The sequence below is a fragment of the Fretibacterium fastidiosum genome (genome assembly GCF_964642095.1).
GTDB classification, from domain to species: Bacteria; Synergistota; Synergistia; order Synergistales; family Aminobacteriaceae; genus Fretibacterium; species Fretibacterium fastidiosum.
Window position 1 is genome coordinate 1,088,503 of sequence record NZ_OZ209244.1, and the last position, 57,671, is coordinate 1,146,173.

The following is a 57,671-nucleotide window of genomic DNA, read 5'->3' on the forward strand; positions in this document are numbered from 1 at the left end:
CTGACGCTCAAACCCACGGTCGGAGCGGTCGATAAGGACCTCAAGGTCGCCGGCGTCACGTTCGACTTCGACCCCACAAAACTGGATGCGGGCAAGCTCTCCCTCACCTGGGACGGCGCCGCCAACAATATCCAGGCCAAGGCGCTCGACGCGGCCTACAGCGTCAAGGACGTTCCGGTGAAGGCCAAGGTGGACGTGACGTTTACCGGCGTGGACGGCCAGAACTGGACCCTTTCCGAGGCCGTCAACTTCACGATCACGTCCGGAAAAACCTCTGGTGGTGGTGGCGGCGGTGGCGGCGGATGCAACGCAGGCTACGCCTTCCTGCCCCTGCTGGGGCTCCTTCCGCTGGCCTTGAGGATGAAAAAACGATAATCGATAGCGGATCGAACGTAGCTTGAGAAAGGGGGCCGATATCGGCCCCCTTATGATATCAAGTCCGTTCCCGTGATGAACGCCCTGTTTCAGGACCTGACGGGCCGGGCCGCCGAGTGCTGTGGGGACTGACGGCCCGTGAGCGTCAGCGAACGGCAGCCGGAAGGCTCCCCGAAGGGGAGGGGTGTAGGGGCGGCGAGTGTTTTTCATAAGACGCGCCTGTCTAACATCTCCCGCCAACGCCGAAAGACGACAATAAATTGTCCTCTTTCGGCACAGCCGACCGACACGACGCCGCAATCCTCCCGAAAGATCGGCTTGCGTGAGGCCGGTCGTCTGGCCGAGCTGCGGAAGTCCCCCGGACTTCCTTCGCCCTCAGCCGACCGACACGACGCCGACCGCCTGTCGGCGTCCGTAAGTCGTGTCGTCTGGCCGAACCCCTCCGGTTCGCTGACGCAAACCGCCTCCCCTTTCATAAGTGAGACAGCAAATCTTTGATTTGCGTCGTCGAACTTAGGGGCTTCATCAGGGGAGGCAATCCATATAAAACGCGATTTGGTATAATAGCGCTTCCTTAAGCAAGTTCAGGGGGAACGGTCCGTGGGGGTGAAGTGCGCGGCGCGTTATGCAAGCGACAGCGGAACCACGATGTCGTAAAGTTCCCCCCTGTCTTCGATCTTGCGGATCGCGGCGTGCACTCCAAAGGCGCTGCGGATGTTCTCCACCGTCACGACTTCATTCACTGGGCCATAGAGGTTTGTCCCATCCCGATTCAAGAGCAGGGCCTTGTCCGCCAGCCGCATGGCGTGGTCGGGAAAATGCGTGTTCAGCACAACGGATTTGCCAAGGTCGTGCGCCAGGTGACGAATGACCTCCAGGATCACCAGCTGGTTGTGAAAGTCCAGGTTGGACTCCGGCTCGTCCATCACCAGCAGGGATGGCTGCGTCGTCAGCGCGCGAGCGATCAGGACCATCTGCAGTTCGCCGCCGCTCATGCGATTGCAGGGCTTATCCTTCAGGTGCAGGATTCCCGTTTCCTCCATGCACTCCATGGCGATTCTCTCGTCGTCAGGCCCCGGCTGCTTGAACGCTCCAAGGTGTGCACTTCGCCCAAGGAGCGTCATTTCATACGCCGTATAGGGGAAGCCGGCCGTTCTCGCCTGCGGTACGTAAGCCATCTTTCTCCATATCTGTCGAGGGCTGAACGACGAGAGTTCGCGCCCGTCGATAAAGGTCCCTCCGTCACGCCATGGCAGGAAACCCATCATGCAACGAAGCATCGTCGTTTTTCCTGCCCCGTTTGCCCCCAGAACCGCCAGCACCTCTCCCGGCTCTATGCGGAACGAGATGTCGCGCAGAAGGATCGAGCCGCGACGATAGCCGAAACAGCCATTCTCGACCGCAAAGATCATTTCATGCCCCCCTCCTGCGTGGAGCGCAACAGCATGATGAACACGGGGGCGCCCACGATGGCCGTAAGGATCGAAACCGGTATCTCCGCGGCGGTAACGCTCCGCGCCACCGTGTCAACACAGAGCGTAAACGCCGCGCCGAACGACAAGCTGAGGGGGATGATGCGTTGATTGCTGCCGCCGCCGACCATGCGCGCAAGGTGCGGGATCAGGAGGCCGATCCATCCAATCTTGCCGCACATCGAAACGCAGGAAGCCGTCATCGCCGCTGCCGCAAAGATGACCGTGAAGCGCATGGCTCTGAGGTGAATGCCCATGGAACGCGCTTCGTCCTCGCCGAGGGAGAGGATGTTGAGTCGCCAGCGCAGCAGAAATATAGTCAAAAGCCCGGCGCCGATCATTGGCGTTCCAAGTGCCAGCGTGTAGTAGTTGGAGGCCGACAGGCTGCCCATCAGCCAATAGGTAATGGTCGGCAGCGCTTCCTCGGGGTCGGCGACGTATTTCAGGAGCGAGAGCAATCCGTCGAACAGCGCGGAGATGACGATGCCGGCCAGCACGATCATCACGATCGTACTCTGTTTCCGAATCCTTGCAGCCGACCATGTCAGGAGCACGGCAATCAAGCCGAAGACCAAAGCCGTTGCCTGCACGGCCAGCAGGTTCCAGCGAAGCATCAGAGCGATCACGGCCCCGCAGGAGGCGGCGCTGGCCACGCCAAGCGTGTCCGGCACCGCCAGCGGATTGTTGAACAAGCTCTGAAAGGCTGCGCCGGACACGGCCAGCGCCGCACCGCATAAAGCGCCTTGCAGGATGCGGGGCAGGCGAATTTTGAACACTACGGCAAACTGCATGGCGTCGACTTTTTCTCCCGTCAGCGGCGAGAAGAGGACGTGGAGCGTTTCCCACAGGCTGATGGAGTACCGCCCCACGCCGAGGCAAAGGAGCGCCGTCAAGAGGGGAAGGGCAAGCAGCAAAAGCGCGCCTGCCCTCCTTGAAGATAGAGCCATCAGTTGAAGATGGCGGCCTCGCGTCCGGGGTGCAGTATCTTGGCGATGTCCTCGTCCGTTGGCTCGTAGTGGTAGAATTTTTGATAGTAATCCCTAAGCTCCTTCGCGATATCGACGTCGCTGAACAGCTCCGGATGCAGTTGCTGGGCAACCCACAGGATGCAGAGCGGGGTGTCGCCGGACGGCGGATACCAGCGATAGATGCCCAGAGGAAACTTGTAGACGCGCTTGTTTTTCACAGCGCTTACCAGACCCCAGTCGTAGCCGGCGATCTTGTTCTCGTAGAAATCCTCAGGCACATAGGGGCAGAAATTGTTGATCAGGATGACCTCCGGGTCCCACTCGTAGATCTGCTCGAGGTTGACGCCCTTTTGGCCGTCAATCTCCGCCGCTACGTTCACCGCCCCGCACTCGCGCAGATAGAACTCGGAATAGTGATTCGAGCCCGACGCCACGAGCTGGTTTCCGCTGTACCCGGCAAAGATCACCGCCTTGGGGCGCTTGAGGTCGCCCGCCGCAGCGATACGGTCCCGCACCATTTGAAGCGTCTTCGCGCCATAGTCCGAAACGCCCGCCGTCCCCTCGCCTGCGCCAAATACTCTTTCAAGGTAGCCCAGCCAGTCGGCAATCGTCCCCAGCGGGTCGCCATGATACTTTTCTGTGCGGAAACACACGGCAGGAAGCCCGATGCGGCGATAGGCTTCCCCCTCCTCCGGACGCGAGGCGTTGTAGAACACGACGTCCGGCTTCAACTTCAGGACTTCCTCGACGTTCACCTCGCCGCCCTTCATGAAGTCGGAAGGAATATCGAGGATTTTCGGAAACATCTTTGCAAGGTAGGAGTACCGTGCCGCCACCTTCGTGCCGTCTGAGATGCCGATCAATCCTGTAATGCCGCCGCGATAGAGGCAGTATACGCTCGTCAAAGGCATGATGGACGTGATGAGAACACGTTCCGGCGAGCGCGGCACCGTCACCTCCTGCCCGCTGTCGTCCACAAACTTGACGAATTCGGCGCCCAGCGCGCCTTGTGCGCACAGCACACAGCACAAAAACGCCAAAAAGCTTCTCTTGAAAAACCTCAACCTGTTGCCCTCCTTAAAAATAAAATATACCTCCCTGATCCGTTCTGCGCCTCGCGCACCGTGGGTTTGTTTCAACGTCACAGGCTGCTGCGGTCCACCTGCACGTGATTCAGCTCCGGAATGTGGATGATGCGGTCCGCGACGCGCTCCGCCAGGGCGCGGTTGTGCGTTATCGCCACCACGGCCATGCCGTTCCGGTCCGCATAGTTCAGCACGAAGTTCCAAATGTGCGCCTGGCTCAAGGCATCCAGCATCGTCGTCATCTCGTCGGCGATCAGGACGCGCGTTTCGCTCCGCATGACGCGCGCCACGCAGAAGCGCTGCAGCTCGCCGCCCGAGAGCTCGATGGGCCAGCGATCGTACCACAGGGGGCGAATGCCCACCTCGCGCAGGACGTCTTCGTCCAGCGCTCCGGCCTCGAACAGGGACTGCCGCATCTTCCAACGCGGGTTGAGCGCCCGCTCCGGGTGCTGGTAGATCAGCTGAACGGGGCAGTAGCCGCGGCCGGGCAGCGGGGCGCCGTTCCACAGCACCGCGCCTTCCGCGGGGCGTTCGTACCCGGCCATGAGCTTTGCCAACGTGCTCTTGCCGTAGCCGCTGGGGCCAAGGATGGCGATGCGCTCCCCATCGGCGACCTTAAGGCTCACGTCCTTCAGGACCCATGGTCCGCCGCCGTAATGAAAGCCGACGTTGTTTACCTCAAGCATCGCTGCACCTGCACCTCATCGTTTCTCCGTCCACGTCCCACGTCGCTTCGCTTGCCCCGCACGCGGGGCAGCGCTCCAGGGAGAACCCGTTCTGGGGTAGAGCCCGAAACAGGGCGCGGCTGTAAGGGTGCTTCAAGCCGGCGCCGTCCCCGCTGAAGGCCGCCGCCGCGGCGGTTTCCACGACGCGGCCCTCGTGGAAAATCGCGACCTTATCCGCCACGCCAAGCGCCAAATCGATGTCGTGCGTGATGAGGAGGATGCCCTTCCCCTGGTCCGCCATGACGCGAAAGTCCTTCAGCGCCTCGATGGCCAGCTCCAGGTCCAGTCCAGGTGTCGGCTCGTCCGCAATCAGAAGCTCCGGGTCGGCGACGAACGCCGTGGACAGGAGGACGCGCCGGGCCATTCCGCCCGAAAGCTGAAAGGGATAGGAATCCGCCGTCTCGCGCTTCAGGTTGAAGTGACGAAAGGCCGCCCGTTGCCTCTCCCGAGCGCTTTCCCCCGCCGTGCCGCACACCTGGTCTCCCACGCGCATCAGCGGATCGAGGTAGGCCACGGACTGCGGAATGAACGCGATCTCACGTCCGCGCAGGCGGGACTTCATCCCGTCCGTCATGACCGCGCCGCAGTAGAACATCTCGCCTCCAACGCGCGCGTTGTCGGGCAGGATCCCCAGCACCGCGTGAGCCAGCAGGCTCTTGCCGGAGCCGCTCGATCCAACGACGGCCAGGATCTCTCCGCGCTCCAACGACACGCTCAGGTCGGTGATGGCGCAGTAGTCCACCCTCTCAAGGCGCGTGTCGTAGCTCTCGAAGCTCACGGACAGGTGGCACACTCTCAGGAGGCTGTCTTTCAATTCGCCCATCTCCAGTCCCCCCTACTCCCTCGCAGCGTGCGGGTCGACGAACACCCGCAGGCTGTCGCCCACGACGTCGAAAAGCTGTACGACGAGGAGCAGCGCCAGGCCGGGGAAGAACGCCAGCCACCACATGCCGGCCGCCAGGTGTCGCATGGACTCGGCGAGGATGACGCCCATGGCCGGCGTGTCGAGCGGCAGACCGTAGCCCAGAAACGTGATGCCGGCCTCATGAAGGATCGCGTGCGGAAACAGCAGGATCAGGCCGACGGCGTACTGTGGAAACACGTGAGGGACGATGTGCCGCAGGGCGATGTGGAGCGGGCCCTTTCCCATCTTCCGCGCGACCTGCACGTACTGCGCGGAGCGGATCTGGAGGATTTCCGCGCGGATGAGGCGCGTCAGGTTCGGCCAGTGCGTGACGGCGACCCCTGTGATGACGCCTGCGGCGCCTCCTCCGGCGGCGATGGAGATGAGGATGAGCAGGATCAGGTGTGGCACGCCCATGCACAGGTCAACGCAGTAGCTGACGGCGGAGTCCGTCCGCCCGCCGAAGATGGCGGACAGGCTCCCCAGGATCAGCGCGATGACCGAGCTGATGACCGCAGCCGTCAGACCGATGCGGATGCTGAGCGACAGGCCCGCAACGACGCGAAAGAACATGTCGCGCCCCAGGCTGTCGGTCCCGAAGGGATGAGCGGCGCAGGGGGCGATGTACCGAGCCGAGTAGTTGGGGCCATAGTCGCCGGGGCCAAGGAGCGATCCCCAGACGAAGATCCCCGCGAGGAGGATAGCCCCCAGCCCAATCGCACAGAGCGTCCTGCGGCGGTGATTCAGCCACGGGCCGCGCGCTGCCTTGACGAGCGCTTCAGCCATGGGCTTTCTCTCCCTCCCGAATGTGCGGGTCGATCAACCCGTAGAGGACGTTCGCGGCCAGGTTCCCCGCGAAGACGAAGAGCACGCTGAAGAGGGCGATGCCCATCAGGAGCGGTGCGTCCGCGTGGAGGCCGGCCTCGACGGCGGTGCTGCCCAGGCCGGGGTAGGAGAACACCTTCTCCGCCAACACGGAGCCGCCGAATATCTCGTTCACCGAGGCGAACTGCAGCGTGATCGCCGGCAGGGCGATGTTGCGCAGGCCATGGCGCCGGATGATCTGCCCCAGCGACTCGCCGCGGGCACGGGCGAAGAGGACGTATTCGCTCTCCAGCACGTCGATCAGCTTCTGTCGGGTGTGCAGCGCGATGTTCGCCACGCCGGTGATGGACAGCGTCAACGCAGGAAGGATGAGGTGGTGCAGCCGCTCGGCCCACGTCGTCTCCGCGGCCACGCGGCCGATGGGGATGGAGAGCCCCAGGGGGAACCACTGTAGCTGTACGGCAAACACGATCAGGAGCAGAAGTCCGAGCCAAAACGTCGGAGTGGAGGCCAGAAGCAGGCTGAAGGTCTTGATCACCCTGTCCGGCCAACCGCCCCGCCAGGCGCCGGCGGCGATTCCTAAAATCAGGCCAAGGACGCCGGACAGCGCCCAGGCCGTGCCCATCAGAAGCAGCGAGGCCTTGAAACGCTCCGCCAGCACTTGCGACACCGGCTTGTGGTGCATGATGGACTGTCCGAGGTCGCCCCGCAGGGCCGCTGCTGCCCACTTGAAGTAGCGTTCCAGGGGCGGCCGGTTCAGGTCCCACTGCTCCTCGATGTGGGCCCGCTGTTCCTCTGAGACGTTGACCTCACCGAGGAAGGCATCAATCGCTTTCAAGGGTGACGCCGTGACCAGAAAAAAGCTGAGCGCGGAACAGGAAACGAGCAGGAGCAGCAACCGCCCGAGAGACCCCGCGACGTACCGTGCGAATCCCTTACTCACTAACCCCTCTCCTTCCCCCGGGGAGCGATCCCCCGCTGTCTCATTCGCTCCAGCTCCACTCGTTCAGGTTCTCCAGCCCCGCTCCGCCCTGGTTTCTGGATTTGACCCTTCCTAGCGGCGGTATCGTCAGTCCGTCGCGGACGAGGTAGTTGTCCTGGGGACAGGCAACGTACAGGAACGGCACGTCTGCGTCCGCCAGCTCTTCAGCCTGCTGCCACAGCCTGTCGCTCTCCTCCTGGCTTGTGGCGCGCAGCGCCCTGTCGATCAGGGCGTCGACCTCCGGGTTGGAGTACGAGGGCGGATTGCCGATCACGCCTTTGTTGATCTGCGAAGAATGGTAAAACAGATAGAAGTCCGAAGGGCTGGGGTAGCCGAACGCCCAGCACGTCGGCGTAGCGCGGGCGTGGCGCGCTTCAACCCAGGGTGCGGATTGAGGGATAATATGGATTCCAAGCGCTTTGGCGCTCTCCGCGACCGCCACGACCACGTTGTAACGAGGCATGTCGTTGCTGCGGCCCTTGATCGTGAACTCCGCCTTCAGGCCGTCCTTCTCCCGGATGCCGTCGCCGTCCGAATCCACCCAGCCGGCGTCCTCGAGGATCTTCTTTGCCTCCTCCAGGCGTCCGTCCTCGAACGTCCGCTTCGAGGCCCAGGGCAGCCAGCCTCCGCCGATGGTGAAGGAGGGCTTCCCCATTCCGCTCAACGCCTGATCGACCAGAAGCTGACGGCTGATGCCGACGTTCAGCGCGCGGCGGATGGCCGGGTCACAGGTCACGTTGTTACCCACCTTCTCATCTCCTGAGGCAACCCCTTCGGGGATGACGGGCAGGTTGATCGCCAGCGAGGTGAAGGTGTCGAGCGTCAGGAGCTTCATGCCCGGCACCTCCTGTTTTGTGGCCGCGAACTCCGCCGGAATGAAGACGAAGTCCAACTGTCCCGACTTCGCTGCAGCGAGCGTGGCGTCGTCGTCGACCTTGAGGATCGTCACCCGTTTGAAGGGGGACTTCCTGCCGTAATAGTGCGGATTGGGCTCCAAAATCATCTGCTGTCCGATCTGGAAGTCCACGATACGCCAGGCGCCTGAGCCCAGCGGCATGTCACCGTAGCCCTCCTTATAAGCGTGCTTCGGAACGATGCCGACGTAACTCAGGAGGTGCGGAAAGAACGACCATGGACGGGAGAGCGTGAACTCCACCGTTCGGTCGTCGAGCGCCCGAACGCTCTCCAACATCGAGAGGTCTGCGACCGATGCGGCGGCCTTCGTGCTCTCAAACGTGAAGACGATGTCCTCCGCTGTCAGGGGGTGGCCGTCGGCGAACTTCGCGTCCTCGCGAATTTCATACGTGTACCTCAGCCCGTCTTCGCTGACCTTCTCATCCGTTGCCAGGTCCTTTTCCAGCAGGTTGTCCTTGCCGGGTTTCAGCAGGTGGCAGTGAAAGATGTCGGGTCCCCAGACACCATACCCGCGGACGGGGTCGATCTTTCCCGCCATGGCGTTATCGCCGCCCGACAGGACGATCTCATCCTTCGCCAGGGCCGTGCCGCAGAGGAGCGCCATCGCGAGGGAAAGCGCCGCAAAAACCGTTTTCTTCATGTTTGCCTCCTAAAATTCCAAAAATAGTGCAAAACTCCTGCGGGCGGCAAGCCCGCACCTTTTGCGCGTCGCAGAGATAAAAACGCGCCGGCCCTCTGCGCTTCTGCAAGCGAGAAGGTCGGCGCGTCCGTTTTCACGCGCCAAGACGTCCGCCCTGGGCAGGGGGCCAACGTCCTCCAGAGAAAATGCGTAAGTCTCCTGACTTGCGATTCAGGGGGAGAGCCCCCAGCGCCCGATGCCTGCCTTCCCACGGCCTGATGCCGCAGTGACTGACGTTCGTCATGGCGTCCCGAAGAGACGCTTCAGCATGGGTTCACGCTTACAGTGCCGGCCGCGCGGGGACTCTCACCCCATTCCATCTACACCGTCCCCACCGTATCGCGCGTCGGACAGGGAGGACGATGACGCATTTCCATATACAAACAGCCTGTTTGTACAAGACGTCATTCTAATGGAACGCCCTCAAAAAAGCAACAAGGCCGCCGATCGTCTGCTGTCGCTCAACGGTCCTGTCACCCCGTTTTGGGGGATGGCGTCTGGCCTGAAGCAGTGGCGGGCGGCGTTGAGGTTCAATTTCCTGCCTTGATGATGGAGCGCTATAATAAAAGCACCTGGTTTTCGCTATAGCACGACAAGCATTTGAGAGGTGTTTGCCATGTTTGATCCATTTCGACTGAAGGATATACTGGTTGAGTACAAACGGAACTTCGTTTCAAAACAGTGGGAAAATGAGAAATACAAATGGGAAGCCGTGAAATGGTTTCAGGATAATTGGGATGTGAACGCAGTTGATTTTCCGGAGATGCTGAGTCGGTCTTTGGACAAAACCCTCAATTTACTGACTTCCGCAAATTACTTCCCGAAGGGCATGATCGTCGATTTCGCCAGGTCCGCTCATGAAGAGGTTCGTTCCATGTTCATTGCTCTGTTCGATGAGAGCAAGGATGTGTTTGAACGGATGGATGCTTTTAGTGCGCACTCGTCCATCCTCTTGAAGGAGTACGGGAGCGAGGACGCACAGCATTATCAGTATGAAAATTCCATCAGCACCTACTTGTGGCTCCGTTATCCGGACAAATACTACATCTACAAGTTCAGTGAAGCAAAAGCAGTTGCCAACGAACTTAACTCGAATTACCGTTTCAAAAAAGGCGCTTATGCCGATAATATCCGAAACTTCCTACGACTTTACGATGAGATCAGCCTGGCTTTAAAAGAAGATACCGAGCTGGTGAACCTCTTCGAATCGCAATTGACCGAGACGTGCTATTCCGATCCTGAGTTGAAAACTCTGACCATTGACGTTGGATTTTACATCAGCAGATATTATTCGCAAAAGGATGCCGCTGCTGCAAAGCCTGTTAAATGGTATGGTTCCGATTATGATTCCGGCCTTACTGTCGATGACTGGAGCAAACTCCTCGAGGACGAAACCGTCTTTACCACCAGTGCACTGGAAATCATGAAGCGCATAAAAGACTACGGCGGCATGGCATCCTGCACACAGCTTGCCATGAAATACGGTGAGACAAAAAATTTCTACAACGCCGGTTCATTCGGACTGGCAAAGCGCATTTGTGAAGCCACCGGCATTTCACCAAACACCAGAGACAATGGCTCCACACGGTGGTGGACGGTTCTTTACGTGGGCCGTAACGCTGATAAAAATGAAGAAGGCAGCTTCGTTTGGAAATTGAGGGATGAGCTTTCTGCGGCACTCGATAAGGCTGATTTGAGCAACGTTAAACTGTATGTTACTGCCGCATCGGGCGAAAAATATCCGGTTACAGTGGTGGCTCCCATTAACGCATACACAAAGAGTGATTTCCTTGATGAAGTTTACATGACGGAAAAACGTTATGAAAACCTTGTATCCGTTCTTCAAAATAAAAAGAATATCATCCTTCAGGGCGCTCCCGGCGTGGGAAAGACCTTTGCTGCCAGACGTCTGGCATGGTCTATGATGGGAGAAGAAGATGATAGCAGGATTGAATTCGTGCAATTTCATCAAAACTATTCCTATGAGGACTTCATGATGGGCTACAAGCCCGTAGAGGACGGTTTTGAGCTCAAGTATGGTATCTTTTATCGCTTTTGTGAGAAGGCCGCGAACCGATTGGATAAAGATTTCTTCTTTATCATTGACGAGATCAATCGTGGCAACATGAGTAAAATTTTCGGAGAGCTGCTTCTGCTCATTGAGAAAGACTATAGAGGCACCAAGGCAACATTGGCCTATAATGGACTTCCCTTCTCAGTTCCTAAAAATCTGTACATCATCGGCATGATGAATACAGCAGACCGCAGCCTGGCCATGATTGACTACGCTCTTCGTCGCCGCTTCAGCTTCTTTGAAATGGAACCGGGCTTCGATTCTGACGGCTTCATCCAGTATCAAAACAGCCTGAATAACGAAACACTGAATGAGCTGGTATCTAAGGTTAAGGAATTGAATCGGGAGATTTCTCTCGACAGGTCGCTGGGCAAGGGATTCTGCGTCGGCCACAGCTATTTTTGTGGCAGAGATGTTTGCACCAGGGACTGGCTGTATTCCATCGTCGATTACGATATTCTGCCGATGTTGAGTGAATATTGGTTTGACGATGTCAACAAGCTCCGACACTGGGAGAATATTTTACTGGGTGTGTTTCAATGATAAAGGATAGGAGCATCTTCATAAAAAACATATACTATATGCTTTCGTATGCCTTCACCGCGCTGAATCAAGGTGGTTATGAGGATGTCGCTACCGAAGAATTCGAGAACATACATAACCTTTTTGCGGCGGTCCTCGCCAAGGGTATCGGTCGCCAACTGAAGCAGGGCCTGTATCGAGAGTATCTAAATCGCAAAGAGGATGTGGCTGTGGTCCGTGGCAAAATTGATATGCCGAGAACCATTCAAAATCGCCTTGCCAGAAAGTGCATGCTGACCTGTGAGTATGATGAGCTGTCAGAAAACAATCTCTTGAATCAGATACTGAAAACGACCGTCATGCTCTTGCTCCGGCATACGAAGGTAGACCAGGAGTACAAGAGCAATCTGAAAAAAGAGATGCTGTTTTTTTCCAAGGTAAGTACGATTGATCCCACCACGATTAGGTGGTCAGCTATCCGTTTTCAGAGGAACAACAATACCTACCGTATGCTCATCGGCCTGTGCCAGCTCATTATTGATGGAATGCTGCTGACCACGGATTCCGGCGAGTATAAGCTGGCAGCCTTTGTTGATGAACAGCGTATGAATCGTCTCTACGAGAAGTTTATCCTCGAATATTATGTCAGGGAATGCCCGCAGGTGACGGTAACGGCCTCGCAAATTCCGTGGGCGCTTGATGATGGCAACGGAACAATGCTGCCGATTATGCAGAGCGATATCATGCTGATCAGGGGCAGCGAAGTCCTTATTATTGATGCCAAGTATTATAGGCGCACAACGCAGACGCAGTATGACGTTCACACGCTTCATTCCAACAATCTGTATCAGATTTTCACTTACGTAAAAAACACGGACACGAATTTCGGAGCCCAACCGCATAAGGTTTCCGGTATGCTGCTGTATGCAGCTACCGATGAGGCCATCCAGCCGAACAACGTTTATCAGATGAGTGGGAACCGAATAAGCGTAAAAACATTGGATTTGAACCAAAAGTTTTCACAGATTGCAGCTCAGCTGAATGCTATAATGGAGGAGCATTTTAGGAAGTAATAATTCCAGGAGGCGATTGCGCATAGCGGTGGCGGGCGGCGTGGCCACGAAGAAAAGCCTCTTGTCAATGCAAGATTGTGTGATAAAATAAAAAGCTAAATGAAATTGGGGAGGAGGATGAGATGCCGGAGAAGGCGAATAAGACGGTGGCCCAGAACCGTAAGGCAAGGCATGATTATTTTATCGTTGACGCTTTCGAGTGCGGGATCGTCCTGACGGGAACGGAGATCAAGAGCGTGCGTGCCGGAAACCTGAACCTCAAGGATTCCTACGCCTCTCTGGATGAAGGGGAGCTCTGGCTGGTGGGGATGCACATCTCTCCCTACGAGAAGGGGACGTATTACAATCATGAGCCGGAGCGGCGGCGCAAGCTGCTCCTTCACCGTCATGAACTGCTGCGGTTGAAGGGCAGGGTCCGCGAGAAGGGCTTGACGCTGGTCCCTCTCTCCGTCTATATTAAGGAGGGGCGGCGAGCCAAGGTGGAACTGGCCCTGGCGCGAGGCAGGACGGCACACGACAAGCGGGACGCCATTGCGGATCGGGACGCGAAGCGAGATATGGCGCGTGCCGTGAGGCACAACGGACGGTACGACTGAGAGGACGGCTCTTCCCGTCATGCCGATGGATCATCGTTCATGTGATCGGGAAGTTTTGGATGATAAAGCCGGTTTTATTGGGGGCGACAGGTTTCGACGGCGCGTGGAGTGCCTGACAGAGCAGGTCGAGTTACGTCCGTAATCCTCGTTAAACATTCGGGCAGACGAATAAACGTCGATAACGATTACGCATTGGCGGCTTAGGCCTGCCACGTCGAAGGATGAGCTCGTCTGTTGGCTCGCCGGAGACGTCATTTTAGACAGATGCTTCGCTCACAGTCGGATCTTGCTGGAGTGAAAAAGACAAGAGGTCTTGGAAAAAGGAAGGCCGTTTTCTGCCTCACCTTTGACGACAATTAAAAGAAAACTAAGCCTGTAGCGCTGTCACGCTGGCCCACGTCGGACGGGGGTTCAATTCCCCCCGCCTCCACCAACTGAATCCTCGGCGCAATCGTTAACGCGTCGGGGTTGATTTTAAAAAAAAGGGCCTTTCCCGACAGAAGGAAAGGCCCTTTTGGCAACAGAAGAGCGGAGAGAGAGGAGCTGGGAAAGATGAACGTGGCCCACATGGAAAACGTAAAGACCCGAAAAAGCCTGTACCGCCGTATCCACGCACTTTCGGAGGAAAACCTGCAATCCCTTGTCCATTACCTGAATGAGCTCGAAAGTGGAGAGGCCCAGGAGCCCAATGAAGAAACCGTTGCGGCGATGCGAGACGTTATTGCAGGACGCAATCTCAGCAAAACCTATGACAACGTCGATGAAATGATGAAGGATCTGCTGGGCTCAAATGCTTAAGCTCCGATTTTCGTCAAAAATACAAAAAGACCTAAAGTTGCTGTTAAAACGAGACTATGACTTATCCGCCTTTGATCGTGTCGTCAGGTTGCTGGCACAGAACGCCGCTCTCCCCGAGTCTTTGGGGGATCATCCTTTAAAGGGCGATTGGTCCGGCTTCAGGGAATGTCATATAACATCCGACTGGCTCCTGATTTACCGGGTTGAACGGGATACGTTGACCTTGGTTTTGGTGCGTACCGGTACGCATTCTGATCTGTTCAAAAAATAACCCGAACGAGCGACCTGTCGGAATGGGAGGACACAAAACGGGTTCGATGGATAAGTGGTCCACCAGAAGCGAAAATCCCTGAGTTTCAAGAGGGATTCAGACGATAGGGAAACCCCCTCGCCGAGGGGGTTTTTGCTTGTTTGTCCCGCCTTTGTATTTCACGATGCCGCGAGTCAATCCACGGCGGGTGAGGCCGTGGCGGGCGGATTATTATGGAGCGATTGGCTGGGGTATAATTTGGAGCGGGAGGTGAACGGGATGACCTCTGTCGATACGGCATTATGGCCCGCGGGGATGCCGGAGTTCCCGATTCCCCTGAGGACGTTTTTTGAATGAAGGTCTGGAGCTCGGCGTGCGGTGACGTGGCGAGGCGCCTGGGGGAGGCGGGCCGCGCTGTGGTGCTGGCCTTCGGTGGGCCGCGCCGCGTGCTGAGCACGTCGCCCTTCAACGGCGGCCTGCGCACGGACCTGCGGCAGGCCTTCAACTACAGCTACAGCATCAAGGGCGGCGAGTACTGCACGATGCGGGCTCCGACCTATGCGGAGCACCTGGCCCTGATCGCGCGGGAGATCGGGCTGAACCCCGCCGTCAGCGTCGGGCTCTCCACCTCCGCCAAAATGGGGCACCTGGCGATCCTGGAGGACGGCTGGGGGTCCGCTGAGGTCGCCGCGCTGGTGACCGCGGGGCTCGACGTCAACGCAGGGCGCTCCGGCGACCCGGCGGACTGGGACGAGGAGGCGGAGCGCCGGTCCGCGCCCCCGACGGGGACGGTCAACGTCATCCTGCACTTCAGTTGCGACCTCAGCGAGGGGGCTCTGACCCGCGCCCTGATCACCCTGACGGAGGCGAAGGCCGCCGCCCTTCAGGAGCTGGCCGTCCCCAGCCGCTACTCCCACGGCATCGCGACGGGGTCGGGGACGGACGGCGCCATCGTGGTGGCTAACGCAGCGAGTTCCCTGCGCCTCACCGATACGGGGAACCACAGCAAGCTGGGCTCGGCGGTGGGGCGCGTGGTGAAGGCCGCGGTGAAGGAGGCCCTGCGGCTGCAGAGCGGCCTGACGCCCCAGAGCCAGCACGGCATCCTGCGGCGCACGGAGCGCTTCGGGGTGACGGAGGAGTCGTTGTGGGAGCGCTATCGCCACGGGGGCGGGAGGCTGGACCGTGCGCGCTTCGCCGCGGCCCTGGCGGGGCTGGATGCCCGAGACGGCCTGCTGGCGTCCGTGTCCCTGATTGTACACCTGATGGATCAGGCGGAGTGGGGGCTGCTCTACCCCGACGAGGCGCTGTCCGCCGCGCTGAGGCTCCTGGCGGCGATGGGCGTTTGCGTCGCCCCCTCCGGATCGGTCCACGACGCTCATGACGCTGAGGAGGCCGTGGCCTTCATCGCGGGGGCGGTGTCGGACGCTCTGGTCCGGCTTGCGGTGGACAGCGGGAATTCCTGCGAGGGGCCCCTTGCGGGCAACGGCGCGGGATGATGGGGATACTATGAAAGGCCGGTTCCTGTCATGGACGGCGGAGGAGGAGCTTGATGAGCTTGAACAGCGATCTTGAGCGTCGGTACGAGGAGTATCTGGCGGAGGTGATGGAGGTTCACCGCGCCCGGGGCGTCGCCGTGGCCGTGATCGACCGGGTGGGGCGCACGCTTTGGCAGAAGTTGGCCGGATACCGCGACGCGGAGCGCCGCCTGGCGATCGACGAGGACACGATCTTCGGGCTGGCGTCCCTCACGAAATCCTTCACCGCCCTGCTGGTGACGCAGTTGGCCGAGCGGGGCTCTCTCTCCCTTCAGGACCCGGTGTCGGTCCATTGCCCCTCCTTCAGGGACGCGGGCCCGAACCCCGTGAGGCTGGCCCACCTCCTGAGCCACAGCGGCGGGTACTTCCCCCTGCCGCGGACGACGCTGGAGCCCGTGGCGAAGGAGTTGGGGCTCCCGCTTGACGGTCCGGAGGACCCGGCCTTCAGCGACGAGCTGGCCCGCGCTGGCGTCGACAGGGTGGCGGGGGCTATGAGCGCTGCGTCGGAGCGCGTCGGCGAGCCGGGGGAGTACATGAGCTACTGCAACGATGGATACGGCCTCCTGGCGGAGGTCATCCACCGCGCAAGTGGGGCGGGCAGCTACGCCGCCTGCGTGAGGCGGGAGGTCCTGGAGCCCCTGGGGATGACCCGCAGCTCCTGCGAGTTTCTGCGCCCCGCGCAGGACGCGAACGTCGCGAAGCTCTACTCCGAGGCGGCGCCGGAGGGGGACCTGAACTTCTGCCGCAACGCCTTCGTCCTCATGGGCGGCGGTGCCATGAAGTCCACGCTGGCCGACATGAAGAAGTACCTCCGCATGTACCTGAACGAAGGGGCCATTGATGGAGGCGGTCGTCTGGCTTCCGCCAGGGGCGTCCGCGCCATGTGCCGCCCGCGCATCCCAACGCGCAGCCAGCAGTTCTATGGCTACGGGCTCTCCATCAGCTTCCTTGAGGACGTCACGGTGATCCGCCACGGCGGCAGCCTGCCCGGCGTGTCCTCGCACATGGCCTGGTCTCCGGAGCTGGAGCGCGGCGTCGTCGTGCTGTGCAACACGGAGGACGTTCCCGTGTCCCTGCTGGCGGACGCGGCGCTGCGGCTATCCATGGGACTTGACCCTCGACCGGCGAGCCGCTGGCGCAGATGTCCCTGGACGGACGCGACCCTTCGAGCTGCCTGCGGACGGTACGAGTCGGGGGAGGGCGCAGACGTCCTGGTGGAGCGCGACGGAGAGGGCGTCGCCGTCACAAACAGCGGCAAAGTTATGGAGGTCCTCATGGTGCACCCCTTCCGGGCGGTGTTGCGATCCGGCCTGTCCGAGACGGAGTTTCGGCTCCACTTCGGCGAGGACGGGGAGGTGTGGGGCGCCCGGCTGGGGGACCGCATCGTCAAAAAACGGTCCTGAAGCGTCGGCGACCGACGACGAAACGGCAGGGGCCTGGGCAAATGCCCAGGCCCCCTCGTCGTCGTTTTGAGGTGCCGATGCGCTACTCGTAGTACACGCCGTCAAGACGGTTGATGATGCCGCGGTAGAAGTTGTCCGCGCCCTTCAGGGCCTTGTTGGTGCCGTAAAGGGTGTCGGCGATGGCGAGGTAGCACCACGGGTTCAGCTCGTTCACGCGGTCGCAGAAGCGCTTGTAGATCTCCGCGCGCTCCGGGCCGTCCGCCGTGACGGTCCCCTTGTCCAGCAGCTCGTCCACCTCGGCGTCCTTCAGCCAGACGCGGTTGGAGGGCCCTGCGAACTTGGAGTGCATGGCCGCCTTGATGTAGGCGTCCGGGTCCGGGTTGATGTCGGAGGCGGACCAGCCGATCATGAAGACGGGCAGCTTGCCGGCCTTCAGCTGATCCAGGAAGGTGCCCCACTCCAGGACCTGGATGTCGACCTTGATGTCCAGCTCGGCGAGCATGTTCTGGATGACCTCGGCGTAGTCCTTGCGCTGCTTGTTCTCGTTGGTGTAGATGGTGAAGGCAAGGTCCTTGACGCCGGCCTTGTCCAGCATCTCCCTGGCCTTGTCGGGGTCGTACTCCACGGGGACGGGCTCGGGGAAGTAGTTGTTGATGGGCAGGAGCGGGCTGGTGGGCACGCGGCCCAGCCCCTGATAGACCACGTCCAGAGCGGCCTCGCGGTCGATGGCGATCGTGATGGCCCGGCGGACCTCGGGTTTGTCGAAGGGCGGCGTCTGGGTGTTGAAGCCCATGTAGGTGATGGACAGGCCCGGCTTGTTGTAGACGCTGACCTTGCCCTCCTCCTGCAGGCGCTTGAAGTCGCTGGTGGGAAGGCCGTAGGCGATGTCGATGTTCCCCGTCTCAAGCTCGATGACGCGGCTCGTGGTCTCCGGAATGGTGCGGATCTTGAGCGTCTTGAACTTCGGCTTCTCGCCCCAGTAGTCCTCGAAACGCTCGAAGGTGATGTGGTCGCCCTTCAGCGCGGAGACGAACTTGAAGGGGCCGGTGCCGATGGGCTCCTTGCCGTAGTCCTCGCCTGCGGCCTCCACGACCTTCTTGTTCATGATGTAGGAGGAGGAGTGGTTCAGGTAGGCCAGGAAGCCGGCCATGGGGGCGGAGGACTTGACCTGGAACGTGTACCGGTCGATGACCTTGAGCCCCTCGGGGTCGATGTTGGCGCCGTAGGACTTCACGGCCGCAGCCTTCGGCGTCGTCATGCGGTGGAGCGTGAACACGGCGTCCTCGGCGGTCAACTCGTCGCCGTTGTGGAACTTAATGCCCTTGCGCAGCGTGATCTCCCACGTCGTCGGGTCCAGTTGCTTCCAGCTCTCCGCCAGGTATCCGACGAGCTTCTTGTCCGGCGAGAACTCGAACAGCGGTTCGTACATCTGGATCAGGGCGCAACTGGACGAGGTGTCGTTCGCCATCTGGGGGTCCAGGGACTTCGCGTCCGACGCCGTGCCCACGACGATCTCGTCCTTGGGCGCCGCTGCGGCGACGCCGCAGGCCAGGGCTGCGAACGCCGCAGCCAACAGGAACAGAAAAACGCGCTTCTTCAAAACAGAACACTCCTTCCGGGTAGTATAAGGCCTCACAGAGGCCCTATGATCCATCGTTAAAGGGCGCCGCGTCATTCATGCCCAATCGCGTCTGACAACGCGGTTCGCCTCCCCTGCAAGGGGAGGTGGTTCGCGCCAGCGAACCGGAGGGGTTGGTCCTCAGGCTCACACTCCCCAAAATAACCCCTCAGTCTCGCCCCTTCAGGGCTCGACAGCCCCCCTTCCAGGGGGGCCTGAAAACGCGCCGCTTCGTTTTCGCCTCCCCTGCAAGGGGAGGTGGCCCGAAGGGCCGGAGGGGTCGCCTTTCACACTCAACGATAACCCCTCAGCCCCTTCGGGGCAGCCCTCACAGGGGCGCCAGGAGCCCTGAGCGTTTTTTTAACGCGAACTGGCATCGGTCTTCTTCCGGTGCGTCTCCGCGTAGAGCAGCGCCTGGTCGTAGGTGGCGTCGTCCGGGCAGTAGACCCGCATCAGCACGCCCCGACGGCCCCTCAGGAGGAGGACCCGCATCGCGTCCATGGGCTGCACCGTCGTCACGTCCTCCCATCGGGCGCGGCGCTCTGTGCTGCGGATGACCTCCAGGACCGGATCGATGGGGTAGCCCGTGAAGTGCAGGCGCCGCCCGTCCGCGGCGCGGGGGCTGCACCTCATGTTGTCGCAGAAGGCGTCCTCCTCGTCGAAGCGGTAGAGCGCCGCGTAGCGGTTCCTCATGACGACGAAGCAGACGACCCCGAACAGCCCCAGAAAAGCCAGGACCAGGTAGCCCGACACCAAGGCGGCCCCCTTGACGTGGGAGGCGTCCACGTAGCCTCCGAACCCCGCCTGAAGCGCCAGGAGGGAGAGCCAGCTCACGGACCAGCCGACGGTCAGCAGGATGGAGAGGTCCAGCAGGATCAGGGGGTTCGTCCCCAGCGGCACGCCGACGTACCAGCGCAGCCGTGAGGGAGGGGAGCCTTCGGTCCGTTCCCCGCTCATGAAGATCGGCTCCGGGTCAGACGCCCGGCGAAGCGGCAGGCCACGAAGTGCCCCGGCTCGTACTCCGTCAGGGGCGGCGTCCCCTCCAGGCACTCGTCCTGACGGTAGGCGCAGCGCCCCATGAAGCGGCAGGAGCCGGGCGGGTTGATGGGGCTCGGCACGTCGCCCTCCAGGATGATCCTCTGGCGGCGCCCGCTGAGGCGCGCCGTCGGCACGGCGGAGAGCAGCGCCTGCGTGTAGGGGTGGACGGGGTTCTTGAACAGGGTGGTGTTGTCCGCCTTCTCCACGACCTGTCCCAGGTACATCACGGCCACCTCGTCGGAGACGTAGCGCACCACGCTCAGGTTGTGGGAGATGAAGAGGTAGGTGTAGCCCCTCTCCTTCTTCAGCTCCTCCAGAAGGTTCAGCACCTGGGCCTGAATGCAGACGTCCAGCGCCGAGACGGGCTCGTCCAGGACGATGAAGTCCGGGTCCAGGGCCAGGGCTCTGGCGATGCCGATCCGCTGCCGCCGTCCGCCGTCCAGCTCGTGGGGAAAGGAGGTGATGAGGCGTGAGGCCAGCCCCACGGTGTCCATCAGTTTTTTGACGCGGGCGTCCAGCTCCCGGTGGGGGCAGGCCCGGTTGATGACGAGAGGCTCCGCGATGAGCTGCGACACCGACATGCGCGGGTTCAGGGACGAGAAGGGGTCCTGAAAGACGATCTGGGCCCTGCGGCGAAACTCGCTGCGCTTCGCCCCCGTGAACTTGAGGGAGTCCTGGCCGTCGAAGAGCACCTCGCCGTCCGTGGCCTCGATCAGGCCGATGACGACGCGCCCCAGGGTGGACTTCCCGCAGCCGGACTCGCCCACCAGCCCCAGGGTGCAGCCCCTGGCGATGGAAAGCGAAACGTCGTCCACGGCGTGGAGCAGGCCTCCGTGTACGCTGAAGTATTTTTTGAGTCCCCGGATATCGAGAAACGTCTCCGGGGCAGCCTTTGCGCCGCTCATAGCCTGGCTCCTCCCTCGATCTTCTTCGGAAAGTGACAATCGACGAAATGCCCCTTTTCCACCTCGACCATGCCGCAGGCCCTCTCGAAGCAGACGGGCTGGGCCTGGGAGCAGCGCGGAGAGAAGCTGCATCCCGCGGGCAGGTTCGTCGGGTCGGGCGGGAGGCCTGGGACCACCGCTAGCTTCTGGCCGAGGGGGGTGTCCAGGTCGGGCACGGCGTCAAAGAGCCCGTGGGTGTAGGGGTGCAGCGGGTTCCCGTAGAGCTGACGCAGGTCCGCGTACTCCACGAGGCGCCCCGCGTACATGATGGCGACGCTGTCGCAGGTCTCCGCCACGATGCCGAGGTCGTGGGTGATCAGCAGCATGGAGGTCTTCACCTTCTGCTGGAGGTCCTTGATCAGCTCCAGCACCTGCGCCTGAATGGTGACGTCCAGGGCCGTGGTGGGCTCGTCCGCGATGAGCAGACTCGGCCGGCAGGCCAGGGCGATGGCGATGCCCACGCGCTGGCGCATCCCGCCGGAGAACTGGTGGGGGTAGTCCTTGGCCCGCTCCGTGCGGATCCCCACGAGCCCCAGCATCTCGTAGGCGCGGTCCCGGACCTCCCGCCCCTTCAGGTCCGTGTGCAGGGAGATCATCTCCATGATCTGCTCCTCGACGGTCATGATGGGGTTCAGGGAGGTCATGGGGTCCTGGAAGATCATGGCGATCTGGCTGCCGCGCATGTGGCGCCGCTCCGCGTCCGTCATCTTTCGGACGTCCTGCCCCTTGAACAGGATCTCGCCGCCCGTGACCTCGCCGGGGGGCGACTGGATGAGCTGGAGGATGGCCAGGGCCGTGGTGGTCTTGCCGGCCCCCGTCTCGCCCACGAAGCCCAAGGCGTGTCCCTCCCGGAGCTGGAGGTTGAGGTGGTTGACGGCGTGCACCACGCCGGAGTCCGTGTCGAACTGGACGGACAGGTCGCGGACGTCGAGGAGCAGATCGTTGCCGTTCATCGTCGTTCCCCTCCCGTCAGCGCTTCAGCTTGGGGTCCATGGCGTCCCGCAGGCCGTCGCCCAGGAAGTTCAGGGCGATGATGGTGACGACGATGGCGATGCCCGGAAACATGCTGAGGTAGGCGCTGCCGCGCAGGTAGCCGCGAGCGCTGGACAACATGCCGCCCCACTCCGGGAACGGCGGCTGGATGCCCAGGCCGATGAAGCTCAGGGCGGCGGAGGAGAGGATGGCGCCGGCCACGCTCAACGTCGCCTGGACGATGAGCGGAGCGCAGCAGTTGGGCAGGATGTGCAGCAGGATGATGCGGAAGTCGCTGGCGCCCATGGCTCTGGCGGCCTCGATGAACTCCATCTCCTTCACCGAGAGCACGGAGGCCCGCAGGAGGCGCGAGAAACGCGGCACCGACGAGATGCCCACGGCGATCATCAGGTTGAAGAGGCCGGGGCCCAGGGCCGCGGCGATGGCGATGGCCAGGAGCGTGGAGGGGATGGCCAGCTGCACGTCCATCAGGCGCATCAGGAGGTTGTCCAGCCAGCCTCCGTAGTAGCCCGCGATGGCACCCAGGGCGCCGCCCAGCACCAGGGCGATGGAGACGGACACCAGCCCCACCTGCAGGGACACGCGCGCGCCGTAGATCAGGCGGCTCAGGACGTCGCGCCCGAATTCGTCGGTCCCCAGGAGGTGCTTGGCGTTGGGGTACTGAAGCACCTCGCGCAGGTTCTGACGCGAGTACTTGAAGGGCGCCACGTAGTCTGCAAAGACGGCGACGAGGATCAGCAGGATCAGGACCGCCAGGCCGATCATGGCCAGCTTGTTGCGCCGCAGGCGGATCAGCGTCAGCCGCAGCATACTGTTCTTCTTCAGGATCATCTCTTCACTTTCCCCCTAGCGGTATTTGGCCTTGATTCTGGGGTCAACCCAGGCGTAGAGAAGGTCTACGACGAGATTCATGATGCAGTACACGACGGCGATGTAGAGCACGCCTCCCTGGACGACCGGGAAGTCGCGCATCTTGATGGACTCCACCACCAAACGGCCGATGCCGGGAATGGAGAACACCGTCTCGGTCAGGATGGCGCCGCCCAGGAGGCTGCCGAACTGCATCCCGATGATGGTCAGGATGGGGATCAGGGCGTTGGGCAGTGCGTGCCGCCAGATGATGACGGACTCCTTCTGTCCCTTGGCGCGGGCCGTGCGGATGTAGTCGGAGCGGATGACCTCCAGCATGCTGGAGCGCGTCATGCGGGTGATGACGGCCAGCGTGCCGCCGGAGAGCGTGAACACCGGCATGATCATCTCGGCGAAGGTGTTGAAGCCGGACGGCGGCAGCCACTCCAGCTTGACGGAGAAGAGCAGGATGAGGAGCACGCCCAGCCAGAAGTTCGGCATGGCGACGCCGATCAGGGCGAGGACCATCGTGATGGAGTCGAAGAAGGAGTACTGCCGGATGGCGCAGATGATTCCGAAGGGAAGTCCCAGGGCCACGCCCAGGACCACGGCCCAGAAGGCCAGCTTCAGCGTGATGGGGAACCGGGCCATCAGCTCCTCGCTGACGGGGGCCTTCGTCACGTAGGAGCGCCCGATGTCGCCTTGAAGGGCGGCCTTGTAACAGTAGCGGCCGAATTGGACGAAAAAGGGGTCGTTCAAGCCGTAGTTGATGCGGAACTGCTCCACCGCCTCCGCGGGCGCGTCCTCGCCCAGGGCCATTCGGGCGGGGTCGCCGGGGGTGATGTAGAGGAGCGTGAAGACGATCAGCGCGACTCCCGCAAGCACGGGAATGAGCATCAGAAGTCGGCGCAGCGTGTACTTTAACACCAGGAACCCTCCTTGAGAAAGATCGGCTCGGACCTCGATTCAAAACCGGATCCGTTGAGCGTCGTGCGTTGCGGCAGACGAAACCGTCCTGCAGGCCTTTCGTAAATGCGCAGCTTTGTGCAAAATCCTTTCATTACTTTAAAGAAAAAACTTGAAACGTGTCATCCTGCAAGGAAAAACGCACTTATCTTACCATAAGGGGAGCGTTTTGACTTGAGCGATTTTTTTATTCGTGAAATAATGAACCTTGCGATGGTGGAGTTTGTCGTCTTTGTAATTATGTTGTTTTACTGAAGGATGGGATTGCATGTCGGACTTTGTCGTAACGAACGCCCGGATCTGCGACGGGAGTGGGAGCGCGTGGTATCGGGGCGGGGTACGCGTCCGGGACGGGGTCATCGCGGAAGTGGGGCGGAACGTGGCGCCCTGCGGCGGTGTGACGGAGGTGGACGCAGGGGACGGGATGCTGGCCCCTGGCTTCATCGACATTCACAGTCACGCGGATTTCGTCCTGCCTCTGCACCCGGAGGGAGAGAACCTCCTGCTGCAGGGGGTGACGACGATCGTCATGGGGCAGTGCGGCATCAGCCCGGCTCCCATCGTCCCGGAGCGGGTGCTCCAGCTTGACGAGTATGCGGGGGTGACGCGGTCCGGCCGGAAGCTGAAGTGGGACTGGCAGAGCTTTGGCCAGTGGCTGTCGCGCCTGGAGGAGCTTCCTCTGGGGATCAACGTGGGCTCTTTCATCGGTCAGGGGACGGTACGCCTGTGCGTCATGGGCTTTGCGAGCCGCGAGCCGTCGCAGGACGAGCTGTGCCGGATGCGGGAGCTGGTGGAGCAGGGCATGGAGGAGGGGGCGTTCGGGCTGACCAGCGGCCTGGCCTACCCGCCGGGGATCTACTCCTCGGACGCGGAGCTGGAGTTCGTGGCGGGCGGCCTCGCGAAGCGCCGGGGGCTCTACCTCTCCCACATGCGAAATCAGGCCGACAGGTCGCCGGAGTGCGTGGAGGCCACCATCAACGTGGGGCGGGTGAACCGCATCCCCGTCCAGGTGGTGCACCTCAAGGCGCGGGAAGGGGACCGGCCCGGCATGGCGGCACACCTCTTCGGCATCATCGAGAGGGCCAGAGCGGAGGGCATCGACGTCACGGTGGACCAGTACCCTTACACGGCCGCCAGCTCCACCATGCGCTCGCTCATGCCGAAGTGGGTGCACGAGGGCGGCGTGGCGGGCATCGTGGAGCTCCTGTCGGACCCCGTGCGCCGCAGGCCGCTGCACGACGAGATGGCCGCGTCCGAGCGCTGGCAGAAGTGCATGGAGCACGGGGACGGGCCGCGGGGGATCGTCCTCGGACAGCTGCCCGGGACGCCGCAGTACACGGGGATGAACCTGGAGGCCGTGGCGAAGGACATGGGGACCGACGCAGTGGACGCGCTGCTGGAGGTCATTTTGAAGAATCGGGGGTGCGATCAGGGCGTCTACTTCACGATGACGGAGCAGGACGTTCGGAACGTCATGGTGAACCCGCTGGTGATGGTGGGGTCCGATGGCGGCATCGCGCTTCGGGGTGAGTTCGTCCACCCGCGCTATTGCGGGACCTTCCCCCGGGTCCTGGGGCGCTACGCGCGGGACCTGAAGCTGTTTTCCATGGAAGAGGGAGTCCGCAGGATGACGTCCCTGCCCGCGTCGCGGCTTGGGCTGACGCGCAAGGGCCTCCTGCGGCCGGGCATGGACGCGGACATGGTGCTCTTCGACCCCGGAACCATCGCGGACGGCAACGACTACGAGCACCCCACGGACCCTCCGGTCGGCATCGAGTCCGTGTGGGTTGCCGGACGGCTGGCGGCGCACCGGGGACGCCTCACGGGCGAGCGGGCCGGGCGCGTGCTGCGCTTTTAGATGTCGGCGGCCGGGCTGGCGCCGCTAGAACGCCGTCTGCACCAGGAGCATGTAGCAGGCCGTGCCGCAGAGGACGCTGAGGAGCAGGCTGCGCAGCCGGACGTGCAGGAGGGCGGCCACGGCGCAGGCGAGGAACTCCGGCGCGCCGTAGGGCGCGGCGGTCAGGTTTACGTTCCGAAGGCAGTAGACCGCCAGCATGGGCATGATGGCTCCGGGCAGGACCCGTCCCAGGTACGCGACGATGGCGGGCGTCCTGCGCCCGAAGGTGAGGAAGGGCAGGAACCTCAGCGCCAGCGTCACGGCGCCGCTGACGAGGACGATGAGGGCGTCGTGCGCGTGGGGGCCGCAAAACAGCTCAGTCATCGCCTTCCTCCAGCCTCCCGCGCAGGAGCAGCAGGGCCGCTGAGATGGAGAGCATCGTCGGGATCAGAAAATGGTCCGGGCCGAAGGCCGCCAGGCAGACGAGGGACGACGCGAGGCCCACGAGGGCGGGGGAACGGCGGCGGGCGGTCAGCTGCTGCTCGACGCAGAGGGTCACGAAGAGCGCGGTGAGGGCGAAGTCGATCCCTTTCGTGTCGAAGGGGATGAAGGGCCCCAGGAGGGCGCCCAGCGTCGTGCCGGTGAGCCAAGCCGCGTGGTTGAACAGCGACACGAGGAAGCAGTAGCGGCGAAAGCCGGGCTGGTCTTCCGCGCTGCACGCCAGGGACCACGTCTCGTCCGTCAGGGCGTAGATCAGGTAGGGCTTCCTCCAGCCCGCGCCCCGGTAGCGGTCCACCATGGAGATGCCGTAGAAGAGGTGGCGGGCGCTGACCATGAGGGCGGTGAGGGCCGTCGTCGGAAGGGACGCGCCCCCCGCCATCAGTTCGAGGTCCACGAACTGCATGGAGCCGGAGTAGACGACGAGCCCCATGGCCAGGGCCCACAGCGCACCGTACCCCCTCGTGCTGAGCAGCACGCCGAACCCGGCCCCCAGGACGATGTAGCCGGCGACGACCGGCAGCGTGTCGGAGAGCGCGCGTCGCGCGGCCCCTCTGTCCTCGTTGGTCATGATCGAAAACTCCCGTCCGTCGAAGATCCGCCGGGCGTCCCGCCCGGAATTCCACGTATTATATCATCGGGAAGCGCCGGTTGAATTCAAAAGGGCGCCGGCACGGGGCGCGGGGCGTCGGGTCGGGGGCGAAAATACTATATAATGGACCGATGGCACCTGAGACGAGGTGGGAGCGTCGTCAAAGCGCGCGGGGAGGGGGCGTCTCGGCGCGAAAGGGTTTTGCGATCTATATTTTGAAGATGGGTGGGTGTTTTCAGTGGTCAGGAAACTCTTGATGGCGTTGCAGGCCTTTTCGTTCATCGTGGGGCTCGCTGTGATCTTTGCAGGCGGGGTCATCTGCTGGGATGTGGCGTCCCACGGCATCCCCGAAATCGTCGACCTGAAGGTCCTGAACGCCACGAAGGCGAAGTACGCGCGCGTCACCGCTGCGCTGGAGGATACGGGCGTGCACTTCCCAAGGGACAAGAAGAACAGCGCGTCGTACTTCTACACGATCCGGATGGAGGACAAGCTGGTCCTGGTCAAGAGCCTCCACAGGCGGAAGGAGGGACCGGCCACCGAGTTCTTCGTCTTGGTCTCTCCCTACGAGGGGACGCGCGTCGAGACGTACTTTTCGCTGCAGGCCGCCGCGCGCGGCGTCCCGGAGGAGGAGGTTCGGTCGGCGTACGCGGACCGGATGCTGCAGTACTTCGACAGCAACCCGAGAAAGTATGGGAGGCTCCTGCTGAGCCTGGGGGCGTTCGTGTTCCTGGTCGCAGCAGTCTGGACGGCCGTGGCGAAGAACGGAGGGGCGTTGCTCCGAATGGTCCTGACCCTCGGGCGCAGCGAGAGAGAAAGGCGCTGAACGCGCCGGCTGGTTCCCCACGCGGGGACGGCGGCATGGTCTTATCGGTGCCGCCGCCCCCGGATGGGTTCGGGGACGTGCGGCAGCTTCTTAAGTCAACCGGCGTTGGCTTTTTGGACGGACGGGGAGTGAATCGAGTATGCAGGGGAAGAAGAGGACGGTCGGCATCATCGGCATTGGGCATGTTGGGGCGCACGTCGCCTACAGCCTTGCGGTGCAGGGCATCGCGGACGAGATCATCCTGGTGGACCGGGAGAGGAAGAAGGCGGACTGCGAGGCCCAGGACGTTATGGACTCCGTCTGTTACCTGCCGCACCGCGTCGAGGTGCGCTCCGGGGACTTCCCGGACCTGAAGGACTGCGACGTGCTGGTGAACAGCGCGGGGCACATCCAACTGCTGGCCACGGGCAACAAGAGCCGTCTCGAGGAGATGGACTTCACCATCCGGGCCGTCAACGGCTACGTGGATCGGGTCATGGAGTCCGGTTTTGACGGGGTCGTGATCAACGTCACGAACCCCTGCGACGTGGTGGCCTGGCGCTTCGCGGAGCTGTCGGGGCTGCCGCGGGGCCGCGTGTTCGGCACGGGAACGGGCCTCGACACCGCGCGCCTGCGGTCCGCCCTGGCGCGTCAGACGGGGGTGGACCACAAGTCCATCTGCGCCTACGTCATGGGGGAGCACGGCGCGTCCCAGATGGTGCCCTGGTCCTCGGTGTCCTTCGGCGGCAGGCCCCTCGCGGAGTGGGAGAGGACGGACGAGCGCTTCCGCTTCGACCGCGAGGCCATCCGCAAGGAGGCACGGGACGCGGGCTGGGTGGTGTTCAGCGGCAAGCAGTGCACCGAGTACGGCATCTGCTCCACGGCGGCGCGCATGGCGAGTGTCGTCCTGCTGGACGAGAAGCAGATCCTGCCCGTCACGACGCGCCTCGAGGGCGAGTACGGGGAGAGCGGGATCTTCATTGGCGTGCCCGCCGTGGTGGGTGCAGGCGGCGCGGAGCAGGTGGTGGAGGTCCCCATGTCGGCGGAGGAGTTGGCGGAGTTCAAGGGTTGCTGCGACGACGTGCGCGCGAACATGGCGCACGCGCTGGAGGTCCGCTAGCGGCCGGGGGCCGTCGTTGGTCTGGAGGTCATGACGATGAGGATTGCGTTTACGAGGAACGAGCGTCCGGGGAAGCTGCCCCCGACGAAGGAGCTGGGCTGGGGGACCGTCTTTACGGACCACATGTTTTTGATGGACTACGGCGACGCGGAGGGGTGGCACGGGCCGCGCATCGTCCCCTTCGGCCCCATCGTCCTGTCGCCCGCGGCCAGCGTCCTCCACTACGGCGCGGAGGTCTTTGAAGGGCTGAAGGCCTACCGCCGCGCTGACGGCGTCGTGCAGCTGTTTCGGCCCATGGAGAACGCCTTGCGCCTCAACCTCTCCTGCGAGCGCATCGGCCTGCCTCGGCTGAACCCGGAGGACACGGTGGAGGCCATCAGGGAGATCGTCAGGACGGATCAGTCCTGGGTGCCGTCGGACCCCGGCACGTCGCTCTACATCCGCCCCTTCGTCTTCGCGACGGACCCCGCGCTGGCGCTGCACGGCATTCACCGGGCGACGTTCGCCATCATCCTGTCGCCGGTGGGCAGCTACTTCCCCGACGGCCTGAAGCCCGTCCGAATCATGATCGAGACGGAGGACGTCCGGGCGGTGCGGGGCGGCACGGGCTACACGAAGTGCGGAGGGAACTACGCGGCGAGCAACCGGGCGGGGGATCGGGCCATGGAGAAGGGCTACGCTCAGGTGTTGTGGCTCGACGGCGTGGAGCGCAGGTACGTGGAGGAGGTCGGCGCGATGAACGTCATGTTCAAGATCGGGGAACGGGTCGTCACCCCCTCCCTGGCCGACGGGTCCATCCTTCCGGGTATCACGCGAAAGTCCTGCATCGAGATGATGCGGAGCTGGGGCATGGCGGTGGAGGAGCGGAAGGTCGGCGTCGACGAGCTGACGCGGGCCGCGGAGGACGGGACGCTGGAGGAGGCCTGGGGCACGGGCACCGCGGCCGTGATCTCCCCCATCGGAGAGCTGTCCTACGGGGGGAAGAGCTACGTCGTCAACGGCACGGAGATCGGCCCCACCTCCCGAAGGCTCTACGACGAGCTGACGGGCCTCCAGTGGGGCAGCCGGCCCGACCCCTTCGGCTGGACGGTCCCGATCCCCAAAAGTTGAGGCCGATCCTCCGGAGGTCGCTCTACCTGGCGGCCTCCGGAGGGCTCTTCGTGGCGGGGACGGCGAAGCGCGCCGACCGCACCACCCAGGTCTGGAGGAGGATGAACAGGAAGAGGAGCGCCCCCACCACGATCTTCGTCCACCAGGAATTGAGGGTTCCCTCGAAGCTGATGAACGACTGGATCACCCCTTGGATCAGGACCCCGACGATGGTGCCGGGGAGATAGCCGACCCCGCCCGACAGGAGCGTGCCCCCGATCACGACCGAGGCGATGGCGTCCAGCTCGAGCCCGATGCCGGCCAGGGCGTAGCCCGAAAACGTGTAGAGGCTGTACAGGATTCCTCCCAGCGAGGCGAAGAAGCCGGACAGGGCGTACACCTGAACCTTGCAGGAGCGGACGGGTAGCCCCATCATGGCGGCCGAGGTCTCGCCGCCCCCTATCGCGTAGACGTTCCTGCCGAAGGCCGTCGATTGGGCGACCCAGGTGGCGGCCGCGGCGACCCCCAGGAAGACGAGCGCCACGAAGGGCAGGTCAACCCGCTCCGTCAGGGGGATGCCGAAGGAGGCCATCGCCGCCAGGGGCGGGGACTTCAGCGGGATGGACTCCAGGCTGATCATCTGGGCGGCGCCGCGCAGGAAGAACATGCCGCCCAGGGTCACGATGAAGGGCGGGAGGTCGCAGCAGGCGATCAGGACGCCCATCAGGGCCCCGAAGGCCGTGCCGAGGACGAGGACGAGCCCCATCACGAGGAAGGGGTTCAGCCCGTGGACGGACACGAGCCTGGCCATCAGGACCCCGGTGCAGGCCACGACGGACCCCACGGAGAGGTCGATGCCGCCCGACAGGATGACGAACGTCATGCCCACCGCGATGACGCCCAGGAAGGCGTTGTCGATGAGGAGGTTCACGAACACCCTCAGGGAGAAGAAGCCGGGAAACCGCAGGGAGGCCGCCGTAAAGAGTAGCAGGAAGACCGACAGGGTGGCCAGCAGCGGGATGTGGCGGACCCTCAGCCGTCCCGGCCTCCGTCCGCAAAGGGGCCTCACAGCGCGGCCCTCATCCGCGCCATGCCGGCGCGCACCGAAGGTGACTGCATGAGGCTGATCAGGATGACGACCAGCGCTTTGACCACCAGCGTCGCCGGCCGGAGCACGCCCTGGGCGAGGATCGTCGTGGTCAGGGTCTGGATGATGAGCGCTCCGATGATGGAGCCCAGGAGGCAGAATCGTCCGCCGGTCATCGGCGTCCCCCCGATGACCGTGGCCAGGATCGCGTCCAGCTCCAGGTTCAGGCCGACGTTGTTGGCGTCCGCCGCCCGGATCTCCGTCGTCAGGAGCAGGCCGGCGACGCCCGCGCAGAGGGCCGAGAGGACGTAGACGAGAACCTTGACCGCCGAGGCGTTGACGCCCGCGTAGCGGCTGGCGGAGGGGTTGACCCCGATCGCCTCGACGAAGAGCCCGAGGGCCGTCCTGCGCGCTGCGAGGCCCGACCCGATGCAGAGGAGCGCGGTCACGTAGAGGGAGAACGGGAGGCCCAGGAGGAACCCCGACGAGAGGAACTCGAAGGCGGGGTACGAGAAGCGGACGATCTGCCCCCCGCAGAGCAGCTGGGCGATGCCGCGCCCCGACACCATGAGGATCAGCGTCGCCACGAAGGGCTGGATGCCGAGGCGCGTCACGAGGAGCCCGTTCCAGAGCCCAGCGACGGCCGCAAGGGCCAGCGGAGCGGCGACGACCAGGAGCAGGGGGCAGTGGGCGCGGGCCAAAAGGGCGGCCGCCGACCCCGCGATGGCGATGACGGCCCCCACGGAGAGGTCGATGCCTCCCGTGGCGACGACCAGGGTCATCCCCATGGAGAGCAGGACCGTGGGCGCCGCTCGACGTAGGACGTCCAGGAGGCTGCCGTAGAGGTGCCCGTCCCGGACCTCGATGGTCCAGAAGTTCTCCGTGAAGAACAGGTTGAAGATCAGGAGCAGGAGCCAGAACGACAGGGCCCAGAGGTAGGGCCGCGACGTTCGGTTCCCCAATGGCTTCAGCACGACGACTCTCCCTTCAAGCTTCAATCAATCAATGGCCTGCCTGCAAGGCAGGGCGCTTCCTCAGGCGTTGGCGATGGCCTGCAGGATCCTCTCCCGGTTGACGTCGGCGTTCGACAGCTCCTCCACCTTGCGCCGGTCCCGAAGGACGGCGACGCGCTCGCAGCAGCGGACCGTCTCGTCCAGCTCCGAGGAGATGAAGAGCACGGCCAGGCCGTCGTCCGCCAGGGACAGGATCAGCTTCTGGATCTCGAACTTCGCCGCGACGTCGATGCCGCGGGTCGGCTCGTCGAGGATCAGGAGCCTCAGGTTCGAGGCCAGCCAGCGGGCGATGACGACCTTCTGCTGGTTCCCTCCGGAGAGCTTCTCGACCGCCTGTTCGGCGCCGGGGGTCTTGATCTGCAGCGCCTGGATGAATCGGTCCGCGATCCGCTCCTGCTCGGCGCGCCTCAGGAGCCTGATCCAGCCGCGGCTCGTCTGCAGCACCAGGATGATGTTCTCCCGGACCGAGAGCTTGCCGACGATCCCGTCCGCCTTCCGGTCCTCCGGACAGAAGCCGAACCCCAGGGCGATCGCGTCGGCGGGGGAGGCGATCCTCTCCCGCCGTCCCTCCACGAGGAACTCTCCGCGGTCCGCCGGGTCGGCCCCGAAGATCATCCGCGCCGCCTCGCTCCTGCCCGACCCCAGGAGGCCGGCGAGGCCGACGACCTCCCCCCGGCCGATGGAGAGGTCCAGCGGCTCGATCGCCCCGCTGCGGCCCGCTCCCCGAACGTCGAGGAAGGGAGTGGCCCCTCCCCGGCCCTTTTCGGTCCGGCGCGCCCCGGTCCCCTCCTCCACCTGCCGCCCCACCATGGCCGTGACCAGGTCGATGCGGGGCAGGTCGGCGACCTCGTACTCCCCGACCCGACACCCGTTGCGCAGCACCGTGACGCGGTCGGCGACCTCGTACATCTGCTCCAGGAAGTGGGTGACGAAGAGGATGCCCAGCCCCTTTCGCTTCAGGTCCCGCATCACGTCAAAGAGGAGGGCCGTCTCCTCCGCGTCGAGGCTCGACGTCGGCTCGTCGAGGATCAGGACGTCCGAGGACATCCGAAGGGCGCGCGCGATGGCCACGAGCTGCCAGACCGCTATGGAGTAGCTCTCCAGTCGTTCGCTCACGTCGATCCGAAGGTTCAGCCGGGCCAGGAGCTCCTCCGACTCCCGAAACATCCTGGCCCAGTCGATCCGGTGGAGCCCCCGCCTGGGGAACGCGCCGAGAAAGAGGTTCTCGGCCACGGAGAGCGTGGGGATCAGGTTGACCTCCTGATGCACCGTCGCGATGCCGGCCCTCTGCGCGTCGAGGGGCGTCCCGAAGGCGACCTCCCGACCCTTGAAGCGCAGGGACCCCTCATCGCGACGAGAGACGCCGGAGAGGACCTTGATCAGGGTCGATTTTCCAGCCCCGTTCTGCCCCATGAGGGCGTGGACCTCCCCGCGCCGGAGCGTGAAGTCAACGTGGTCGAGGGCCTTCACTCCAGGAAAGGAGAGACAGACGTTCGATGCCTCCAGCAGGACGGCTCCTTCTGATACCACTTCATATCACCTGCCCCAAAAAATACCCCTCTCCGACACGTCCCCGGAAGGGCGGAGGCTCCGGAAGCCCTCCGGGCCGGGGAAGCGCTGTCTCAAGTGTTCCCCTAGTACTTGCGAAGCCCGATCAGCTCCGCGGCCTGGGCCATCTCGAACAGCTCGTCCTTCTGGACGATCCACTTCTCCAGCGTCATGCCGGCGATGGCCTTCTTCAGGGTTTCGAAGGCCAGGGGGCCAAGCAGCGGGTTGCACTCCACGACCGCGTTGATGTCCCCGTCGACCATCGCCTGAAAGGCGTGTCTGGTCGCGTCGATCGTGATGACCTTGATGTCCGTTCCGGGCTTGAATCCCGCCTCGCGTATGGCCTGAACGGCCCCCAGCCCCATGTCGTCGTTGTGGGCGTAGACCACCTGGATATCCTTCCCGTGCTTCTTCAGGAACGCCTCCATGACCTGCTTGCCGAGCTCCATCGTGAAGTCGCCGGTCTGGGACTCCAGGATCTTGATGTCGGGGTGCTGGGCGAGCTCCTCCTCGAACCCCTTCTGCCGCTCCAGGGCGGCGGAGGCGCCGGGGGTCCCCTGAAGCTGGACCACGTTGCCCTTTCCGTTCAATTCTTTGGCGACCCACTTGGCGGCCTCCCGTCCCTCGAAGACGAAGTCCGACGTGATCTTGCAGACGTAAAGGGAGTCGTCGTCCGTGACGATGCCGCGATCCAGGAGGATCACGGGGATGCCGGCCTTCTTCGCCTCGCCCAGGACGGGCTCCCAGCCGGTCTCGACGACGGGCGCGAGAAGGATTCCGTCCACGCCCTGAGCGATGAAGGAACGGATGGCCTTGATCTGGTTTTCCTGCTTCTGCTGGGCGTCGCTGAACTTGAGGTCGATCCCCATCTCCCTGGCTGCGGAGAGCACGGAGTCGGTCTCCGCCGTGCGCCAGCCGCTCTCCGCCCCGATCTGGGCGAAGCCCACGACCAGGGGCTTGTCGTCGCCAAAGGCACAGCTTCCAAAGAGCAGAGCACAAAGACACGCCAATGCAAATTTCTTCACTGCAAAACGCCTCCTGATTAAAAAAACGATTGAACTTACCCTTCCCGCCCCATATGCCTCCGGGGCGGACGTCCAGCGCCCGGCGCCTTTGAACGACTGCCCAGCGCTTTTTTGAACGACCGCCCACAGTTTGTTCGCCTGCCCGATGGAGCCTCCGCCGGGCTTTGTTGGGGCGGATGAGTATCATTCTAGCATTTTCGTGAGGGGTTTGCACGGGTGCCGTGCTTCGGGCAAACGCCGGCATTCGCTCCCGCGTCCGGCCGCCGTGCGAGGGGAAGGGGAGCGGATGGAAAGGGGAGCGTCCTTGAAGCACGGGGCACAGGACCTGCGCACGTTGCCCGATGGGCGCATCGGTTGGGTGTCCCAGGGCCCTGAAGCGGCGGGAGTAAGGGATATTGTTTTATGGGTTGAACGGCCTTATTTTTTCACCCCTCAGATGAGCTTAAATAGTGTAAATACATTATTCATGGCCTTTCGGGTGCCTTTTTTCCCGGCCCCTGGCCCATCGGCGGGCCCTTTAAATTTCTGTGGGTGGGAAGTATCATTATTAGTCACGGTCCATCTGCGGCGGAGGTCCCCTGCGGCTGTCCTGCATGGTCCGCCCGTTTTGCCTGGTGTGCCTTTTTTATTGATGCAGATAACGGCCTGCGGAAAGGACAGGGATAAGTTGAAGAGGCTGCGATGGTGGTTTGGGTTCCTTCTGATCGTCGTCTTCCTTTTGTTCGTGATGCGCATGGCGTACCAGGCGGGCGAGGACTGGGGGCAGTATCGCCTTGCGGCGATCGAGGAGCTGCCCGCGTCCGCCGAGCTGCCGTCGCTTGACGGGGAGATGGCGGAGGGGAGGGCGCGCCGGGTCGCGGCCCTGATGTCGAAGGCTTTCGTCCCCATGCAGGACGGCATGATGCGGATGGCGTCGTTCAACGGCGAGCGGTGGTTTCGGATCCCCGTCGCGCAGTTCGTCCAGAACGGCGGAGGGCCGTTTCTGCGCCGCAGCCAGGTGGCCATGCTGTCCACCGTCCAGGTCACGCGGGTGGAGTGTTTCGTTCCGGACCCGGTGGCGTCGGACCGCCTCATGCTCTGGGCCTCCTGGAGCGGCAGGCCCCTTGAGGGGATCGGCGCTGTCCGCAGCACGCACCCGGTCTTCCTCATGCCCTGTTTCTTTGACGCACGGCCGGGCCGCTACGTCTACCTGCGCATCCGGAACACCCTGCCGCTGAACGCCTACCTGCACATCCTGGACCAGGACCAGTTCATGGCGCGGCAGATGGAGGCCTTCTCGTTCCACACCCTCTTCATCTGCTCTCTTTTGGGCTTCATCCTGGCCTACCTCCTGTTCTACCTCTCCACGGGCAGCCCGTTCTACCGCAGCGCCATCGTCGGGCAGGTCGCGTTCTTCTTCTTCATCCTGTTCTTCAACCGCTACCCCGGCCTCTACTTCGACCTGCCGATGAGCCTGACCTACTTCCTCACCTGGCTTTTCTACGGCGTCCTGAACGTCGTCTGGTCCATGCTCAACCACGCGGTGTTCTACTCCCTCGGAGGGCGCGACCGGGGAGGCAGCCCTATGACGGGAGCGCAGGTCCTGCTGGGCCTCTTCGTGACGCTGCTGAGCCAGACGGACCGGCCGGACCTGCTCCTGACGGCGATCCTCCTGGCCTTCCTGGTCAACGTCGCGGGCTTCCTGAACCTGGCGTTCCACATGTACCGCATGGGGCGGCGGGACTTCTACCTGCTGACCTTCATCACCGTCAACCTCGCCTTCATCCTGTCCTTCATGGGCCTCTTCTGCTACACCTTCCTGTCCCTGGGCGGGGCCTTCTTCATGGGCATGGTCAGCATGGTCCTCTTCCTGATCCTGCTGCTGGGCGTCACCTGCATCCCGCTCTACGAGACGCGGACGCGCTTCCACGACTACACCCGGCTTCAGGCCCAGAGCAGCTACTATCGGGAGCTCAGCCAGAGGGACGCCATGACGGGCCTGTACAACCACGCCTTCCTGAAGTACTCGCTGGCCGAGCGCATCGCGAACGCCCGTTCCATGAACCGCCCCCTGTCCTTCATCATGATGGACATCGACCACTTCAAGGCCTTCAACGACACCTGGGGCCATCAGGAGGGGGACGGCGCGCTGATCCTGATAGCGGAGATACTGAAGGGCTCCCTCCGGGAGTACGACATTGCCGCGCGCTACGGCGGGGAAGAGTTCTGCGCCGTCCTGGACGGCGCGTCCATGATGACCGCCGTCGCCATCGCCGAGCGCATCCGCAGTACCTGCGAGTTCCGATCCCGCAGCCTTGGGGAGGGGAAGCAGGTGACGATCTCCCTGGGGGTGGCCGAGCTGAACCGGGAGGACACGCCGGAGACCCTGGTGGAGCGTGCGGACAACGCGCTCTATACCGCCAAGAGGAACGGGCGCAATCGGGTGGAGCACGCCAGCGCGCCGGGAAAGGCCTGACGGCCCCCGATCGGGTATACAAAACCACAGAAATTTAAGGAGAAATTTTCATGAGTCTTGCTTTGATCGTCGACGTGCTGGCTGCGTGCCTCCTGGCCTTCTTCTTGGTGCGCGGGGCGCTGCGCGGCTTCCTGGGCGAAGTCCTGAGCCTCGTTGGGTCCGTCGTCAGCGCGGTGGCCGCCTGGACCCTGTCGGGCCCCGCCGCGGAGTTTGTGCTGAGGCACTTCCCCTCCTGGGACCTTCGGCTGACGGGGCTGGGCTGCGCCGTCGCCATCTTCTTCGCGATCTCCATCCTCTTCGCCGCCCTGGCGGAGCTCTTCTCCATGCTGATCGCGGCGGCCAACCTGTCGCTGCCGGACCACGTGCTGGGGCTCGCCATGGGCGCGGTCAAGACCTTCTGCGTCCTCCTCTTCGTCTACGGCCTGCTGACGATGTTCTCCGCCGTCGTCCCCACCGGCTGGATGGCGGAGAGCCGCGCCATGCGCATAGCGGCCGCAGCCTGGCCGCCTGCGGTGCGCTTCCTCGAGGGGCAGGGACTGCTGGACCTCGAGAATCTGCGGTCCGGGGCCCTCTCCGCCGGGGTCTCCGCCCTGGCGCTGCCCCCGGCCTCGCAGGGCGAGGGGGTGGTTCGGTCGGAGGACGTGCTGGCCGTTCCCGCCTCGCCGGATGTGAGCCACTGATGCGCGCGGACCCCTCCGTCCTGGAGCTCCTGGAGTTCCGCAAGGCCCTGTCGCCCCTGAGGGAACGGCTGGGGGGAGAGCTGGGGGCCCTCGCCCTCGATCGGCTGGCCCCGGCGGAGGACTTCGCCCACCTCAGCCGCCGCGCGGACCTGCTGAAGGAGTGGCAGGACCTGCTGGACGCCCAGGGGGCCCCCCAGTGGAGTGCGGACCTGCCCGCCGTCACCCCCCTCTTCGAAGGGGCCAGGCGCAGCGGCATCCTGTCGGGCGGCGAGCTCCTGATGGTGCGCGCTCTGATGGGCGCGGCGAAGCGCGTGCGGGACGGCCTGGCGGACGCCCCGAACCCCGCCCTCGAGGCGCTGCGCCGAAGGCTGAGGGACTTCGCCCCGGAGATCGAGGCCCTCTCCGTGGTGGAGGACACGGGGCGCCTGGCGGACCGGGCCAGCCCGAAGCTGGCTCAGATCCGGGAGGCGCTCGAATCCCTGAAGCGGTCCGGGCGGCGCACGGCGGAGCGGCTGCTGAACGACCCCAACGTCCTGAACATGCTCCAGGAGCGGACGTTGGCCTGGCGGGACGGGCGCTTCCTGCTCCTGGTGCGGCAGGAGTACGTCAACCGCTTCCCCGGGCTTGCCGTGGAGCGCTCCAGCTCCGGAAACTCCGTCTACATGGAGCCCCGGATGCTCTCCTCCATCAACAACGGCCTCCTGATGCGGACCCACGAGGAGCGCGACGAGGAACAGCTGATCCTGCTGGACCTGACGCGGAAGGTCCTGGCCCGCGCAGGGGCCCTGGACGCGGCGGAGCGCGTGCTGGGGGAGCTGGACCTGATGACGGCCTGCGACGGGCTGGTGCGCGGTCGGGGCTGGATCGTCCCGGCGCTGAGCCGGAAGCGCGGCCTTCGCCTGGTGGGGGCGCGGCACCCCATGCTGAAGGACGCGGCCGTGCCCGTGGACGTGTCCTGCGGGGAGGACGAGGGGTTCTCCACCCTGGTGGTGACCGGGCCCAACACGGGAGGCAAGACGGTGGTCCTCAAGACCGTGGGGGTGCTCCTGCTGATGGCCTGGTGCGGTCTGCCGGTACCCGCCCGGGACGGCACCCGGATCGGCAGCTTCGACGCCGTCTTCGCCGACATCGGCGACGAGCAGAGCATCGAGCAGAACCTCTCCACCTTCAGCGCCCACCTGAGGAAGATCGTGGGCATCCTGCGGGACGCCACGCGCCAGTCCGTCGTGCTGCTGGACGAGCTGGGGGCGGGGACGGACCCCCAGGAGGGGGCGGCCCTGGGGACGGCCATCCTGGAGACCCTGCGGGGCCGCGGCTGCACGACCCTGGCTACCACGCACCACAACCCCATCAAGCAGTATGCCCTGACGACGCCCGGAGTGGAGACGGCCAGCATGGAGTTCGACGCGGAGCGCCTGGCCCCGACCTACCGGCTCCTCATGGGCGTTCCCGGCAAGAGCAACGCCCTGGCCATCGCCCGTCGCTACGGGATGCCGGAGGAGGTCCTGAATCGGGCTCAGGGAGAGCTGGCAGCCCGCGGGGTCTCGGCGGAGGAGTTGATGGGGGAGCTGGTGGAGCGGCGGGCGGCGCTGGACCAGGCGGAGCGGAGCTTCCAGGAGACCGTTCGGGAGACGGAGCGCCTGCGGCAGGCCTATCAGGACCGGGTGCGGGAGATCGACGGCCAGCGGGACAGCATCATGGAGGCGGCGGACCGCCGGGCGGAGCAGCTGCTTAGCCGAGCGGAGGCGGCGTCGAAAGGCATGATCCGCGACCTGGAGGAGACGGTGAAGATGAGGGCAAGTCAGGGGCTGGAGGGGCGCCGGCAGGAGATACGGAGGATACGGAGCGGCATCGACCGGCGCCGCGACAGGCGCGTGGAGCGGGAGATCGCGAGCCGTCCCGCGTCCTTTTCCGTGGAGCCGGGCGTCACGGTCCAGGTGGCGGGCAGCGGCATCGTGGGCGTGGTGGAGTCCGTGAAGAACGGCCGCGCAGCGCTGATGGCGGGTCCCATGCGCGTGGAGGTCCCCCTGGAGCAGCTGGCCCCGACGGAGAAGAAGGCCAGGGTCGCCGTGCCGCCTCCCAACGCCGAGGCCATGTCCCGGGCGGAGACGGTCCCCAGCTCCATCATGGTGCGGGGCATGGACGTGGGGACGGCCATGCCCTTGGTGGAAGGCTACCTGGACCGCGCCTACCGCGCCAACCACACGAGCGTCACGGTCATCCACGGGCGGGGTGAGGGCATCCTGCGCCGGGAGGTCCACGCGCTCTGCTCCCGGCTGAAGTACGTCAAAGACTTTCGCCTCGGAGGCGAAGGGGAGGGCGGCTTCGGCGTCACCGTCGTGTCGTTCCGCTAGGGATAGGGCGCAGAAAAGGGCGCGGCGGTCCGGTTTGGACCGCCGCGCCCTTCGTCGTCCCCCCGTCCGGGGTCAGGCCTTGAAAGTCCGGTCCCAGGGCCTCTCCGCCGTCAAGGCGCGGGGACGCCCTGGGCCCTCCAGAAGCCCTCGGCGGCGGCCAGGGCGCGGTCGCGACAGGCCGCGGCGCGAAGCTTTTTGTCCCGTATCCGGCCCTCCAGCGGCGGGAGGATGCCCAGGTTGGCGTTCATGGGCTGGAAGCGCTCCGGGTCCGCGGTTCGGAGGTAGCGCATCAGGGACCCGACGACCGTCTCGTCGGGCCAGCTGGGCAGGGGACGCCCCGTCGCCAGGCAGGCGGCGTGGAGGCCGGCCGCGAGCCCCATGGCCGTGCTCTCCATGTAGCCCTCCACCCCCGTGATCTGTCCCGCCAGGAACAGGTCACGGCGTCCCGTGGGCGCGGGGCGCAGCCACGGGTCCAGCACGGCGGGCGCGCAGACGGAGGTGTTGCGGTGCATCACCCCAAAGCGCACGAACTCGGCGCGCTCGAGGCCGGGGATCATGGAGAACACGCGCCGCTGCTCCCCCCACTTCAGCCCGGTCTGGAACCCCACGAGGTTGAAGAGCGTCCCCGCGGCGTCGTCCTGCCGCAGCTGCACGACGGCCCAGGCCCGGCCGCCGCGCCCCGGGCGGGGGTCCTCCAGCCCCACCGGACGGAGGGGGCCGAAGCGCAGGGTGTCCGTGCCCCGCTCCGCCAGCGCCTCGACGGGGATGCAGCCCTCGAAGTACATCCCCCGCTCGAAGTCGTGGGGCAGCGCGCGCTCCGCGTGGACCAGCGCGTCGTGGAAGGCCAGGTACTCCTCCCGCGTCATGGGGCAGTTGATGTAGTCCCCGCTCCCGCCCCACCGCCCCGCGACGTAGGCCCTCTCCATGTCGATGGAGTCGCGGGTGACGATGGGGGCCGCCGCGTCGAAGAAGGCCACGTACCCGCGGCCCAGCGCCGCGGCCAGGGCGTCCGCCAGGGGGGCGGAGGTGAGGGGGCCCGTGGCGAGGATCGCCGGGCCCTCCGGCAGGGACGTGATCTCCCGTCGGACCAACTGGATCTCCGGGCGGGCGGCGATCCGTTCCGTGACCAGGGCCGAGAAGCGCTCCCGGTCCACGGCCAGCGCTCCGCCCGCGGGCACGCGGCAGGCCTCGGCGCACTCCAGGATCAGGGAGCCCCCCAGGGCCAGCTCGTCCTTCAGGATGCCCCCCGCCGAGGGGCGCTCTCGACCCCGGTCCGCCCCGAAGGAGTTGCTGCACACCACCTCCGCCAGCCGGTCCGTGCTGTGGGCCGGCGTCGTGGCCAGGGGCCGCATCTCGAACAGGCGCACGGGCAGGCCGCGCCGGGCCAGCTGCCACGCCGCCTCACATCCCGCGAGCCCGCCGCCGATGACGGTGAACGCTGTGTCCATGGGGCCTCCTTCCTTTTCGTCCATCGCGCGGTTCGGTCCCGTCACTCGTCGGAGGGCGCGTCGTCCGCGGCCTTGTGGCCGCACTGGGTGCAGAAGCGGGTCCGCCCGCGCCGGTAGAGGTCCGCCCCGCACTCCGGGCACCGGTCGCCCGTCGGCTGGTTCCAGGAGGTGTAGTCGCAGTCGGGGTATCGGGAGCAGCCGTAGAAGGTCCTGCCGGTCCGGCTGCGCCGCTTCACCACTGTGCCGCCCTGCTCCGCGCCGCACTTGGGGCACGACACGCCGATGGTCTTCAGGATGGCGCGGGTGTAGCGGCACTCCGGGTAGCCGCTGCAGGCGATGAACTCCCCGAATCGCCCGCGCTTCTTCACCAGGGGCTTCCCGCAGTCGGGGCAGTCCTCGCCGATGGGCTCCGGCTCCGGGAGGGGCACGCGCTCCGCGCCCTGGGCCTCCTCCACCGTTCGGGAGAACTCGGTCCAGAACTCCCGCACCACGTCCAGCCAGCGGCGTCGGGTCTCCTCCACCTCGTCCAGCTCCCGCTCCATCTGGGCGGTGAAGCCCGCGTCCACGATGGAGGACAGGTCCTTGCGGTCGAAGTAGCGCATCAGGAAGTCGTCCACCGTCATCCCCAGGGCGGTGGGGCAGAAGCGCTTCTCCTCGTTCTTCTCCACGTAGCCGCGCACGTCGAGCGTGCCGGAGATCGTTGCGTAGGTGGAGGGGCGCCCCACCCCGTTCTCCTCCAGCGTCTTGATCAGGGTGGCCTCCGAGTAGCGGGCCGGCGGGCGCGTGAAGCGCTGCTCCTTCGTCATGTCGATGGGGGTCAGGGTCGTCCCCGCTTCGACGGGCTCCAGGCGCTCCCCCTTCAGGTCCAGGGGCCACACCGCGCTCCATCCGTCGAAGACCAGGCTCTCGCCCTCCTGCTTCAGCCCGACGCGGCCGGCCTCCGCCCGCAGCGTGGCCTTCGCCGTGACGGCGGGCGCCATCTGGCACGCGGTGAACCGGCGCCAGATCATGTCGTAGAGGCGGAACTGTTCGGGCGACATCGCGTCCCGGACGGACTCCGGCGTGAGGGTCACGTCCGTCGGGCGGATCGCCTCGTGCGCGTCCTGGCTGCGGCCCGGCGCTGCGTAGACGTTGGGGGCCTTCGGCAGCCGCTCGGCGCCGTAGGTCCGCTCGATGAAGTCCCGGCAGAGCGCCAGGGCCTCCTCGGAGAGCCTCAGGCTGTCCGTGCGCATGTAGGTGATGAGGCCCACGCCGCCGCGTCCGGGGACGTTCAGGCCCTCGTAGAGCTCCTGGGCCACGCGCATCGTGCGCCGCGGCACCATGCCGAGGCGCCGCGAGGCCTCCTGCTGCAGCGTGCTGGTGCGGAAGGGGGCCGGTGCCGCCCGGGGGCTCTCACGCAGGCGGAACTCCGACACGGTCAGGGGGTGGTTCCGCACCTCGTTCAGGATCTCGTCCGCCATGGCCTCGTCCTTGACCAGGAGCGGCAGGGTCCCCTTCATCAGGGACTTCCCGTCCAGCCGGTCCGCCCTCAGCTCGTAGAGGCGGTCCCCCGGCGCGGAGGCCCGCACCGTCACCACCCAGTAGGGGTCCGGGACGAACTTTTGGATCTCGCGCTCCCGCTGGCAGATCAGGTTCAGAGCCACGGACTGCACGCGCCCCGCGGAGAGGCCGTAGCGAATCTTCTTCCAGAGGAGGGGGCTCAGCGTGTAGCCCACCAGCCGGTCCAGGATGCGGCGGGCCTGCTGGGCGTCCACCCGGTTCCGGTCGATGAAGTCCGGCGCCTGCACCGCGCTCCGCACGGCGTTGGCCGTGATCTCGTAGAAGCGCACCCGGCACCGGCTGGCCAGGTCCACCCCCAGCACCTCCGCCAGGTGCCATGCGATGGCCTCCCCCTCGCGGTCCGGGTCCGAGGCCAGGAGGACATTCGCGGCGCTCCGGGCCAGAGCCAGGAGCTCGTTCTTCAGGGCGGCCTTGCCCTTGACCAGGATGTACTCCGGCTTGAAGTCGTGCTCGATGTCGACGGCCATGCGGCTGCGGGGCAGGTCCCGGATGTGCCCCTTGCTGGACCGGACGAGGTAGTCCTTCCCCAGAAAGCCGTTGATGGTCTGGGCCTTCTCCGGGGACTCCACGATGATCAGCGTCCGCCCCTCGGCGCTGAGGGGGCCGGTGCGCCTGCGGGACGCCCTGGCTGGCGCCTTCGCTGCCGGAACGACCTCTGCGTCGGCCTTCGTCTTCCTGGCTGCGCGCTTCGCGGCCGGTGCCTTCGCCGCCGGAACGACCTCTGCGTCGGCCTTCGTGCGCCTGGCTGCGCGCTTCGCGGCTGGCGCCTTCGCTGCCGGAACGACCTCCGCGTCTGCCTTCGTCTTCCTGGCCGCGCGCTTCGTGGCTGGCGCCTTCGCCGTGGCCGTCTTCGTGCGCCTGACCGTACGCTTTTCGGTCGGCTCTTTCGTCGTGGCTGTCGTCTCTTCGGCGGCCTTCGTCTTCCTGGCCGTGCGCTTCGCGGCTGGCTTTTTCGTCGCGGGTGTCTTCTCCACGGCGGCCTCCGGCCCCTGGGCCGTGCGCTTTTCGGACGCCGTCCTCCTGGCGGGGCTCATCAGCACACCCAGCTTGGCTGAGACTGGGAGGGCGCCAGCAGGAGCGGGATGCTGAAGGTGGGGTCCAGCGACACGGCGTCCACCAGGTTCTGAAGGGTGGAGGCGTCGGTGGCGGAGTTGCTGGCCATCCCCAGGACGAGGGCCTGTATGAGGGCCTTCTCCATCGTCTCCATGGGGACGGCCCAGGACTCCAGGAGCGACGAGGCCAGGGCCAGGGCCTCCGGCGCGATGTAGCGACGCTCCACGTCGCTGAAGATGCGGCGGGCCCCCGCGCCGCCCTGGATTCTCCGCACGTCTGATGGGGCCTGGTTTTTCTGCGTCTTTTTCACGGGCACTTCTCCTTAAGGGTTCGGTCGTGCGCGCTCCGGGGTCTTGCGCTCTCCGGCGCGCACGGGGCTGTTTAGAAAACACTGATTAAGTCGTTGAGAACTGTCAACCGTATAGGCTCCCTTCAGTGCCTGAAACTTCATCAGGCCGCGCGAAGCGCGTGGGGATTGGGGCGTAGCCCCATTTTAAAATTTAAGGAAGTGCTGAAGGATACCCTCCGTTCGATGCTCCTTGATTGCTTTCAACAACTTTTGAAGATTAAACAGCGCTTCCTTTATACCATATTTTGCGATTTTGTAGAAATCCTTTTGTGCTTTTCGCGAGATTATAGGGTCGGACGCCGAGGTCAAAATCGGAAAAAGTCAAGACTTGATTTTTTCCCCGGCGTCGCTTCTTCCACACCGTCCACTTATCCACATTACGGGGCGGAACGGCGATGTCGTAACGCATCGCGGAAAAATATCCACCGGGTTGTCCACTTGTCCACAATTCCGTCCACACGGACCGAAGGCTCATCTTTTGCCCCGGGTCTGAAAGAGAGGCCCTGCGGCTCATCGGCTGCAGGGCAAAGGGCCCAGGCTTCCTGCCCGTTTTTCTGAATGGGTCTTTGAAGATGGGGAAAAGCCTCCAGGACTTTTCCTCCCGCTTCCTTTATAATCGCGTTCGTGGCCGGGGGGGCGGTCCCCGGCGCCCGTTCGCCGTCGTGCGGCTGTGGATTCATGGGGGATGAAGCGAGGTCTTTCTATCTTGATAAAGTTCTTGAAGGGCCTGTCGGCCCTGTTCCTTCTGGCTGCGGCGACGGCCGCGGCGCTCTTCTGGCTGCCCACGGGCTCCTGGCTCGTGCTGCCCCTGGCTCGGTGGATCGGCAGCGCCATGACGCCGGCCCTGAGGCTGGAGGGGGTGGAGGGCTCCCTGTGCCTGGGCTATGAGGTGCGGGGCCTGGCCTTGGTGTCGGGGGACGCGACGTACCTGACGCTGGACCGGGCTGCCGTCAGCCTGGACTGGGAACGGACCCTCCGGGGGACGCCGTGGGTTCGGTCCCTTGAGGTTCAGGGCCTCAGCGCCGACGCAGAGGGGCTTCAGGAGCTGGCCGGACGCTGGGCCGGCAGCGGGGAGGGGGGCCGGGCCGCCGTTCATCCCCTGAGGGCCTCCCTGCGGGACCTGCACCTGACCCTTCCCCAGGGGACCCTCGACCTCTCCGAGCTGACCCTGACGGAGGAGGGGGACCTGGCCCTCGCCGCCCTCCTCAGGCCGCGGGCGGAGAACCCGGCTGAGGACCTGCCCGTCGCGTTGAGGGGGAGGCTGAGCTTCCAGCCCCTTGAGGTCCTCTCCTCCGACCTCCGCGTCGGCGGGGGGCGGGGGGTGGTTCGGGGCAGGGTCCTGCCTGACGTGGACCTGAGGGCGGACCTGTCGGCGCTGCCGCTGGCGCCCCTCATGGCCCTGGCCCCCGACGGCGCTCCTTCGGCCTCCGGCCTTCTGCACGGGCGGCTTCAGGTCCGGACGGCCTCCGGGGACGTGAGCGCCGAGGGGGTGCTCACCCTCCAGAAGGGCGCGGTGGCGGACGTTCCCCTCTCCCTGCGAGTGCCCTGGCACTGGGCCGGCGGGGTCCTGTCGGTGGCGGGGGGCGAGCTCCGGACGGCGGCGTCCTCCGTCCGGCTGGAGGCCTCGGCGGACCTGAGCCGCGGGGTGGAGGCGCTGCGCGTTGCGGCCCGCGGCGACGCGCGAAACCTCTCCCTAAGGGAGATCGGGCGCATCGCGGCCCCTGACGCGGGGCTGGAGGGCGAGGGGGGGCTGGTGAGCTTCGACCTCGCCGGAGGCCTGGAGAAGTGGGAGGGGCGCCTCGCGGCGCGCCTCCCGGAAGTCTCCGCGGCGGGCCGGCGCCTGGTGCGGGGGCTGACCCTGGACGCCCGCCTGAGGTCCGGGGAGGCCCCCAGGGTCTCCTGCAGCGGGGAGGTGTTCGGCGGCAAGCTCTTCGGGCGCGGCGAGGTGGCGGAGAGGGAGGGGAGGCTCCTGCCCCGGCTGATCCTCTCCGTGGTGAACGCCGACCTGTCCAGCGCCGCCGCCGCGCTGCCGGCGTTGGCCGAACACCGGCTTTCGGGCCGGGCCACCGTCACCCTGAGGCTGGCGGAGGACCTCTCCGTCTCCGGCCGGTTCGCGTCGGAGAGGCTCTCCGCAGCGGGCCTCGATCTGTCGGACCTTCAGGCGGACCTCCGCTGGCGAAGGGGATGGGCGAGCCTGGACTCCCTGACGGCGCGGCTGGGCTCCGCCTCCCTCTCCGCCTCCGGCGCGGCGAACCTGGGGGATCGGACCCTGTCGCTCCGGGCCGGCCTCCGGGACCTGGACCCTCGCGCCTTCCCTCAGCTGGCGGGGCAGCTTCGGGGCCTCTGCGACCTGGAGGCGGCGGTGGAAGGAAGCCTCGAGGACCCCCGTGCGACGGTCCGCCTGAGGGGGCGGAACAACCGGGCGGCGAACGTCCCCCTGGGGAACCTGGACGTCACGGCCACCTACGCGGCGGGGCGCCTCTCCCTGCCGGAGACGCGGGTGAGCCTGCCGGGGGGCGCCGTGTCCCTGCGGGGCGACGTGACCTTCGCGCCGGGCTCCCCGCGGCTGGACCTCTCGGCCTCCGTTCCGGCGCTGGACCTGGCCCGCCTGCTGAAGGACCTCGCGCCCTCCGTCCCGGTGGCGGGGACGGTGCGGGGCCGCCTCAGCGTGAAGGGCGAGCTCCAGACGGCATCCCTTCAGGCGAGCCTCCGGGCGGAGGGGGTGCGGGCCTGGGGGGTCGAGGTCCCGACGGCGACGCTGGAGGCGGGCGGGAGCGCGGCCCAGCTCTCCATCCGGAAGCTGGAGGCCAGGGTGGGGTCGGCCCTGCTCTCTGGCGGCGGCCGGGTCACGGCGGGGAAGAAGCGCCTGGCGGACAGCGCCCTGGACGTGTCGGTGAGCGTCAAGGGTCTGGCGCTGCGGCCCCTGGCCGAGCGCTTCCTGGAGGGGGCCCCGCTGGGCGGCTCCCTGGACGGCTCTCTGGCCCTGAAGGGGACCCTGGCGCGGCCCGCCCTGACGCTGGAGGTGGACTCCCCCGTCTCCGTCAACCAGGTGGTGATCGACGCCGCGTCCCTCACGCTCACGTCCCCATCGGCTGGCCGGTACGCCCTGGCGGCCAGCGGGCGGATGGGGAGTTTTGCGCTCTCCATGGAGGGCGTCCTGAAGCGGGCGGGCAAGGCGTGGGCCTGGACGGTGCGGACGGCGCCGATGGACCTGGAGGCCCTGGCGGCGGAGGTGGCCCCTCAGGCCGTGGGCATGGTCTCCGGCGCGGCGACGGTGAGCGCAAGGGGCACGGCGCCGGGGGATGGTCCCATCGAGGTGACGGTCGCGTCGAGGAAGCTCACGGCCGCGGGCGGGGTGGACGTCGCGAACGTCTCCCTCCCGATAACGGTCCTGACGGGGAGGGGAAAGGTCCTGATGAAGGAGGGCAGCGCCGACCTGGCGGGGGGCGTCGTCCGCCTGAGCGTCGAGGCGGACCTGAAGGGCTCCCGGTGGAAGGGCCGGCTGACCGCGCGGGACGTGGACCTGGGCCGTCTCGCCGCACCGTTCCTGACGGAGGGCGAGCTGGTGGGCAGCGCGGACCTGGAGGCGGACCTGAAGGGGAACTTCGGCTTCCTGGCCACGAGCTTCGCCGCGGGGCGCTTCATCACCTCCAGCGGCTGCCTGAGGGGGATGGACCTCATCGACGCGATCTCCCCCACGAAGCGCATCAGCTTCGAGCACGTCCGGGGGACCTTCTTCTGGGATGGGTCGGACCTCTTTTTGAATCCGGGGTCCCAGGCCACGGCGGGGCCGGATGAGCCGCTCTACCGCTACTTCTCCGTCAACGGCTCCCTGGGCGTCCCCGGCAAGGGGCTGAAGCTGGTCTGCAAGGGGCGATTCGACCTCAAGCTGCTGGACCAGATCCTCGGCGCGCTGAAGGGCGTGTTCCAGTACATGACGGGCGGGCTGTCCGGGGGCCTGGTGCGCGACGCCCTGGGCCGCGCCATCGGGCTGAGGGGCCGGGACTTCCAGGACGTCTCCTTCACCCTGTCCAACAGCTGGCAGGAGCTGCGCCTGCTGAATCTGAAGATCGACAAGCCCCTGCAGGACTACCTGCCGCTGGACGCCCTCAACGGGAACCAGCGGAAGCAGAAGGACGACACCCAGTTCCGGCTGAACCTGAAGTTCCCCACCGGCCCCGGCGGCGGGAGCCCGGAGGATCGGTCCACGAAGGACCAGCTCACGGAGCAGCTGCTGGACAACCTGCTGCACATCGGCAACTGAGCGAGTCGGGACGCGCAGGGGGAAGGGGGTTGCCGTTTGACCTTCGGTGCCGGACGTTGGTTTGTGAGTGTGCCAGTGTTATCAAGTTGAAAGGATCGGACGTGAGATCATGGACACAGCGAGGATTGACGAGGTCCTGAACGGGATGGGGCGCCTCGCGCAGGAGGCTGCGCGAGAGCTCGCCGGGGCCGGGGCGGAGCGGAAGAACCGCGCCCTCACGAACATGGCCGCACTGCTCCGGCAGCGCAGCGGCCACATCCTTCAGGAGAACGCCCAGGACCTGGAGGAGGCGCGGAGCGGAGGGCTCTCCAGCGCGATGTTGGACCGGCTGGCCCTCGACGGGGACCGCATCGAGGGCATGGCCCGCGGCCTCGAAGAGGTCGCAGCCCTTCCGGACCCCATCGGCACGGCGTCCGGCGGCTGGCGCGCGGAGGGGGGCATCGAGATCACGCGCGTGCGCGTGCCCCTGGGCGTCATCGGCATCATCTACGAGGCGCGCCCCAACGTGACGGCCGACGCGGCGGGGCTGTGCCTGAAGTCCGGCAACGCCGTCATCCTCCGGGGCGGCCGCGAGGCGGGCCGGTCCAACGCCGCCATCGCCTCGACCCTTCAGGACGCGGCCTCCGCCTGCGGCCTGCCGGGCTCGGCCATCCAGCTCCTGCGACTTCCGGGACACGAGGCCTCCATCGCCCTGATGCGCCTCGAGGCGCTGGACGTGCTCATCCCGCGCGGCAGCCGGCGGCTCAAGCAGTCCGTGCTGGAGAACGCGCGGGTCCCCTGCATCATGACGGGGGACGGCAACTGCCACACCTTCGTGGACGCCTCCGCGGACCTCGACATGGCACTCCGCATCGCCGTCAATGCCAAGGCCCAGCGTCCGGGCGTGTGCAACGCCATGGAGACGCTTTTGGTCCACCGGGAGGTGGCCCCCGCCTTCATCCCCCGCGCCCTGGCAGAGCTGGCGGAGCTGGGCGTGGAGCTTCGCGGGGACTCCGAGGTCCGGGCCCTCTGGCCCGACGCCAGGCCAGCCACGGAGGAGGACTGGGAGACGGAGTACGAGGACCTGATCCTGGCCGTCCGCGTCGTGAGCGATCTGGACGAGGCCATGGAGCATATCCGACGCTACGGGACGAAGCACAGCGAGGCCATCGTCACGGACAGCTACGCGAACGCCGAGCGGTTTCTCGCGGGGATGGACGCGGCGGCCGTCTACGTCAACGCCTCCACGCGCTTCACGGACGGCGGCGTGTTCGGCTTCGGCGCGGAGATGGGCATCAGCACCCAGAAGCTGCACGCGCGGGGCCCCATGGGCGTCGAGCAGTTGACGTCCGTCAAGTTCATGGTCCGGGGCTCCGGGCAGATCCGCGGCGCGAACCCGACGCCCGGCTGCCGCTGAGGGGGTGGCGTCATGGACCAGACCCTCAGGGAGGTGCGGGGGCGCAGCCACTTCCGCCTGCGCCTGCTCATCGACGGGCTCATCATCGGCGTCGTCGCCGGAGGCGTCATCACGGCCTACCGCCTCGGCATCTCCACCGTCAGCGGCTGGCTGCACGCCCTGTTGGGCTCCGCGGGGGAGGGGAGGGTGCTCCCCTACCTCTGCCTGATGGTCCTGATGGGCGCCGCAGCGGGGCTCTGCACAAAGTTCGCCCCGCTCATCTCAGGCAGCGGCATCCCGCAGGTCTCGGCGCAGCTGGCGGGGCGGCTTCGGGTCCCGTGGTGGCGCGTGCTGCCCGGCAAGTTCATCGGCGGCCTGCTCACGCTGGGCGGCGGCCTCACCATGGGGAGGGAGGGGCCCTCCGTGCAGATCGGCGCCTCCGTGGGGCAGGCGTTCGGGGACCTGGCACGCCGCCCCTTGAGCGCGCGAAACTTCCTCATATCGAGCGGCGCGGCAGCGGGCCTGGCCGCGGCCTTCAACGCCCCCATCGCCGGGGTGGTCTTCGCGATGGAGGAGCTGCACAAGAGCTTCTCCGGCATCGTGCTGGTTGGGGCCACGGCCGCGTCCTTCGCGTCGGCCTTCGTCGGCGCGTCCATCATGGGGTTTCAGCCGGTGCTGCACGTCGCGGGACACGAGCTCCTGCCTCTGAGGGACTACTGGCTCATCCTTCTCCTGGGGGCCGCCACGGGCCTGAGCGGCGTGTTCTTCAACAAGTGCATCCTGTGGGGCAAGGCCCTCTACGGTCGGCTGCGGCTGCCCTGGTACGCGAAGGGCATCCTGCCCTTCGCGCTCACGGCGGGTTTCTGTCTTGCCCTGCCGGAGCTCTTCGGCAGCGGTGAGCCCATGATCTTCTACCCCACGGAGGCCAACCCCGCCCCGGAGCACCTGATCGCGCTCTACGGGCTGAAGCTCCTCCTGCTGGTGCTGGCCTTCGGCAGCGGCCTGCCCGGCGGCATCTTCTTTCCCCTCCTGGTCCTGGGCTCCCTCGTGGGCAACGCCATGGGACAGTTGGCCGTAGCGGCGGGCGTCCTGGAGCCGGAGTTCGTCCTCACCCTGACGCTCATGGCCATGACGGGACACTTCTCCTCCATCGTCCGCTCCCCCCTGACGGGCATCCTTCTGATCAGCGAAATGACGGGCTCCTTCGCCTTCATGCTGCCCCTGGGCATCGTGGCCATGACCTCCTACACCGTGGCGGAGCTCTGCCGCTCCACCCCCGTCTACGAGAGCCTTCAGCGCCTGCTGCCCGTCTCGCCCCAGGACGATCACACCGTCCGGCGCAGCATGTTGACGGAATTCGCCGTGGAGCCCCTGAGCCAGGCCGACGGACGCACCATCGCGGACCTTGAGTGGCCCGGCGAGTCCCTGATCATCGCGGTGAAGCGCGGCGCGGAGGAGATCGTCCCCCACGGCGGCGTCAAGCTCATGGGCGGCGACTACCTCGTCCTGCTCATCCCCGCCGGGAAGCGCGGAGAGATTCAGGAGCGCGTGGAGCGGCTGACACGCTTGCGGCTCTGATGCCACTGCCAGGCTGGATGGTCCGTTTAAACGCAGAAGATGCCTGAGGCGATGGTGAAGGATGCGATGATTGGTGAGGCGCTGAACCTGGAGAAGCTGTTTTTGCAGAGCCGGGAGTGGACTGATACCAATTTGCGTCTAAAGGGAAAGAAAGGCCCTCCTGCAAGGGGGGCTGCCCCGCAGGGGCTGGGGGGTGTTGAGCCTGAGGGCCAACCCCTCCGGTTCGCTGGCGCGAACCACCTCCCCTTTCAGGGGAGGCGAAAAGACGAGCGCGCGTTTTTCAGGCCCCCCGCAAGGGGGCTATGGGGCGGTTGTTTCGGGAATGGTCAGGGACTTGCCTCATGCATCGCTTCCGACCCGCCTCACCTGGACGTTCGCAAAAGCCCTGTTCCAGGTCGCTTGATTGACGACAGCGCATAGTTGGGCTAGGGGCCGCCGCCATCTTTTAGACGATCCGTTCGTCGGCAGCTGATTCTTGAGTTGTTTCATCAAGTGGAGCGTCTGGGCGTTATCCAGTTCGATCAGGCATTGATAACGAACGGGCTTGTCGAGTTTGCCCTCTGCCCAACGATAGAGAAAGGTGTCTCGAAATTTCGTGACCAGGCTTTTCACGAGGGCCGATTCGTCTTGTTCCGAATCGAAGCGATCGGGACGCCGTGGGTCTTTAACCTCGACGAACAGATAATGGTCCGCGTACTCGACGACGAAATCAACCGCTTTCATGCAGTGGGACAGGCCATGACAGGTCGGCGACGTTTTGTCCTGCTCATCGAACTTAAAGGCCTCCAGGGCTCCGGAAAAATCGAATCGAAGCGCTCCCTCCTGTAAGATCATGCCTTTCCATCCTTCATGTCCTTCTGGATTTCACGGGTGACCAGACTGCCAAAGGTGTCGTCGATGGCGCTTGGAGAGAGCTTCACGTAATCGTCGGTCGAAGTCACTTCGATCTCGCCGGTGTCCCTCGACCGATACAAACTGTGAAAGAGGACCTTGTCGTCGTTTTTCACCTGGAGGTCAAGCTCCTTGAGGAGCACGTAGTCGTGGGTTGCCAGGAATATCTGCACCCCCGTGCGCTGAAGCTCCAGAAGAATATCGATGATTGGCCTCATCAGCTTTGGGTTCAGGTTGGCCTCCGGCTCGTCCCAAAACAACGCGGAGCCGTTCAGGAGCGTGCCGTTCTGAATCAAGGTCCACAGCAGTCCCAACTTTCTGAGGCCCTCCGCCAGCAGCGTAAACTCAAGTTTGCCCTGTTGGCTTTCCAGGAAAAACTCTTCCTGTTTGACGGTCACCTTACCCTCCATGGCTTTTTGCAGCTTGTTGAGCAGCCCCCTTCGTTGTTTGTCCACAGGACCTTTCAGCGACGGAAGAAATGCCTTGCGGATAATGTCCACGTAGATTTCTTCAAAGTGAATCTCCCTCTCGTCGTAGAGGGAGCGGAACCCCGGCGCGTTGGCCATCATGTCCTTTACAGGGATATAAGCCGCTTCAAGGGGCGCTTCCGTCCACGCCTTAAGGCCCGATACGGCGGCATTTTGGGGTCGGTCTGTATGGTTGGAAAGCGACATCGCAAGGCTCACCGACCCTCGTTCAAGCTGCCGGCTCACCTCGACGGTCCCCTTGCTGCTTCCCGCAGAGCGCTTCACCAACCGGCCAATCTGCTTGCCCGACGGATAAAACACGTTGTTGATCTTTTCTGCGAAGCTTTTTCCGCTTTTGGCGATGTCGCAGGCGGCGTAGGCAGCCTTGAGGATATGGGTCTTTCCGGTCCCGTTTTCCCCGATAAAGACGTTGATCCCAGGAGAAAACGAAACCTCCAGTTTTTCAAACGCGGTAAACCTTTCAAACGTTATTTTGGTCAGCATGTCAGCTCCCCCCACCGCGCCACGGATTTTCTGCACCCCGCCGCACGGGAGCAAGCGGCCTCATGGGCAGCTCGATGGGCGCTGGTTTGTCTCGGCGCCCGCCGGGCGCTCGGCCGCCGCGGCGGGATCGGACCGCTCCGGCTTCCCGGTGAGGTCCAGCATCTCGACGGGGGCCTCGATGGCCTCGGTTCTCTCCCCGATGAGCGCCACCCCCTCCGGCTCGTCGTGGAACACGATCTCCGCGTCCACGCCCGTGGACTTCATGATGGCCCCCAGGAGGCGCTTGACGTTCTCGTCGGCGCGCTTCAGGATGACCCCGTCCCGCATCACGTGCTGGCGCACCGTCTCCAGGTCCGCCGCCACCTCGCGGTTCTGGTCGTCCAGCCGGATGGGGTTGAAGAGGCCGTTGGTCTGGTCGTAGACCTCGTAGCTCGAGGCGTCCGGGGCGATGTGCGTGATGCGGCTGTGGGGGATCGTGATGCGGACGCGGTTCACGCCGAACCGCTCCGATATCCGGACCTCGGACAGGTCACAGCCGCAGACGATGTCCCCGCTGTAGCACATGAGGAGCTTCCGCGTCGTTCCGGGGAGGTGCCTCAGGATGGGGATGTCCAGCGCCCCCCGAAAGTCAACGCGGGACAAAAAGCGCGCGCGGACCGTGGCCAGCTCGCTGACGTTCCGGATGGCGTCCATGACGGCGGTGCGCACGGAGCGGGCCCTCTCCGGCCCGCGGCGGCGCGTCAGGAGCAGGACGTTCAGGGCGACGGACACGACCAGCAGAAACGCGACGATCAGGTGCAGTTGAAAACCCATGCCTTAAGCCTCCAATGCAGAACAATTTGCGGCGGGGCCGCCCAGCCTACGGCTGCATTTCCCCCGCGATGCGGCGCCGGATCTCCGTGATGGGGAGCCCGTGTTGGATCGCGAGCCGCTTCAGGTCCTCGTACTCCGGCGTCCGACGCAGGGGGGTGTCGCCGATGAGGGCCGTCTTGACGTTCAGCTCCCCCAGCATGGTGGAGACGCGATCGATCCTCCAGTTCAGCCGTTCGCGCGTCACGTCGATCCGGCGCACGCCCTGGGAGGTGGTCTCCCGCAGCATGGTCAGGGAGAGGCCCTTCGCCTGCTCCGGGGCCGCCAGACAGCAGAAGCGGACGGCGGGTCGGTTCTTCTTCATGTAGATGGGCTCCGTCCAGACGTCGAGGGCCCCGTCGTGGAACAGCTTCTCGCTCACGGGCTCGAAGTCCTGGGGGTTCATGTCGTCGATGTTGCACTCCAAAAGCGCCAGGCGCTCGCGCACCAGGCCGTCGTCCTCCGCGCCGGACTCCATCAGGAGCGCGCGCAGGACGTTCGGCATGTCGGGCGTCGTGCGGTTCCCCAGCCCGAAGCCGGACGCCGTGATGCGGCCGGGGGGGATGGGGCCGAAGCCGTCCGCCAGCATCCCGATCAGGAGCGCGCCGGTGGGCGTGGTGCGCTCCATGGGGTCCCCTTCGGCGAACACGGGCAGCCCGTGCAGCAGGACCTCCGTCGCCGGGGCCGGCACGGGCAGCACGCCGTGGGCGCAGCGCACGGTCCCCGACCCCGTGTTGATGGGGGAGGAGATCACCCGCGGCCACCCCAGAAAGTCCATCAGGATGAAGGTCCCCACGATGTCGATGATGGAGTCCACCGCGCCGACCTCGTGAAAGTGGACCTGGTCCGGCCTGACGCCGTGGACCCTGGCCTCCGCCTGAGCCAGGAGGGAGAAGGCCCGCAGGGCCTCGCGCTTCACCCGGTCGCTCAGCCCGCTCCCCGCGATCAGCGCCTCGACGTCGGCCAGGTGGCGGTGTACGTGCCCGTGCCCGTGCCCGTGCCCGTCGTGCGCGGGCTCCTGCTCCCGGTGTCCGCCGTCCCCCTCTCCCCCGTCGTGGGGCGTGCCGGGCAGGATGACGTCGAAGTTGATGCCGGCGATGCCGTTCTTCACGCCCTCCTCGATGACGAGCTCGTACTCCTCCGGCGCCAGCGCCGTCACCTTCTTCAATCCGTCCCGCAGGACGGAGGGGGAGGGCACCAGGTTCAGCAGCGCGCCGACGATCATGTCCCCCGCCGCGCCGGCGAAGCAGTCCAGGTAGAGCGTCCTCATCGTCTTTCCTCCTCCTTCAGCACCATGTCCATCTTCTTCCCCACCGCCCGGCGCGCGCCGCCGAGGAAGAAGTACCGCGGGGCCTCGTTTCCGTCCTGCGCGTAGCGCAGCAGTCCCTCGAAGGGGTCCGGGTCCCGAAGGGGCTTCGGGGCCGGCTCGGCGGAGGGGGGCGACGGGGGCTCCGGCGCGGGGCGCGGAATGCCCTGCGCGTTGCGCAGCACGGCCCGCATTTCGCCTTCATGGGGCTCCTCGTGCAGCACGGGGACCACGGAGGTCGCGTCGATCTCGCAGGCGAAGGAGACGTCCGGCCCGTAGCCGATCTTGTTCAGAAAGACGGAGTGGTCCGCGGTCCGCATGGAGCTCAGGAGCTTGCCGCCACTGGTGCGCCACGTCAGGAGGGCCAGGCGGGCGCTGTCCGCCAGCAGGAGGTCCGGGGCGCGCCGGGTGAGCTCCTCCAGGATGACCCCGGCGCATATCGTGTCGTCCCAGGCGGGGCGGCGCTTACGCCCGGCGCAGAGGACACCGATGCGGGACCCCAGGGAGAGCGCGCAGTCCAGGGCGGCGGCGGCGTTGCGCGCGCAGGCGACGACGACGGGGACCCCCGTCGCGGCGGCGCTCAGGAGGGCTCCTGTGCCGTTGGTCGTGGCCATGACGGCGCGGGGGCGTTCCCGGATGAGGTCGCGGGTCAGGTCCAGCGGCGAGTTGCCGAGGTCGAAACCCTGGGGCGGGATGCCGTTCTCCTCGCCCATCAGCAGGGGTGCGGCCCCCTCGCTCGCCAGGGCACGCGCCAGGCGCCGTGCCGCCTCCACGGAGCCGACGGGGAACAGGTCGCCCCCGCCCAGCTCGAACCAGCGCACGATCACCGTGGTGGCTCGCAGGACGTCGATGACCATCCACACGTCAACGGCCGGCAGGTGCTCCCCGCACGACAGCACCACGTCGGCCTCAATTGGTTTTGCCATAAGCCATCCCTCCCGTGTCAACGTGCAACATTATAACCCACGGGACGCGCCGGGAGGAACGGGCAGCGGACCGGGGAGCCCGCTGCCGTCCCGCAGGCCCGACGCCTGCCCGCCGCGCCGTTGAAGGGTCGGGTCAGCGCCGCCTCAGGAGGACCCCTCCGGCAAGCGCAAGGCCGAGGGCCCCGACGAGGCCGAGGCTGCAGCCGCCGCCTCCCTCCCCGTTCCCCTTGGAACCGCCGCCCGACGAGGCGGCCTTCTGGGAGATCCACATCGTGCCGCCGACGGAGGCGTCCGCCGTCCCGTCCGGCACCACCAGCAGGCCGTTCATCAGCCGTGCGCCGCTGGGGGCCGCGCCGCCCACGTTGGCCAGGTACGCCCTCAGGGCGACGGTGACGCCGTTGTTCCCGCGAACGAGCTTCAGAGCGCCCTTTGCCGCTGCGTCCCGAGCGCTGACGCCTCCGGCGCCGACGACGTTCCAGCCGGTCGCCCCCGCTGCGGGGACGAAGTCCACCCTGAGGGCCTTGAAGAGCTCAGAGACCGATGGGGCCTCCGTCACCTTGCGCCCCAGGAGCTTCGAGAGCGTCTCCCAGCTGAAGCTCCACCGGTACAGCAGGGCCAGCACCTCGCCCTTTTTGCGCCCGCCGAGGGTCAGGGACGCGCCGGGCTTCTCTGCCGTGTAGCCGTCGATGGAGAAGCCGCTGGCGGACTTGACGGCGATGGGCGCGGAGGCCCCCAACTTCGTGATCTGGCTGGCGCTGGTGGACCAGGCGCCGCGAAAGGCCGTCTGAAACGCTCCGGCCTTCACCAGGGCGGGGTCCACGTCGGCAAAGGCTAGGGTGCTGCCGCTCGACGCAGCCGCCTCGTTGTAGATGCCCAGCTGTTGCCAGATGCGCGGGTGGATGTTCAGGTAGTCCGAAACGTCCTTCTCCACGGTGAGGGTGACCGAGTCCGTGGCGGGGGAGCCGCTCATGGCGTTCGACTTCGTCGTGGCGCGGATGACCGTCGTGCCCAGGCTCAGGGCCACCAGGTTGCCGTTGTCGTCGATGTGCACCACGCCCGTGTTGCTGCTGCTCCAGGTGACCGGCACGGGGGCGGCGATCCTCTTGCCGCCCTGGTCGTAGGCTTCGGCGATCAGGCTGGCGGTCTGGCCGATGGACGTCAGCGTGTTGGGGATGCCACTGATGCGGATGGTGGCCAGGCCGCCCACGACGCCCGGGTTGTCCGGATCGCTGGGGGACCCACCCGTTCCGCGCTCGTAGGCGCCGATGTCGTTGTCTCCCACCGAGGAAGTGTCACGGTCCTGACCGCGCTCATCCGTGTGCGTTTTACCCCCGTCGGCATTGGGGATTCCGGAGAAATAAATGACGAAGCGGCTGCTGGCGTAGCGGTTTGGAATACGATCCAGCAGC

47 protein-coding genes, 1 other RNA gene and 1 riboswitch (2 of these 49 only partly in view) are annotated in these 57,671 nt (G+C 65.3%); of the genes, 19 read left to right on the forward strand and 29 right to left on the reverse strand.

Translation table 11 applies throughout. The features are described from left to right. Positions 1-375, forward strand: the 3' portion of a protein-coding gene (locus tag ACK28C_RS04795; protein WP_208873577.1) for a hypothetical protein. It extends 525 nt beyond the left edge of the window; only the last 375 of its 900 coding nucleotides appear in the window; its start codon lies beyond the left edge, outside the window; its stop codon occupies positions 373-375. Between the two features lie 623 nt (positions 376-998). Here the strand turns inward: ACK28C_RS04795 and ACK28C_RS04800 are convergent. The 8 genes from ACK28C_RS04800 to ACK28C_RS04835 all read right to left on the reverse strand — a co-directional run bounded on the left by ACK28C_RS04800 (position 999) and on the right by ACK28C_RS04835 (position 8,891). Then, the gene (locus tag ACK28C_RS04800; protein WP_015556866.1) at positions 999-1,787 is read right to left on the reverse strand and encodes an ABC transporter ATP-binding protein; all 789 of its coding nucleotides are present in this window, start codon (positions 1,785-1,787) and stop codon (positions 999-1,001) included. After that, a complete protein-coding gene (locus tag ACK28C_RS04805; protein ID WP_243440654.1) occupies positions 1,784-2,761 on the reverse strand; it encodes an iron ABC transporter permease in 978 nt (325 codons plus the stop codon). Before ACK28C_RS04805 ends, ACK28C_RS04800 begins: the two co-directional genes overlap by 4 nt. 32 nt (positions 2,762-2,793) lie before the next feature. Beyond that, positions 2,794-3,879 (reverse strand): ABC transporter substrate-binding protein, encoded by a 1,086-nt coding sequence (locus ACK28C_RS04810; protein WP_208873573.1) that lies wholly within the window; start codon positions 3,877-3,879, stop codon positions 2,794-2,796. A gap of 77 nt (positions 3,880-3,956) precedes the next feature. Continuing rightward, entirely contained in the window at positions 3,957-4,586 is a 630-nt protein-coding gene (locus tag ACK28C_RS04815) for an ABC transporter ATP-binding protein (RefSeq protein WP_015556865.1), read from the reverse strand. Continuing rightward, positions 4,579-5,448, reverse strand: coding sequence for an ABC transporter ATP-binding protein (locus ACK28C_RS04820; RefSeq protein WP_015556864.1), 870 nt, complete (start codon positions 5,446-5,448; stop codon positions 4,579-4,581). Before ACK28C_RS04820 ends, ACK28C_RS04815 begins: the two co-directional genes overlap by 8 nt. 12 nt (positions 5,449-5,460) lie before the next feature. After that, positions 5,461-6,315: an ABC transporter permease gene (locus ACK28C_RS04825; protein WP_015556863.1), complete on the reverse strand. Its 855-nt coding sequence runs from the start codon at positions 6,313-6,315 to the stop codon at positions 5,461-5,463. Further along, entirely contained in the window at positions 6,308-7,297 is a 990-nt protein-coding gene (locus ACK28C_RS04830) for an ABC transporter permease (protein WP_409152534.1), read from the reverse strand. Before ACK28C_RS04830 ends, ACK28C_RS04825 begins: the two co-directional genes overlap by 8 nt. Before the next feature lie 40 nt (positions 7,298-7,337). After that, positions 7,338-8,891, reverse strand: a complete 1,554-nt coding sequence (locus tag ACK28C_RS04835; protein WP_015556862.1) for an ABC transporter substrate-binding protein — start codon at positions 8,889-8,891, stop codon at positions 7,338-7,340. Positions 8,892-9,061: 170 nt separating this feature from the next. After that, positions 9,062-9,310: riboswitch (cobalamin riboswitch) on the reverse strand. Positions 9,311-9,546: 236 nt separating this feature from the next. Here ACK28C_RS04835 and ACK28C_RS04840 point away from each other — a divergent pair. The 8 genes from ACK28C_RS04840 (at position 9,547) to ACK28C_RS04875 (ending at position 17,181) form a co-directional block, all read left to right on the forward strand. Continuing rightward, positions 9,547-11,547 (forward strand): AAA family ATPase, encoded by a 2,001-nt coding sequence (locus ACK28C_RS04840; RefSeq protein WP_015556861.1) that lies wholly within the window; start codon positions 9,547-9,549, stop codon positions 11,545-11,547. Further along, a complete protein-coding gene (gene mcrC, locus ACK28C_RS04845; RefSeq protein WP_015556860.1) occupies positions 11,544-12,599 on the forward strand; it encodes a 5-methylcytosine-specific restriction endonuclease system specificity protein McrC in 1,056 nt (351 codons plus the stop codon). The genes ACK28C_RS04840 and mcrC overlap by 4 nt, the downstream gene beginning before the upstream one ends. A 122-nt stretch (positions 12,600-12,721) precedes the next feature. Next, positions 12,722-13,195 (forward strand): SsrA-binding protein SmpB, encoded by a 474-nt coding sequence (smpB, locus tag ACK28C_RS04850; protein ID WP_015556859.1) that lies wholly within the window; start codon positions 12,722-12,724, stop codon positions 13,193-13,195. Positions 13,196-13,274: 79 nt separating this feature from the next. Then, positions 13,275-13,628, forward strand: a transfer-messenger RNA (tmRNA) gene (gene ssrA, locus ACK28C_RS04855). Between the two features lie 134 nt (positions 13,629-13,762). Then, on the forward strand, positions 13,763-13,993 hold the full coding sequence (locus ACK28C_RS04860; protein WP_409152535.1) for a hypothetical protein: 231 nt from the start codon (positions 13,763-13,765) through the stop codon (positions 13,991-13,993). Next, a complete protein-coding gene (locus ACK28C_RS04865) occupies positions 13,986-14,264 on the forward strand; it encodes a type II toxin-antitoxin system mRNA interferase toxin, RelE/StbE family (RefSeq protein ID WP_015556857.1) in 279 nt (92 codons plus the stop codon). The genes ACK28C_RS04860 and ACK28C_RS04865 overlap by 8 nt, the downstream gene beginning before the upstream one ends. A 332-nt stretch (positions 14,265-14,596) precedes the next feature. Further along, positions 14,597-15,739 carry an adenosylcobinamide amidohydrolase gene (locus ACK28C_RS04870; protein WP_015556856.1) on the forward strand — a complete coding sequence of 381 codons (1,143 nt, stop codon included), beginning with the start codon at positions 14,597-14,599 and terminating at the stop codon, positions 15,737-15,739. 53 nt (positions 15,740-15,792) lie between these two features. Further along, entirely contained in the window at positions 15,793-17,181 is a 1,389-nt protein-coding gene (locus ACK28C_RS04875) for a serine hydrolase (RefSeq protein WP_015556855.1), read from the forward strand. An 82-nt stretch (positions 17,182-17,263) separates the two neighbouring features. Here the strand turns inward: ACK28C_RS04875 and ACK28C_RS04880 are convergent, their stop codons facing one another. The 6 genes from ACK28C_RS04880 to nikB form a co-directional block, all read right to left on the reverse strand. Then, complete coding sequence (locus ACK28C_RS04880) at positions 17,264-18,781, reverse strand: ABC transporter substrate-binding protein (RefSeq protein ID WP_243440653.1); 1,518 nt, start codon at positions 18,779-18,781, stop codon at positions 17,264-17,266. A gap of 378 nt (positions 18,782-19,159) precedes the next feature. Next, the gene (locus ACK28C_RS04885) at positions 19,160-19,756 is read right to left on the reverse strand and encodes a hypothetical protein (RefSeq protein ID WP_015556854.1); all 597 of its coding nucleotides are present in this window, start codon (positions 19,754-19,756) and stop codon (positions 19,160-19,162) included. Beyond that, entirely contained in the window at positions 19,753-20,742 is a 990-nt protein-coding gene (locus ACK28C_RS04890; protein ID WP_409152536.1) for an ABC transporter ATP-binding protein, read from the reverse strand. Before ACK28C_RS04890 ends, ACK28C_RS04885 begins: the two co-directional genes overlap by 4 nt. Further along, positions 20,739-21,734: an ABC transporter ATP-binding protein gene (locus ACK28C_RS04895; RefSeq protein ID WP_015556852.1), complete on the reverse strand. Its 996-nt coding sequence runs from the start codon at positions 21,732-21,734 to the stop codon at positions 20,739-20,741. Before ACK28C_RS04895 ends, ACK28C_RS04890 begins: the two co-directional genes overlap by 4 nt. A gap of 16 nt (positions 21,735-21,750) precedes the next feature. Then, a complete protein-coding gene (locus ACK28C_RS04900; protein ID WP_015556851.1) occupies positions 21,751-22,605 on the reverse strand; it encodes an ABC transporter permease in 855 nt (284 codons plus the stop codon). A gap of 15 nt (positions 22,606-22,620) precedes the next feature. Then, positions 22,621-23,550 carry a nickel ABC transporter permease gene (gene nikB, locus ACK28C_RS04905; RefSeq protein WP_208873565.1) on the reverse strand — a complete coding sequence of 310 codons (930 nt, stop codon included), beginning with the start codon at positions 23,548-23,550 and terminating at the stop codon, positions 22,621-22,623. A gap of 307 nt (positions 23,551-23,857) precedes the next feature. Here nikB and ACK28C_RS04910 point away from each other — a divergent pair, with 307 nt between their 5' ends. Continuing rightward, a complete protein-coding gene (locus ACK28C_RS04910) occupies positions 23,858-25,447 on the forward strand; it encodes an amidohydrolase family protein (RefSeq protein WP_015556850.1) in 1,590 nt (529 codons plus the stop codon). Between the two features lie 24 nt (positions 25,448-25,471). On the opposite strand, the gene ACK28C_RS04915 is transcribed toward ACK28C_RS04910, so the two are convergent. Beyond that, positions 25,472-25,810 (reverse strand): branched-chain amino acid transporter permease, encoded by a 339-nt coding sequence (locus ACK28C_RS04915; RefSeq protein WP_015556849.1) that lies wholly within the window; start codon positions 25,808-25,810, stop codon positions 25,472-25,474. Then, entirely contained in the window at positions 25,803-26,495 is a 693-nt protein-coding gene (locus ACK28C_RS04920) for an AzlC family ABC transporter permease (RefSeq protein WP_015556848.1), read from the reverse strand. The genes ACK28C_RS04915 and ACK28C_RS04920 overlap by 8 nt, the downstream gene beginning before the upstream one ends. Positions 26,496-26,754: 259 nt before the next feature. Between ACK28C_RS04920 and ACK28C_RS04925 the strand changes: the two genes are divergently transcribed. The 3 genes from ACK28C_RS04925 (at position 26,755) to ACK28C_RS04935 (ending at position 29,551) form a co-directional block, all read left to right on the forward strand. Then, entirely contained in the window at positions 26,755-27,342 is a 588-nt protein-coding gene (locus ACK28C_RS04925; protein ID WP_409152537.1) for a hypothetical protein, read from the forward strand. A 139-nt stretch (positions 27,343-27,481) separates the two neighbouring features. Continuing rightward, complete coding sequence (locus ACK28C_RS04930) at positions 27,482-28,441, forward strand: L-lactate dehydrogenase (RefSeq protein ID WP_015556847.1); 960 nt, start codon at positions 27,482-27,484, stop codon at positions 28,439-28,441. Between the two features lie 36 nt (positions 28,442-28,477). Beyond that, a complete protein-coding gene (locus tag ACK28C_RS04935) occupies positions 28,478-29,551 on the forward strand; it encodes a branched-chain amino acid aminotransferase (RefSeq protein ID WP_015556846.1) in 1,074 nt (357 codons plus the stop codon). Between the two features lie 22 nt (positions 29,552-29,573). Here ACK28C_RS04935 and yjfF read toward each other — a convergent pair whose 3' ends face one another. The 4 genes from yjfF to ACK28C_RS04955 form a co-directional block, all read right to left on the reverse strand. Further along, the gene (yjfF, locus tag ACK28C_RS04940) at positions 29,574-30,599 is read right to left on the reverse strand and encodes a galactofuranose ABC transporter, permease protein YjfF (RefSeq protein WP_208873561.1); all 1,026 of its coding nucleotides are present in this window, start codon (positions 30,597-30,599) and stop codon (positions 29,574-29,576) included. Further along, positions 30,596-31,591, reverse strand: coding sequence for an ABC transporter permease (locus ACK28C_RS04945; RefSeq protein ID WP_208873559.1), 996 nt, complete (start codon positions 31,589-31,591; stop codon positions 30,596-30,598). Before ACK28C_RS04945 ends, yjfF begins: the two co-directional genes overlap by 4 nt. Positions 31,592-31,651: 60 nt before the next feature. Then, positions 31,652-33,160: a sugar ABC transporter ATP-binding protein gene (locus ACK28C_RS04950; RefSeq protein WP_208873557.1), complete on the reverse strand. Its 1,509-nt coding sequence runs from the start codon at positions 33,158-33,160 to the stop codon at positions 31,652-31,654. 104 nt (positions 33,161-33,264) lie between these two features. Then, entirely contained in the window at positions 33,265-34,203 is a 939-nt protein-coding gene (locus ACK28C_RS04955; protein WP_208873556.1) for an ABC transporter substrate-binding protein, read from the reverse strand. Between the two features lie 667 nt (positions 34,204-34,870). On the opposite strand from ACK28C_RS04955, the gene ACK28C_RS04960 reads away from it, so the two are divergent. The 3 genes from ACK28C_RS04960 to ACK28C_RS04970 are packed head-to-tail and all read left to right on the forward strand — an operon-like array spanning position 34,871 to position 39,692. Next, positions 34,871-36,658: a GGDEF domain-containing protein gene (locus ACK28C_RS04960; RefSeq protein WP_208873554.1), complete on the forward strand. Its 1,788-nt coding sequence runs from the start codon at positions 34,871-34,873 to the stop codon at positions 36,656-36,658. Between the two features lie 50 nt (positions 36,659-36,708). Continuing rightward, positions 36,709-37,338 (forward strand): CvpA family protein, encoded by a 630-nt coding sequence (locus ACK28C_RS04965; protein ID WP_208873552.1) that lies wholly within the window; start codon positions 36,709-36,711, stop codon positions 37,336-37,338. Then, complete coding sequence (locus ACK28C_RS04970; protein WP_015556845.1) at positions 37,338-39,692, forward strand: endonuclease MutS2; 2,355 nt, start codon at positions 37,338-37,340, stop codon at positions 39,690-39,692. The genes ACK28C_RS04965 and ACK28C_RS04970 overlap by 1 nt, the downstream gene beginning before the upstream one ends. A gap of 110 nt (positions 39,693-39,802) precedes the next feature. Here the strand turns inward: ACK28C_RS04970 and trmFO are convergent, their stop codons facing one another. Genes trmFO through ACK28C_RS04985 form a run of 3 tightly spaced genes read right to left on the reverse strand, consistent with a single transcriptional unit; the run spans position 39,803 to position 44,063 of the window. Beyond that, positions 39,803-41,140 (reverse strand): methylenetetrahydrofolate--tRNA-(uracil(54)-C(5))-methyltransferase (FADH(2)-oxidizing) TrmFO, encoded by a 1,338-nt coding sequence (trmFO, locus tag ACK28C_RS04975; RefSeq protein WP_409152538.1) that lies wholly within the window; start codon positions 41,138-41,140, stop codon positions 39,803-39,805. A gap of 41 nt (positions 41,141-41,181) precedes the next feature. After that, positions 41,182-43,734, reverse strand: a complete 2,553-nt coding sequence (topA, locus tag ACK28C_RS04980) for a type I DNA topoisomerase (RefSeq protein ID WP_409152638.1) — start codon at positions 43,732-43,734, stop codon at positions 41,182-41,184. Continuing rightward, positions 43,734-44,063 carry a hypothetical protein gene (locus tag ACK28C_RS04985; protein WP_208873550.1) on the reverse strand — a complete coding sequence of 110 codons (330 nt, stop codon included), beginning with the start codon at positions 44,061-44,063 and terminating at the stop codon, positions 43,734-43,736. The genes topA and ACK28C_RS04985 overlap by 1 nt, the downstream gene beginning before the upstream one ends. A 745-nt stretch (positions 44,064-44,808) precedes the next feature. Here ACK28C_RS04985 and ACK28C_RS04990 point away from each other — a divergent pair. From ACK28C_RS04990 to ACK28C_RS05000, 3 genes are all read left to right on the forward strand, one after another. After that, entirely contained in the window at positions 44,809-48,366 is a 3,558-nt protein-coding gene (locus ACK28C_RS04990) for a hypothetical protein (protein WP_409152539.1), read from the forward strand. 109 nt (positions 48,367-48,475) lie between these two features. Next, a complete protein-coding gene (locus ACK28C_RS04995; protein WP_409152540.1) occupies positions 48,476-49,762 on the forward strand; it encodes a glutamate-5-semialdehyde dehydrogenase in 1,287 nt (428 codons plus the stop codon). A gap of 12 nt (positions 49,763-49,774) precedes the next feature. Beyond that, positions 49,775-51,319, forward strand: coding sequence for a chloride channel protein (locus ACK28C_RS05000; RefSeq protein WP_409152541.1), 1,545 nt, complete (start codon positions 49,775-49,777; stop codon positions 51,317-51,319). 339 nt (positions 51,320-51,658) lie between these two features. Here the strand turns inward: ACK28C_RS05000 and ACK28C_RS05005 are convergent, their stop codons facing one another. The 6 genes from ACK28C_RS05005 to ACK28C_RS05030 all read right to left on the reverse strand — a co-directional run. Further along, positions 51,659-52,153 carry a hypothetical protein gene (locus ACK28C_RS05005; protein ID WP_409152542.1) on the reverse strand — a complete coding sequence of 165 codons (495 nt, stop codon included), beginning with the start codon at positions 52,151-52,153 and terminating at the stop codon, positions 51,659-51,661. Next, complete coding sequence (locus tag ACK28C_RS05010) at positions 52,150-53,181, reverse strand: AAA family ATPase (RefSeq protein WP_409152543.1); 1,032 nt, start codon at positions 53,179-53,181, stop codon at positions 52,150-52,152. The genes ACK28C_RS05005 and ACK28C_RS05010 overlap by 4 nt, the downstream gene beginning before the upstream one ends. A gap of 60 nt (positions 53,182-53,241) precedes the next feature. Then, positions 53,242-53,994, reverse strand: a complete 753-nt coding sequence (locus ACK28C_RS05015; RefSeq protein ID WP_409152544.1) for a DUF4230 domain-containing protein — start codon at positions 53,992-53,994, stop codon at positions 53,242-53,244. 46 nt (positions 53,995-54,040) lie between these two features. After that, positions 54,041-55,300: a nickel pincer cofactor biosynthesis protein LarC gene (gene larC / locus ACK28C_RS05020; protein ID WP_409152545.1), complete on the reverse strand. Its 1,260-nt coding sequence runs from the start codon at positions 55,298-55,300 to the stop codon at positions 54,041-54,043. Beyond that, positions 55,297-56,262 (reverse strand): 2-phosphosulfolactate phosphatase, encoded by a 966-nt coding sequence (locus ACK28C_RS05025; RefSeq protein WP_409152546.1) that lies wholly within the window; start codon positions 56,260-56,262, stop codon positions 55,297-55,299. The genes larC and ACK28C_RS05025 overlap by 4 nt, the downstream gene beginning before the upstream one ends. 133 nt (positions 56,263-56,395) lie before the next feature. After that, positions 56,396-57,671: the final stretch of a hypothetical protein gene (locus tag ACK28C_RS05030; RefSeq protein ID WP_409152547.1), read on the reverse strand. The gene runs 2,210 nt beyond the window's last position; only the last 1,276 of its 3,486 coding nucleotides appear in the window; the start codon falls outside the window, past its right edge — the gene reads right to left on this strand; it ends in the stop codon at positions 56,396-56,398.

Excerpts from the sequence above, each read along its gene's own strand:
- ACK28C_RS04800 (WP_015556866.1), bottom strand. The coding sequence starts at position 1,787 with ATGATCTTTGCGGTCGAGAATGGCTGTTTCGGCTATCGTCGCGGCTCG.
- ACK28C_RS04815 (WP_015556865.1), bottom strand. The coding sequence starts at position 4,586 with ATGCTTGAGGTAAACAACGTCGGCTTTCATTACGGCGGCGGACCATGG.
- ACK28C_RS04820 (WP_015556864.1), bottom strand. The coding sequence starts at position 5,448 with ATGGGCGAATTGAAAGACAGCCTCCTGAGAGTGTGCCACCTGTCCGTG.
- ACK28C_RS04825 (WP_015556863.1), bottom strand. The coding sequence starts at position 6,315 with ATGGCTGAAGCGCTCGTCAAGGCAGCGCGCGGCCCGTGGCTGAATCAC.
- ACK28C_RS04835 (WP_015556862.1), bottom strand. The coding sequence starts at position 8,891 with ATGAAGAAAACGGTTTTTGCGGCGCTTTCCCTCGCGATGGCGCTCCTC.
- ACK28C_RS04840 (WP_015556861.1), top strand. The coding sequence starts at position 9,547 with ATGTTTGATCCATTTCGACTGAAGGATATACTGGTTGAGTACAAACGG.
- mcrC (WP_015556860.1), top strand. The coding sequence starts at position 11,544 with ATGATAAAGGATAGGAGCATCTTCATAAAAAACATATACTATATGCTT.
- smpB (WP_015556859.1), top strand. The coding sequence starts at position 12,722 with ATGCCGGAGAAGGCGAATAAGACGGTGGCCCAGAACCGTAAGGCAAGG.
- ACK28C_RS04860 (WP_409152535.1), top strand. The coding sequence starts at position 13,763 with ATGGAAAACGTAAAGACCCGAAAAAGCCTGTACCGCCGTATCCACGCA.
- ACK28C_RS04865 (WP_015556857.1), top strand. The coding sequence starts at position 13,986 with ATGCTTAAGCTCCGATTTTCGTCAAAAATACAAAAAGACCTAAAGTTG.
- ACK28C_RS04870 (WP_015556856.1), top strand. The coding sequence starts at position 14,597 with ATGAAGGTCTGGAGCTCGGCGTGCGGTGACGTGGCGAGGCGCCTGGGG.
- ACK28C_RS04875 (WP_015556855.1), top strand. The coding sequence starts at position 15,793 with ATGAGCTTGAACAGCGATCTTGAGCGTCGGTACGAGGAGTATCTGGCG.
- ACK28C_RS04885 (WP_015556854.1), bottom strand. The coding sequence starts at position 19,756 with ATGAGCGGGGAACGGACCGAAGGCTCCCCTCCCTCACGGCTGCGCTGG.
- ACK28C_RS04890 (WP_409152536.1), bottom strand. The coding sequence starts at position 20,742 with ATGAGCGGCGCAAAGGCTGCCCCGGAGACGTTTCTCGATATCCGGGGA.
- ACK28C_RS04895 (WP_015556852.1), bottom strand. The coding sequence starts at position 21,734 with ATGAACGGCAACGATCTGCTCCTCGACGTCCGCGACCTGTCCGTCCAG.
- ACK28C_RS04900 (WP_015556851.1), bottom strand. The coding sequence starts at position 22,605 with ATGATCCTGAAGAAGAACAGTATGCTGCGGCTGACGCTGATCCGCCTG.
- ACK28C_RS04910 (WP_015556850.1), top strand. The coding sequence starts at position 23,858 with ATGTCGGACTTTGTCGTAACGAACGCCCGGATCTGCGACGGGAGTGGG.
- ACK28C_RS04915 (WP_015556849.1), bottom strand. The coding sequence starts at position 25,810 with ATGACTGAGCTGTTTTGCGGCCCCCACGCGCACGACGCCCTCATCGTC.
- ACK28C_RS04920 (WP_015556848.1), bottom strand. The coding sequence starts at position 26,495 with ATGACCAACGAGGACAGAGGGGCCGCGCGACGCGCGCTCTCCGACACG.
- ACK28C_RS04930 (WP_015556847.1), top strand. The coding sequence starts at position 27,482 with ATGCAGGGGAAGAAGAGGACGGTCGGCATCATCGGCATTGGGCATGTT.
- ACK28C_RS04935 (WP_015556846.1), top strand. The coding sequence starts at position 28,478 with ATGAGGATTGCGTTTACGAGGAACGAGCGTCCGGGGAAGCTGCCCCCG.
- ACK28C_RS04965 (WP_208873552.1), top strand. The coding sequence starts at position 36,709 with ATGAGTCTTGCTTTGATCGTCGACGTGCTGGCTGCGTGCCTCCTGGCC.
- ACK28C_RS04970 (WP_015556845.1), top strand. The coding sequence starts at position 37,338 with ATGCGCGCGGACCCCTCCGTCCTGGAGCTCCTGGAGTTCCGCAAGGCC.
- trmFO (WP_409152538.1), bottom strand. The coding sequence starts at position 41,140 with ATGGACACAGCGTTCACCGTCATCGGCGGCGGGCTCGCGGGATGTGAG.
- topA (WP_409152638.1), bottom strand. The coding sequence starts at position 43,734 with ATGAGCCCCGCCAGGAGGACGGCGTCCGAAAAGCGCACGGCCCAGGGG.
- ACK28C_RS04995 (WP_409152540.1), top strand. The coding sequence starts at position 48,476 with ATGGACACAGCGAGGATTGACGAGGTCCTGAACGGGATGGGGCGCCTC.
- ACK28C_RS05000 (WP_409152541.1), top strand. The coding sequence starts at position 49,775 with ATGGACCAGACCCTCAGGGAGGTGCGGGGGCGCAGCCACTTCCGCCTG.
- ACK28C_RS05005 (WP_409152542.1), bottom strand. The coding sequence starts at position 52,153 with ATGATCTTACAGGAGGGAGCGCTTCGATTCGATTTTTCCGGAGCCCTG.
- ACK28C_RS05010 (WP_409152543.1), bottom strand. The coding sequence starts at position 53,181 with ATGCTGACCAAAATAACGTTTGAAAGGTTTACCGCGTTTGAAAAACTG.
- ACK28C_RS05015 (WP_409152544.1), bottom strand. The coding sequence starts at position 53,994 with ATGGGTTTTCAACTGCACCTGATCGTCGCGTTTCTGCTGGTCGTGTCC.
- larC (WP_409152545.1), bottom strand. The coding sequence starts at position 55,300 with ATGAGGACGCTCTACCTGGACTGCTTCGCCGGCGCGGCGGGGGACATG.
- ACK28C_RS05025 (WP_409152546.1), bottom strand. The coding sequence starts at position 56,262 with ATGGCAAAACCAATTGAGGCCGACGTGGTGCTGTCGTGCGGGGAGCAC.